General features: G+C 40.6%; 47 protein-coding genes and 2 pseudogenes (1 of these 49 running past the window's edge). 20 read left to right on the top strand and 29 right to left on the bottom strand.

Features of this window, described 5'->3' with window-relative positions; translation table 11 throughout:
* A protein-coding gene (locus MTN97_RS04295) for a transporter substrate-binding domain-containing protein (RefSeq protein WP_248473809.1) crosses the window boundary here: on the top strand, positions 1-231 show its 3' end. The gene continues 414 nt to the left of window position 1, outside the view; only the last 231 of its 645 coding nucleotides appear in the window; its start codon lies off the left edge, out of view; its stop codon occupies positions 229-231.
* Here MTN97_RS04295 and MTN97_RS04290 read toward each other — a convergent pair.
* Positions 228-473 (bottom strand): DUF1289 domain-containing protein, encoded by a 246-nt coding sequence (locus MTN97_RS04290; RefSeq protein WP_013465866.1) that lies wholly within the window; start codon positions 471-473, stop codon positions 228-230. The genes MTN97_RS04295 and MTN97_RS04290 overlap by 4 nt on opposite strands.
* Positions 474-576: 103 nt before the next feature.
* A complete protein-coding gene (locus MTN97_RS04285; RefSeq protein ID WP_248473763.1) occupies positions 577-1710 on the bottom strand; it encodes a 1-acyl-sn-glycerol-3-phosphate acyltransferase in 1134 nt (377 codons plus the stop codon).
* 440 nt (positions 1711-2150) lie between these two features.
* Between MTN97_RS04285 and MTN97_RS04280 the strand changes: the two genes are divergently transcribed.
* Positions 2151-3095, top strand: coding sequence for a D-2-hydroxyacid dehydrogenase (locus MTN97_RS04280; protein ID WP_069439849.1), 945 nt, complete (start codon positions 2151-2153; stop codon positions 3093-3095).
* A gap of 174 nt (positions 3096-3269) precedes the next feature.
* A complete protein-coding gene (locus MTN97_RS04275; RefSeq protein ID WP_069439848.1) occupies positions 3270-3650 on the top strand; it encodes a DUF3192 domain-containing protein in 381 nt (126 codons plus the stop codon).
* Positions 3651-3663: 13 nt separating this feature from the next.
* Here the strand turns inward: MTN97_RS04275 and MTN97_RS04270 are convergent, their stop codons facing one another.
* The 3 genes from MTN97_RS04270 to MTN97_RS04260 all read right to left on the bottom strand — a co-directional run bounded on the left by MTN97_RS04270 (position 3664) and on the right by MTN97_RS04260 (position 9781).
* Positions 3664-4563 carry a diguanylate cyclase gene (locus MTN97_RS04270; protein WP_069439847.1) on the bottom strand — a complete coding sequence of 300 codons (900 nt, stop codon included), beginning with the start codon at positions 4561-4563 and terminating at the stop codon, positions 3664-3666.
* Positions 4553-8323, bottom strand: a complete 3771-nt coding sequence (locus tag MTN97_RS04265; protein ID WP_248473762.1) for an ATP-binding protein — start codon at positions 8321-8323, stop codon at positions 4553-4555. The genes MTN97_RS04270 and MTN97_RS04265 overlap by 11 nt, the downstream gene beginning before the upstream one ends.
* A gap of 66 nt (positions 8324-8389) precedes the next feature.
* A complete protein-coding gene (locus MTN97_RS04260) occupies positions 8390-9781 on the bottom strand; it encodes a PhoH family protein (RefSeq protein WP_248473761.1) in 1392 nt (463 codons plus the stop codon).
* Positions 9782-10080: 299 nt separating this feature from the next.
* Here MTN97_RS04260 and rapA point away from each other — a divergent pair, with 299 nt between their 5' ends.
* The 3 genes from rapA to MTN97_RS04245 all read left to right on the top strand — a co-directional run bounded on the left by rapA (position 10081) and on the right by MTN97_RS04245 (position 14792).
* Positions 10081-12975, top strand: a complete 2895-nt coding sequence (rapA, locus tag MTN97_RS04255; protein ID WP_069439844.1) for an RNA polymerase-associated protein RapA — start codon at positions 10081-10083, stop codon at positions 12973-12975.
* 140 nt (positions 12976-13115) lie between these two features.
* Positions 13116-13769 carry a bifunctional tRNA pseudouridine(32) synthase/23S rRNA pseudouridine(746) synthase RluA gene (gene rluA, locus MTN97_RS04250; RefSeq protein WP_248473760.1) on the top strand — a complete coding sequence of 218 codons (654 nt, stop codon included), beginning with the start codon at positions 13116-13118 and terminating at the stop codon, positions 13767-13769.
* 93 nt (positions 13770-13862) lie between these two features.
* Positions 13863-14792, top strand: a complete 930-nt coding sequence (locus MTN97_RS04245; RefSeq protein ID WP_248473759.1) for a DUF3530 family protein — start codon at positions 13863-13865, stop codon at positions 14790-14792.
* On the opposite strand, the gene djlA is transcribed toward MTN97_RS04245, so the two are convergent.
* From djlA to MTN97_RS04230, 3 genes are read right to left on the bottom strand one after another with little or no spacing between them, the layout of a single operon-like run.
* A complete protein-coding gene (djlA, locus tag MTN97_RS04240; protein ID WP_008113211.1) occupies positions 14775-15632 on the bottom strand; it encodes a co-chaperone DjlA in 858 nt (285 codons plus the stop codon). The two genes, MTN97_RS04245 and djlA, sit on opposite strands and share 18 nt — an antisense overlap.
* Before the next feature lie 34 nt (positions 15633-15666).
* On the bottom strand, positions 15667-16323 hold the full coding sequence (gene murU, locus MTN97_RS04235; protein ID WP_248473758.1) for an N-acetylmuramate alpha-1-phosphate uridylyltransferase MurU: 657 nt from the start codon (positions 16321-16323) through the stop codon (positions 15667-15669).
* A complete protein-coding gene (locus MTN97_RS04230; RefSeq protein ID WP_138564019.1) occupies positions 16320-17321 on the bottom strand; it encodes an aminoglycoside phosphotransferase family protein in 1002 nt (333 codons plus the stop codon). The genes murU and MTN97_RS04230 overlap by 4 nt, the downstream gene beginning before the upstream one ends.
* Positions 17322-17415: 94 nt before the next feature.
* On the opposite strand from MTN97_RS04230, the gene lptD reads away from it, so the two are divergent.
* The 7 genes from lptD (at position 17416) to MTN97_RS04195 (ending at position 26400) form a co-directional block, all read left to right on the top strand.
* Entirely contained in the window at positions 17416-19662 is a 2247-nt protein-coding gene (gene lptD, locus MTN97_RS04225) for an LPS assembly protein LptD (protein ID WP_041695801.1), read from the top strand.
* Positions 19663-19758: 96 nt separating this feature from the next.
* A complete protein-coding gene (gene surA, locus MTN97_RS04220) occupies positions 19759-21054 on the top strand; it encodes a peptidylprolyl isomerase SurA (protein WP_248473757.1) in 1296 nt (431 codons plus the stop codon).
* A 2-nt stretch (positions 21055-21056) separates the two neighbouring features.
* Positions 21057-22049, top strand: a complete 993-nt coding sequence (gene pdxA, locus MTN97_RS04215) for a 4-hydroxythreonine-4-phosphate dehydrogenase PdxA (protein WP_013465902.1) — start codon at positions 21057-21059, stop codon at positions 22047-22049.
* The gene (rsmA, locus tag MTN97_RS04210; protein WP_008113221.1) at positions 22046-22852 is read left to right on the top strand and encodes a 16S rRNA (adenine(1518)-N(6)/adenine(1519)-N(6))-dimethyltransferase RsmA; all 807 of its coding nucleotides are present in this window, start codon (positions 22046-22048) and stop codon (positions 22850-22852) included. The genes pdxA and rsmA overlap by 4 nt, the downstream gene beginning before the upstream one ends.
* The gene (gene apaG / locus MTN97_RS04205) at positions 22836-23231 is read left to right on the top strand and encodes a Co2+/Mg2+ efflux protein ApaG (protein WP_248473756.1); all 396 of its coding nucleotides are present in this window, start codon (positions 22836-22838) and stop codon (positions 23229-23231) included. The genes rsmA and apaG overlap by 17 nt, the downstream gene beginning before the upstream one ends.
* A 15-nt stretch (positions 23232-23246) precedes the next feature.
* Complete coding sequence (locus MTN97_RS04200; RefSeq protein WP_248473755.1) at positions 23247-24065, top strand: symmetrical bis(5'-nucleosyl)-tetraphosphatase; 819 nt, start codon at positions 23247-23249, stop codon at positions 24063-24065.
* A 319-nt stretch (positions 24066-24384) separates the two neighbouring features.
* On the top strand, positions 24385-26400 hold the full coding sequence (locus tag MTN97_RS04195; RefSeq protein ID WP_248473754.1) for a methyl-accepting chemotaxis protein: 2016 nt from the start codon (positions 24385-24387) through the stop codon (positions 26398-26400).
* A 358-nt stretch (positions 26401-26758) separates the two neighbouring features.
* On the opposite strand, the gene rpmG is transcribed toward MTN97_RS04195, so the two are convergent.
* From rpmG to radC, 3 genes are all read right to left on the bottom strand, one after another.
* Positions 26759-26914, bottom strand: a complete 156-nt coding sequence (gene rpmG, locus MTN97_RS04190) for a 50S ribosomal protein L33 (protein ID WP_004587947.1) — start codon at positions 26912-26914, stop codon at positions 26759-26761.
* An 11-nt stretch (positions 26915-26925) separates the two neighbouring features.
* Positions 26926-27162 carry a 50S ribosomal protein L28 gene (gene rpmB, locus MTN97_RS04185; protein ID WP_008464111.1) on the bottom strand — a complete coding sequence of 79 codons (237 nt, stop codon included), beginning with the start codon at positions 27160-27162 and terminating at the stop codon, positions 26926-26928.
* 273 nt (positions 27163-27435) lie between these two features.
* Positions 27436-28110, bottom strand: a complete 675-nt coding sequence (radC, locus tag MTN97_RS04180) for a RadC family protein (protein ID WP_013465906.1) — start codon at positions 28108-28110, stop codon at positions 27436-27438.
* A gap of 141 nt (positions 28111-28251) precedes the next feature.
* Here radC and coaBC point away from each other — a divergent pair, with 141 nt between their 5' ends.
* From coaBC to MTN97_RS18095, 4 genes are all read left to right on the top strand, one after another.
* Positions 28252-29445, top strand: a complete 1194-nt coding sequence (coaBC, locus tag MTN97_RS04175; RefSeq protein ID WP_248473753.1) for a bifunctional phosphopantothenoylcysteine decarboxylase/phosphopantothenate--cysteine ligase CoaBC — start codon at positions 28252-28254, stop codon at positions 29443-29445.
* A 221-nt stretch (positions 29446-29666) separates the two neighbouring features.
* On the top strand, positions 29667-30254 hold the full coding sequence (gene slmA / locus MTN97_RS04170; RefSeq protein ID WP_248473752.1) for a nucleoid occlusion factor SlmA: 588 nt from the start codon (positions 29667-29669) through the stop codon (positions 30252-30254).
* Between the two features lie 232 nt (positions 30255-30486).
* Positions 30487-33234 carry a prolyl oligopeptidase family serine peptidase gene (locus MTN97_RS04165; protein ID WP_248473751.1) on the top strand — a complete coding sequence of 916 codons (2748 nt, stop codon included), beginning with the start codon at positions 30487-30489 and terminating at the stop codon, positions 33232-33234.
* Between the two features lie 175 nt (positions 33235-33409).
* Positions 33410-33634, top strand: a complete 225-nt coding sequence (locus MTN97_RS18095) for a Fic family protein (RefSeq protein ID WP_409418103.1) — start codon at positions 33410-33412, stop codon at positions 33632-33634.
* Between the two features lie 102 nt (positions 33635-33736).
* On the opposite strand, the gene MTN97_RS04160 is transcribed toward MTN97_RS18095, so the two are convergent.
* Positions 33737-34921 carry an NAD(P)/FAD-dependent oxidoreductase gene (locus tag MTN97_RS04160; RefSeq protein ID WP_248473750.1) on the bottom strand — a complete coding sequence of 395 codons (1185 nt, stop codon included), beginning with the start codon at positions 34919-34921 and terminating at the stop codon, positions 33737-33739.
* Between the two features lie 124 nt (positions 34922-35045).
* On the opposite strand from MTN97_RS04160, the pseudogene MTN97_RS04155 reads away from it, so the two are divergent.
* Positions 35046-35636, top strand: a pseudogene (locus MTN97_RS04155) (PPC domain-containing protein); the annotation flags it as partial.
* Between the two features lie 71 nt (positions 35637-35707).
* On the opposite strand, the gene MTN97_RS04150 reads toward MTN97_RS04155, so the two are convergent.
* The 7 genes and pseudogenes from MTN97_RS04150 to rplU all read right to left on the bottom strand — a co-directional run bounded on the left by MTN97_RS04150 (position 35708) and on the right by rplU (position 40676).
* On the bottom strand, positions 35708-36181 hold the full coding sequence (locus MTN97_RS04150) for a peroxiredoxin (RefSeq protein WP_036980226.1): 474 nt from the start codon (positions 36179-36181) through the stop codon (positions 35708-35710).
* A 74-nt stretch (positions 36182-36255) separates the two neighbouring features.
* Positions 36256-37710 (bottom strand): annotated as a pseudogene (locus MTN97_RS04145) (methyl-accepting chemotaxis protein); the annotation flags it as partial.
* A gap of 53 nt (positions 37711-37763) precedes the next feature.
* The gene (locus MTN97_RS04135) at positions 37764-38138 is read right to left on the bottom strand and encodes a DUF3718 domain-containing protein (protein WP_054201942.1); all 375 of its coding nucleotides are present in this window, start codon (positions 38136-38138) and stop codon (positions 37764-37766) included.
* Positions 38139-38220: 82 nt separating this feature from the next.
* Positions 38221-38712 carry a type 3 dihydrofolate reductase gene (gene folA, locus MTN97_RS04130; protein WP_171034710.1) on the bottom strand — a complete coding sequence of 164 codons (492 nt, stop codon included), beginning with the start codon at positions 38710-38712 and terminating at the stop codon, positions 38221-38223.
* Positions 38713-38784: 72 nt separating this feature from the next.
* Positions 38785-39936, bottom strand: a complete 1152-nt coding sequence (cgtA, locus tag MTN97_RS04125) for an Obg family GTPase CgtA (protein ID WP_013465920.1) — start codon at positions 39934-39936, stop codon at positions 38785-38787.
* Positions 39937-40090: 154 nt separating this feature from the next.
* Positions 40091-40348, bottom strand: a complete 258-nt coding sequence (rpmA, locus tag MTN97_RS04120; RefSeq protein ID WP_008114963.1) for a 50S ribosomal protein L27 — start codon at positions 40346-40348, stop codon at positions 40091-40093.
* A 16-nt stretch (positions 40349-40364) separates the two neighbouring features.
* Positions 40365-40676: a 50S ribosomal protein L21 gene (gene rplU, locus MTN97_RS04115; protein WP_004587921.1), complete on the bottom strand. Its 312-nt coding sequence runs from the start codon at positions 40674-40676 to the stop codon at positions 40365-40367.
* Between the two features lie 423 nt (positions 40677-41099).
* Between rplU and ispB the strand changes: the two genes are divergently transcribed.
* Complete coding sequence (gene ispB, locus MTN97_RS04110) at positions 41100-42071, top strand: octaprenyl diphosphate synthase (RefSeq protein ID WP_248473747.1); 972 nt, start codon at positions 41100-41102, stop codon at positions 42069-42071.
* Between the two features lie 75 nt (positions 42072-42146).
* Here ispB and mdh read toward each other — a convergent pair whose 3' ends face one another.
* Complete coding sequence (gene mdh, locus MTN97_RS04105) at positions 42147-43079, bottom strand: malate dehydrogenase (protein WP_013465922.1); 933 nt, start codon at positions 43077-43079, stop codon at positions 42147-42149.
* Between the two features lie 215 nt (positions 43080-43294).
* Between mdh and argR the strand changes: the two genes are divergently transcribed.
* The gene (gene argR, locus MTN97_RS04100; protein ID WP_008114955.1) at positions 43295-43762 is read left to right on the top strand and encodes a transcriptional regulator ArgR; all 468 of its coding nucleotides are present in this window, start codon (positions 43295-43297) and stop codon (positions 43760-43762) included.
* Positions 43763-43819: 57 nt separating this feature from the next.
* Here the strand turns inward: argR and MTN97_RS04095 are convergent, their stop codons facing one another.
* The 9 genes from MTN97_RS04095 to pdhR all read right to left on the bottom strand — a co-directional run bounded on the left by MTN97_RS04095 (position 43820) and on the right by pdhR (position 57332).
* Positions 43820-44719 (bottom strand): Dyp-type peroxidase, encoded by a 900-nt coding sequence (locus MTN97_RS04095; protein ID WP_248473746.1) that lies wholly within the window; start codon positions 44717-44719, stop codon positions 43820-43822.
* A 39-nt stretch (positions 44720-44758) separates the two neighbouring features.
* Positions 44759-45811, bottom strand: coding sequence for an ABC transporter ATP-binding protein (locus MTN97_RS04090; RefSeq protein ID WP_248473745.1), 1053 nt, complete (start codon positions 45809-45811; stop codon positions 44759-44761).
* A complete protein-coding gene (locus MTN97_RS04085) occupies positions 45812-47443 on the bottom strand; it encodes an ABC transporter permease (RefSeq protein WP_248473744.1) in 1632 nt (543 codons plus the stop codon).
* Positions 47443-48447, bottom strand: a complete 1005-nt coding sequence (locus MTN97_RS04080; protein ID WP_248473743.1) for a Fe(3+) ABC transporter substrate-binding protein — start codon at positions 48445-48447, stop codon at positions 47443-47445. The genes MTN97_RS04085 and MTN97_RS04080 overlap by 1 nt, the downstream gene beginning before the upstream one ends.
* 844 nt (positions 48448-49291) lie before the next feature.
* Positions 49292-49978: a tRNA-uridine aminocarboxypropyltransferase gene (locus tag MTN97_RS04075; RefSeq protein ID WP_076921909.1), complete on the bottom strand. Its 687-nt coding sequence runs from the start codon at positions 49976-49978 to the stop codon at positions 49292-49294.
* A 341-nt stretch (positions 49979-50319) separates the two neighbouring features.
* Positions 50320-51747, bottom strand: a complete 1428-nt coding sequence (gene lpdA, locus MTN97_RS04070) for a dihydrolipoyl dehydrogenase (protein ID WP_033103967.1) — start codon at positions 51745-51747, stop codon at positions 50320-50322.
* 163 nt (positions 51748-51910) lie between these two features.
* On the bottom strand, positions 51911-53821 hold the full coding sequence (aceF, locus tag MTN97_RS04065; protein ID WP_248473742.1) for a pyruvate dehydrogenase complex dihydrolipoyllysine-residue acetyltransferase: 1911 nt from the start codon (positions 53819-53821) through the stop codon (positions 51911-51913).
* A gap of 10 nt (positions 53822-53831) precedes the next feature.
* Positions 53832-56498: a pyruvate dehydrogenase (acetyl-transferring), homodimeric type gene (gene aceE, locus MTN97_RS04060; RefSeq protein ID WP_248473741.1), complete on the bottom strand. Its 2667-nt coding sequence runs from the start codon at positions 56496-56498 to the stop codon at positions 53832-53834.
* Positions 56499-56582: 84 nt separating this feature from the next.
* A complete protein-coding gene (gene pdhR / locus MTN97_RS04055; RefSeq protein ID WP_008114937.1) occupies positions 56583-57332 on the bottom strand; it encodes a pyruvate dehydrogenase complex transcriptional repressor PdhR in 750 nt (249 codons plus the stop codon).
* Positions 57333-57671: the final 339 nt, after the last annotated feature.

Genomic DNA, 57671 nt, shown 5'->3' with positions numbered 1-57671 from the left:
ATCCAGCAAAAAGTACAAGGAGCGTTACTTATTGATTTTGCGATGGCAAATAAAACCATTCCTCCCTCTTTAGGCTGCTATGAAAAACAAGTCGTTGCAACCTACCCGCTTTATCATTATTTACATCACAGTCATGCGGATATTGTTCCCCAGCTAGAAGTAACACTGGATAAGTTACACAATAACGGCACAGTTGCAAAACTCAGGTCAAAATACAACCTACACTTTTAAAAATCAAAACCTTGTTGATCTGCTTGCGGTGATGATTGTGCCACTTTATTTTTTTGCTGTAAGTAACGTTTATAGCGCTGCTGGCATAAACTCAATACTTTTTTCTTTTGGGAATTCGTTAACGAATTCCATGAAAAACGCTCATCGCGACTGCGATAACAGCCTTTGCAATAACCGCGATTATTAACTAAGCAAATACCTTTACAAGGGCTAGGAATATCAAATATTTCAATTTGTTGCATTTTACCCTCCGGTATTAAAAGCATAGCCTGAGTATAGCGCTATTTTTGTGCAAAAAAAAAGCAGCAAATAAATTGCTGCTTTGTTGTTAGCTTAAGCTGTTAATTACTGCTCACAGCTTTGTTCATCTACTTGTGTTTTTCGATGAAATGGCTTGGCATACATAGCTAAAACCAAAGCCCTTAACTCTTCTGGCACCTTGGCCAAACGTTCTTCAAATTGTACTGCGTCATTTTTATTGATCACCGCCTCAGTGCAGCCAGCAGCAATAAAGTTGCCTGGGTGTAAGTAAAACGAATCAATAATTTGCTTATCAATGGTTTTTGCCAGTTCATCGGCACTGTCACAACCTGACTCAATAGGCTGACCAAACGATAAATGCACATGCCCTTTGGCTGAACTAAACCCTTCAACAATGCTGGCAATATCTTCACCCGCCGATTTAACATACTTCCCATGATGTTGTTTATGATATAGCTCTTTTGCCTTAGCTATAGCACAAGGCTCGTATTGGTAAGAGATTGCAACTGGCACCACTTTGAGCTCTTTAATGTATTCGCCAAATTCTTTCTTTTGTTTACGGCCATTAAGTTGCAACATTTTTAAAAGCGCAGGATCAGTTTGATCAACCCCATCTTTAGCGCGCCCTTCTTTTTGGGCAATCCAAATTGAATGCCCGCTACTGAGTGAATCATAAATATAAGCCGATAACTGAGTCAGCGCTTTTAACATCTCTTTTGGGGCTTTCGCTGAGCGTTTCACAATAAAACTTTTATTTAAGCGCATAAGCTCAGTAATGTAAGGAATTTGCAGCAAGTTATCGCCAATCGCAATTCTCACTGTTTTCATTTTATGCTGGAATAAGCCCCAATTAACCAGTGCAGGGTCAAGTACAATATCTCTGTGGTTTGAAACAAAAAGATAGGCTTGATTAGGGTCTAAGTCTTCTAAGCCAGAAAAAGTGACTTTTGAGGTGGTACGTTTTATTAATATATTTAAGTAATGTGCCACTTCATTTTGTACATCTTCAACCGTTTTAACTTTGCCCCACTTTTTGCGCAACTGATGCTTTATTATAGCGCGTGCTAAAAACCCAACTGCGGATATAAAGCGTGGCAAATTGTATTTTGCAATTACATCAATAAACGCATTATCGTTAATTAATCGCGTTAATGAGGCGGCAACTTCATCGTCATTGTAAGGTCTTATATCTGCGTACTTATCTTCTAATTCAATCATTTACTGCATCTACAAAGTTAAAAACGGCGCGTTAAAACGCCCCGCTGTGTCTGATTTTGATTATAACTCAATCAAAAATACGAAACTAGCAATACTAAAGTTCGATTTACTGAGTTTTCATAGCGTTATAGTTTAACGCTGAGCCTAGCTGTCTTGCTAACAACGCATACGTATAGACTATGGCTATTAATTATTAATTTAAATGGGTAGACCTTACTAACAGCACTTTATTCAAGTTAACTTAGCAAGGCAGTTGCTCATAATAACATGCCAGTTAAGCTTCAGTGGGCAGACCACATTTAAATATGGCTCTACAACTGCTAATGTAAACGCAACATGATAAACCCAATAACATTCAAATAGATGATACTCTTTTTATCACAAGCACTTCGCGTACAGGGGTTATTATTCCCTTAACACATACACTATTAGGACACACCGTGAACATAACAATTCTTGATAACGCTACACTGGCAAACACCTCACTTGATTGTATCTCAGCACTGGGAAAACTTACCGTGCATCAGCTAACTAGCCCAGAGCAAGTGCTAGCACATAGCCAAAATGCAGAGGTGTTAATCACCAATAAAGTAGTGATTAATCGTGACACCATGGCACAATTAACATCACTCAAACTTATTTGTGTTAGTGCTACCGGCACCAATAATGTTGATTTAAATGCCGCGAAAGATTTAGGCATTGCGGTAACCAATGTTGCTGGTTATTCAACCCCCTCGGTTGTGCAGCACACCTTTTCGTTAATTACTAACTTATTAGGCAATACTCATCGCTACCAAGCGGACTGCCAACAAGGTGCATGGCAAAAAAGTGAAATGTTTTGTCGCCTTGATTACAGCTTTAATGATTTTCAGGGTAAAACATTAGCCATTATTGGTGGGGGAACTCTGGGCAATGCTGTATCTAAAGTGGCTGAAGCCTTTGGTGCTCATGTCATTGTTGCAGAGCGCAAAGGTGCTGAGTGTCGCCAAGGACGCACGCCTTTTGAAACCGCAATAAAAACAGCGGATATTATCAGCGTACATTGCCCACTTAATGATGAAACGCGTGACTTAATTACGCTTAATGAATTAAAAATGATGAAACCAACTGCGCTTATTATTAACACCGCGCGCGGGGGGATCATAAACGAAGCCGACTTAGCACAAGCCTTAAAAACTAATGTGATTGCTGGTGCAGGTGTTGACGTACTAACCAAAGAGCCTGCTGAGCACAACAATCCACTGGCCAATTACACGGGAGATAACTTACTACTAACCCCACATATAGCGTGGGCCAGTACCGAATCTATTGCGCGCTTGGTTAAAGAAGTGAGTTTAAATATCGCTGCATTTAGTCAACAAGAGTCGCGTAATCGCTTGGTTTAATGCCGTTAAATTAAGTTAGTCAAAATAACTAAAAAGTGGCTTTTAATTTTACTTCTTAAAAAAGCCACTAACTCAAAAAATCACTTTAAAAATAAATAATTGATTTTTAAAGATTAAAAAACTGGCCTAGTCTTTGCTCTAAAGTCTGTAATTAATCATCTAGGATAATAAAAAATGAAAAAAACACTTTTAATCGCCGCCCTTACCGCTCCTTTTTTAACTGGCTGTGTTATTGCTGTATCCGATGGCGAAGCGGAGGGTCATTGGGCTGGTAATAGTTCTTCTAGCTGGCAGGCAACACATAAGAATAATCGTGAAATTATTTCAGGCTTGGCAATGGATAGCTCTTATCAGTCTGTATTAAAAGCCCTAAAAACACCTGACTTCACCGAATTACTAAAAAAAGAAGAGGATGTTTACCAAGTCTTATTTTATGCAACGCACAGCATCCATTCAGATGGTAAAATGACTAAAGATGAATGCACACCGTTGGTATTTAAAAATGATAAATTAGTTGGTATTGGTGCCTCAGCACTGCAAATGCTGACAAACTAAGTAACTACAACATTTATTGGGCGCTAATTTGATTGCGCCCTAACTTTTTCGCATTATACAAACCGGAGTCAGCTTCTTCTAACAATGCTTTTTCAGTGTAAGCTTGGCTACTCTCACTAGAAGCAATACCGATGCTAATGGTGACGTGTGTAGCGTTAAAAGACGCATTATGTTCAATATTCAAATCATTAACGGCGTTACGTAACTTGTTGGCAAAAGCGATTGCACCTTGCTGATTGGTTTCTGGTAATACGGCCACAAATTCTTCACCGCCGTAACGCGCAATAAAATCACCGCCACGCTCACATTGCGTGGCTAACGTTTTTGCCACTGTTTTTAAACATTCGTCTCCAGCTCGGTGGCCATAGTAGTCGTTATAACGTTTAAAATGATCAATATCTATGAGTAAAACGCACAAAGGAGAGTGGTTACGCTTACTTCTACGCCACTCTCTTTCTAAGTTCTCATCTAAATAACGTCTATTGGGTATTTCTGTTAAGCCATCAATAGAGGCAAGCATTTCTAGCAAATCATTTTTTTGCTTAATTAATAGCTGGTTCCGCACCCTAACTTTCACAATAGCGGCACTAAATGGCTTACCAATATAATCCATTGCGCCGAGCTCTAGCCCCTTTGCCTCATCTTCATGACGGTTGTTTGCAGAGATAAAAATAATAGGAATAGCCTGACTTATACTGTTCTCTTTTAGCTGTACGAGCACTTCATAACCATTCATACCAGGCATCATGATATCTAAAATGATTAAGTCTATTTGCGTGTGTTTAACAAACTCCAGCGCGTCTTCACCGCTTGTCACTAAGTAAACATCATGCTCATCGCTTAAGGTTTTTTCTAAAATGATTCGGTTATGCGCATCGTCATCTACAATTAATATTTTTGCTTTATTTATCATTGCTTACATCTAAAATTTTTATAAAAATATGAACTTGTTTTAACTGTATTATCAGCTCTTTAATTGCAGCATTGGCGTTCTTGTCGCCCACTTTTAATAATTGCTCAGTATGTTGAGCACATAATAATAATCGGTTAAACCCTAAGTTTCCTGCTATCCCTTTTAGACTATGCACTAAGCGTACCATTTCAATAGTAGGTATGTCTTTTTGAAGCTCAGCTGAATATGACTCATTTAACACCGCTAACTTAGTAAGCATGCTTTGCAATAGCTTCTCATCATTATTGAACTGTGTCAAAGCGAAGGTTTTATCAAAAAAGCAAGGCTTAGATATGCCTAAATCAGCTATCGATGCCAATAAAATAGGCGCAACCACGGGCTTAGTTAAATGTTTATTCATACCACTATTCAATGAACGTGCAATATCGGCAGGCTCACAATGTGCAGTTAATGCAAAAATAGGCAATTGCTGGGCGTCAAACTGTTGGCGTATTATTTGGGTTGCTTGATAGCCATCAATACCCGGCATTTGAATATCCATTAAAACCAAATCGGGGCGCAATATATTCACCCATTCAACCCCCTGTTTAGCATCACTAGCAGTCACAACATTCACTTTGGCTTTACACAATATACTGCTAATAATATCGAGGTTGAGCGGGTTATCATCTATGGCTAATACTAAGGTTCCCGCTATTTCTTCCTGTGGTTTATCCGCTTTATATTGAGTTACTTTCTTTAACTTTTCAGGGGTTAAACTAAGTAACCGCTGCGCCAGTGCACTGCGCGGTAAATACTGGCTAATAAAAGAGTCATTTATTGAAAGCTGACTCGGTTGCGAGTGCGCTATAACGATGAGTGAAGTAGTACGAGTGTGTAATACTGCTTTTATTGCTGACGTGAGAAAGGCAGGTACGTCATCAGCATCGATTACAATGGTATGCGCTTGTTGCAAACAATCAGGATCAGTTACGACTATTTCAAGAGCTTGATTATTGAAAAAAGGATGCGTGGTAATAACCTGATTAAGCAACTGACTCTTCGCGCTGGTGATCAGTAATAGTCTATCTGTAAAGCTTGCTGATTTCTCGGTATCTGTCGCTAAATCAAGCGTGAAGTAAAAATGACAGCCATGGCCTTTATCACTACTGAGTGCAATTTCACCTCCCATTAATGCCACACTATGCTTTACAATTGCTAGCCCTAAGCCAACCCCTTGATGCAAGCGAGTAGATGATTCATCACCTTGTGTAAAGGCATCAAATAAACGGCGTTGATCCGCTTGAGCAATCCCCACTCCTGTATCGATAACCTGAAAACAAATACGCTGCTCTTTATCGCCCTGGCTCGGCTGTAATGTCATTTTTAATGTCACACTGCCTTTATTGGTAAACTTAACGGCATTGGTAAGTAAGTTACCTAATACTTGTTGCAAACGAATTGTATCGCCGACTAAAAATGGAGAAATTTGCGAGTCTATGTCGATTTTTAGCTGTATCTGTTTTGTTTGGCATAAAGGTAAAATTAAACTTTCGCAGGTGTCAATCAAATCAACTAAGCACAATGGCGCTAATTGCAGCGTTGCTTCTTTACTTTCAACGCGGGCAAAATCAAGCATACTATTTAGCATCTGCAACAAATTATTAGCCGCATATTTTGCTTGGCTAGTTTGTTGAATTTGCCGCTGCGTTAACCCGTGCTCTGCGAGCATATCCAATAACCCCAACACGGCATTGAGGGGGGTGCGTATTTCGTGGCTTAAATTAGCAATAAAACGGCTTTTAGCTAACGTGGCACGCTCTGCATCATCTTTGGCTTTGGTAAGCTCTGTAACATCTTGAATATGAATAACATAATAAAGCGGCTGGCTATTTTCATTCCAAATTAACGACATACTCAACTGTAACCAGGCATTTAATCGGGTATGAGCCAAGGTTAAGTGAAACACCCTTTTTTTATTATTTAATAATTGCTGTAGTAACGCTTCAAGCTTCTTCCATTGTGTATTATTAAAAAGCGCATAAAAAGGAGTATCGGTTAATTTATCATGCTTGGAAAATAATTTTCGTGCGGCTTTGTTTACTTGTAAAATAGCGTACTCAAGCGACAGTAAAAACACCCCATTTGCGGCAAATTCAATTGCGCTTCTAAATATAGATTCAGACTCTTTTAATGCATACAAAGTATGTTGTTGTTCTGTAATATCACGGCCAACCCCCATAGTTCCTAATAATTGCTGCTGTTCATTGTAAAAGGGAGCAATGGTTAACTGATAAGTTCGCTCAGCAACATCTATGCGCTGCTGAATTTGCATTTTATGCTGTAATACTTGATATTCCAGCAAACTAATTTGTTCATACTCATTACTTATGTTGTGTATTTGCTGCCCAAGGAGTTCACCTTGAGTTTTTCCAATAAACAACTCAAACGCTTTATTACAGCCTAAAAAAATGCCTTCTGTATTTTTAAAATAAATAAAATCAGGCACGCTATTAAGTACTGTGTTTAATAACGCTAAATGACGCTCTTTTGCTTGGTCGCTATGTTTTAGCTTTTGCGATTGTTGCCGTACTTGATCATCTAACTTTTGATTAGCATTTTGCAAAGAAATAACTAAGTGCTCATTTTTCGCAAAAATAGCTTTTACCCGCGCAAACCAAGGTTGCCAGTTTAACGGTATTTGGTAATTTAAATACCCGCTATTGTCATCGTTATGATGCTCTAAATAACGTATCAACTCGGTCATAGGTTTGATAAATATACGTTTGCTTAACCAAAAAAAGATGTAAAACATCAAACATAAAAATAAGACTAACAAAATAAACTCTATCAATACTTCATAAACAATATCGCTTGAGAGAGTGTGCTTGTCAGCAAGAAACGCCAGATGAATAGGGTTCTTTTTTGAAGGTTGAATTAAAAATAATGAGTCTGCTCGCGCATTACTCTTTTGTGAGGGGCTTTTAATATTAGGCCAATAGGTCGATAACTTTATGGCTTGATTAATTGGCTGCTGTGAACTGGCAATAATTTCATTCTCTTGGTTGATAAAAACATACTCGCCTTGCTTTGAGGTTATTTTTTTCAACCAACTAGAGATAGCCTGTAAGTCATATATTAAAACAATATAATCTGAGGAGTTAAGCTCTCGCTGTCGGCCAACTGCAAAATATGCGTTATTGTCTACTTTAATAACGGCACTTGAAGTGAGTGTGTTCGCTGAAGGTAAGGGTTTAAAATCGCCATTAAGTACCTGCGTTAAAATATAACTTTGTGTATTGTTACGCCGAGCTAAATAAGCAAAGCCGCGCTCATCAACATAGGCTACAGAATGCAGCGACGACAGCAGCGCTAAGGCAGTGTTGAAAGACGGAGCCAGCGACATGACTTTTTGCCAGCGAGATAATGCCTGTTCGGAATAGCTGAATTGGCCTTTTCCTACTATTTCGCCATTAAAATGTGCTACCTGGCTATAATAATAATGCTCGTATTGATTAATGTTTTTTGTGAAGGCCTGATTCGCTGGTTGTGGGGCGTGTTTGTCATACATTATAAACATCGCATTAAGTAAATCGTCCATGCCTTGCATATCATGGTCAAGCTGCGCCGATAACGCACTAAAATCGGTGGTCTTTTTTGTTATTGCACGGTCCATTTTTATATCATAAAAATGCAAACACAAAAAAGAGGCCACCAATAAAGGGATTGCTAACGCCACAAAAACAGAGCGATGATAATGTTTTAGCGGTAAAAAATTCAACGACCTACCTAATTATTAGCTCAAAAATAAAACTGTAGACTATAGAGCCAAGATGTTAAGCGCAAGTTATAAATTTTCCTCGGCGAACGAAGCCAGTCGACTGCGTACTACCCCATTAAGATTTACGGTAGCACCACCTTCAAAATGTTTAAACCGCTCTACAATATAGGTAAGCCCCGAAGTAACCGCCGTTAAATAATTACTGTCTATTTGAGCTAAATTCCCAGTACAAATTAGTTTTGTTCCTTCCCCACAACGAGTAATAATAGTTTTTAGCTGAGAAGCCGTTAAGTTTTGGCTTTCATCTAAAATCACCACCGCATTTTGAATACTGCGTCCGCGCATAAAATTCACCGACTTAAACTGAATGTTGGCTTTTTCCATAATGTAATTACGGCTCGAAATTGGGTTTTCATCACCTTTATGCAGCACTTCTAAGGTATCGGTTATGGCAGCCAACCAAGGCGCCATTTTTTCTTCCTCGGTACCAGGCAAAAAGCCAATTGATTCTGCAATTTCAGGGGTATTACGGGTTACAATGACTTTGTCGTAAATACCTTTTTCAATCACCATCTCTAGCGCACACGCAAGTGCCAGTAAAGTTTTACCACATCCCGCTGGGCCGGTTAAAATAACAAGCTCAATAGACGTGTCGAGCAAGGCATCAAGAGCCATTGCTTGGTAAATATTTTTTGGTTTTATTCCCCATGCACTTTGATGCATCAATCGCTCTGCACCAATATCTTTAATGGTAATATGCTCACCATCATACGATTTAACTCTAGCGGCAAACTGATCGCCATCATCAAGTAAATATTCATTACAAAACACATCAGGAATTAAATCTTTAGGGATATGATGAACTGTTTCGCGTCCGTGTTGCTCAGTGTTACACTGACCGACGTGCTGCCAAAAATCGCCCTCAATTTTTTTATAACCACTGGTGAGTAAATCAATATCGTCGATTAACTGATCAGTACGATAGTCTTCAACATATTTAAGCCCCGCCCCTTTGGCTTTTAAGCGCATGTTAATATCTTTAGTTACTAATATGACTTTCTTATCGCTATGCTGGTTTTGTAAATGCACCGCACAATTAATAATACGATGGTCGTTTTCATTGCCCGGCAAACCAGAAATAGAATCGGCAAATAAATGGTCGTTTACAATAATTAAGCTGCCTGTCGATCCGCCTTTTTTATTCCTTGGCAGCGCCACACCTTGTAGCATTTGTTCGGGAGTTGCCTGACTCAACACCCCATCAAGGCCACGAATAGCCACTCGCGCATCGCGGCTCACATCGTGTTTTCTATCTTTTATATGATCAAGTTCTTCCAATACGGTCATTGGGATAACCACTTGGTGCTCTTGGAATGACAAATACGCGAGGGGTTCGTGAAGTAATACATTGGTATCTAGCACATACATTTTACTATCAAAATTTGAAGCTTTTCCCATAGTACTTTCCTTACGTTTTATGATTTTTATGCTATACCCAATAAACTAATCAGTGGTTACTAATAAACTTGATTAATTACTTAGATATAATTTGAGTTTAGTCTATTTGTCATAAAAGTCTGTTTTATGACAAATATCATTTAGTTTGAATTTTCCACAAAATCGACGCACTAATGAGCGCTTTGGGTTGGTAATAATTCATACTTATAAAATTAATTAAAAGTCAGGCAAATAGCGCCTTGCAGTGGTGTTATCTAACAGGTAACATAGCCGCCTTTTTCTTCATAGACGAGACATACATGAATTTTTCCTTAGGTCAGCGTTGGATAAGTGACACAGAGTCAGATTTAGGATTGGGCACCGTTGTTGCCATTGATGGCCGCCAGGTCAGTATTTTATTTCCTGCCAGTGGTGAAAACCGTGTTTATTCTTCTGCAGAAGCACCGGTAACCCGCGTAGCATTTAATCCTGGGGATGTGATCCGAAGCGTTGAAGAATGGGAATTACAAGTCGAGTCTATTGAAGTGCAGGGTGAGTTACTGTGCTATCACGGAGAGCGTGTTGATAACGGTGAAAAAGTACAATTAAAAGAAACTTTTTTAGATCACTTTATCAAGTTCAATAAACCGCAAGACCGCTTATTTGCAGGCCAAGTAGACCGTTTTGATCGGTATACTTTGCGCTATCAAACCTGGTTACATCAGTTTGAACGTCAGCAATCACCTCTTAAAGGCTTAATAGGTCAACGCGCTAACCTTATTCCGCATCAGCTTTATATTGCTCAAGAAGTCGGTAAACGTTTTGCACCACGGGTATTACTTTCTGATGAAGTAGGCTTAGGTAAAACCATCGAAGCGGGCATGATTTTACATCAACAAATTATCACCGGTCGTGCCAGCCGTGTACTTATTGTTGTGCCTGAGAACTTACAACACCAATGGTTAGTAGAAATGCTACGCCGTTTTAATTTACGTTTTTCAATTTTTGATGAAGAACGCTGCGACGAAGCGTTTGCTGATTCACCCAATGTATTTGATACCGAGCAACTGGTACTTACTAGCCTTGAGTTTTTAACCAAGAAAAAACGCTGGTTTGAACAAGCTACGTTGGCCGACTGGGATTTATTAGTAATCGATGAAGCGCATCATTTAAGCATTAACAACAATAAACCCAGTGCCGAATACCAACGTATGGCTGAGCTGAGCCAAGATATTCCTGGGCTAATTTTATTAACAGCAACACCAGATCAACTGGGTCATCGTAGTCATTTTGCTCGTTTACAACTGCTCGACCCAGATCGTTTTTACGACTATGACGTTTTTAAAGAAGAAGAAGCAAACTACAAAGACGTTGCCGAAGCTGCTAATCAGTTATTACAAGAACAAGCACTGGATGACAGCGCAAAAGCCACATTAATTGAGCTATTAAAAGAAACAGATATCACCGATATCCTTGAAAAAGCCCAACAAGGCGACCTTGCTGCACGTAAAGAAATACTCAATATGTTACTGGATCGCCATGGCACTGGGCGCATATTATTTAGAAATAGCCGCAGTGGCATTGATGGCTACCCTAGCCGTAAATTACATGCCTACCCAATGGCATTACCTAAGCAATACAAAACAGCAATGACCGTACTGGGTAATATGAGTGGCATTCAAAATGCCGAGCTCAGTGCGCAACGTGCACTTTTCCCTGAAAAAATATTTCAAGAATTTGAAGGTGAAAGCGCAAGTTGGGGATTATTTGACCCTCGCGTAGATTGGTTAATTGAAACGCTAAAAACACTCAAGCGTGAAAAAGTACTTCTTATTTGTGCTAAAGCCGAAACAGCGATTAGCCTTGAGCAAATATTACGTGAACGCGAAGCAATTAAAGCCTCTGTGTTCCACGAGGGCATGTCGATTATTGAACGTGACCGCGCTGCGGCATTCTTTGCCGATGAATACGATAACGCACAAATATTACTGTGTTCAGAAATTGGTTCAGAAGGTCGTAACTTCCAGTTCTCACATCACTTAGTGTTATTTGATTTACCACTCAACCCCGATTTACTTGAGCAACGTATTGGTCGATTAGACCGTATAGGGCAAACACAAGATGTGAACATTCACGTGCCTTATTTCGAAAACACGGCACAAGAAGTACTACTGCGTTGGTATAACGAAGGCTTAGATGCGTTTGAAAGCACATCAACCACTGGGCAGTTGCTGTATAAAGAGTTCAGCGAAGATTTACTTGAGTACATTGCAGCTCATAATTGTGATGAAGATGAGCTAGATCCACTCCTTGAGCAAGTAGCACAAAAAAACGCAGTATTACGTAAACAAATGGAAAGTGGTCGAGATCGCTTGCTAGAGCTACATTCATCGGGACAGGGTGCTGCTGATTCACTTGTGGCTGACATTGAAAAGCTCGACAACCAGTTTGAACTGCCAAGCTACATGATCAACGTGTTCGACACCTTTGGTGTAAGCCAAGAAGATAAAGGTGAAAACACCATTATTTTAAAGCCCACTGAGCACATGTTAAACGCTTCGTTCCCATCGCTAAAAGACGATGGTATGACAGTAACCTTTGACCGCGATACAGCGCTTTCTCAGGAAGATGTGCACTTTATTAGTTGGGATCACCCTATGGTGCAAGGCACTATGGATATGATTTGTGATGATGATTTTGGTAGTTCATCGGTGGCGTTACTTAAAAACAAAAAGTTACCACCAGGCACCTTTTTTGTTGAGCTAATATTTGTTGCCGAAGCCATGGCACCAAAAGCACTGCAAGTTGGCCGCTTTTTACCCCCTACGCCAATTCGTATTTTACTCGATAAGAGCAGTAATAACTTAGGTGAAAATGTTGGTTTTGATGGCTTTAATCAGCAACTATCTGCGGTAGGTCGTCAAACTGCGAGTAAATTAGCTGGTGCATTACAAAGTGCAGTTCATCCAATGATCAACACCGCAAAAGACATGGCGCAACAAAAATTGGATGTTATCCGTGCCGAGTCATTAGTAAAAATGCAAACATCGTTAAGCGAAGAGCAGCAGCGATTAGTTGCACTGAAGCAAATTAATCCAAATATTCGCCAAGAGGAAATTACCTTTTACGATAAACAACGCAATGAGCTAACTGCACATATTGAAAAAGCGCAGTTAAAACTTGATGCGATTCGTTTGATTGTGGTTTCGCACTAGAGAATCTAGCTGTCAGTCGTTAGTTAAAGATCAACTAGTGTGTGCATTGAAAAAAGCGCGATATTTATATCGCGCTTTTTACTTGAGCCTTTGCCTTCGCTCCACTAAAATAACGCACTTCAAAATCACTGAGGTCTGCTGTGTTAGTTAATTACAATCCCCCTATGAGCCCGTATTTAACTATACTGTTTCAAGACGATGATTTACTTATTGTAAATAAGCCTAGCGAGTTACTCACCGTCCCAGGTAAAGACCCAAAACATGCCGATAGTTTAATCAATCGCGTCAATCGTGTTTTTCCTAGTGCTAAAATTGTTCACCGTTTAGATATGGCTACCTCAGGCATACTTTGCTTAGCAATGAACAAAGCCGCTCATCGGCATTTAAGTATGCAATTTCAAGAACGCGAAACAGCAAAACGTTATATTGCACGTGTTTACGGGCAACTTGAAACTGAAACCGGCTCAGTTGACTTACCGCTTATTTGTGATTGGCCGAACCGTCCTAAGCAAATGGTTGATCATGACAATGGCAAACCTTCGCTCACTCATTTTAAAGTGCTTGAACGTGAAGCACAGGCAACCCGTGTAGAGCTTACTCCTATTACAGGGCGCTCACATCAGCTGCGCGTGCACATGCTAAGCTTAGGCCACCCTATTATAGGCGATCGCCTCTACGCCCATAAAGACGCACTTGCTGCTGCTCCTCGGTTACAGCTACATGCACAAATGCTACAACTAAAACACCCTGTAACGGAGCAAGTACTTACTTTTGAAGCTGAGAGCGAGTTTTAACACGGATTAATCTTTTAGCTATTTACTGTAAATAGCTAAACTTTAAGCGTGCTTCGCCGATACATAAATAAGATTTAAATAAAAAGCTTATTTATGTTTATTCCGCAGATGTTTAAAGCCATTATTACTACTCTTGTGCTTGGCTGTACGTTAATCGGTTTTCAAGCACTGAGTGCTGAGTATATCGCTCCTCCTCCCTTTTCAAAAAATATTGATGCGGATATCTCTCGCCTAGCCCAAAATGATGAAGTAAAGCCTATTTTAGCTGGTGATACTGAGTTTTTAACTTTATACAGTGAATATATAAGTGCCGACTTTAGAGGTGTTGTAATACTTATTCCTGACTGGCAATCAACGCCGACAAACAATGCAGGCATAAATTTTTTACGTAAAGAGCTGAATAATCAAGGGTATACCTCTTATGCAATGACAGTTCCTGATATTGATTGGCAAGCAGCTCAAGATGATGCAGCAAAAACGATTAGTGATCCTGTGGGCAAAAATAATGAAACAGCCAACGCAAATACTAAGCCAGACACCAGTACACAAAAACAGCCTCATCATGCTGACTATGTTGAACAAGTAAATACTGAAGTGGTAGATAACTATAAATTAAAACTAGTCGCTCGCTACAAAGCTTTATACCAACAAGCTGCGATGGAGTCTGAGAATATTGTTGTTATTGCACAAGGCACCAGTGCTGGGGTGTTGTTGGAGCACTACGCTGAATTTTCAGACTCAAGAATAAACGCCTTCATTAGTTTAAGTAGCTACCTTCCTAATACAAAACGCAATGCAAAGTTAAGCCAAATAACATCTTTGGTCGCCCCTGCTTTGTTAGATATTTATTTTGCTACAGACAGTAATGACATCTTAATGAATCTTAAAAACCGCCAGCGTTGGGTTAACCGAAATGCAAAGTTTGATTATCGCCAACGTCAGTTGTTTGGATTACGCGATGCGCCGCAGCAACATGCGCGGCTAAGCAAAGAAATAGACGGGTTTTTACGCCGCCTTTTTTAAATACTCGTATGCCGCTTGAATATCTTGGCTTTTTTTAACCGCGACTTCCATCATATGCTTAGGTAAACCTTGCGATACCAGTTTATCAGGGTGGTGCTGAGCCATGAGCTTACGGTAGGCTACTTTAATATCACGTTGCGATGCGTCTTTATTTAACCCTAACAAGGCCAATGCTTGCGAACGGTTCATATCATTACTTGGTGGTACATGATGCCCTGAGCCTTCACGGTAGCTGCTACTTTGGCTTTGCTGCTGTTTAAAACGCTGTTGTTGCTGCCTAAAGTTAAACTCTGCTTGATAACGCTTTAATACAAAGGCAAAGTGTGCTTTAGACACACCTAGCTGCTTACTAACTTCTTGCAGTAATTGCTTTTCTTGTGCAGCAAGTACCCCGTCAGAAAACGCCATCTGGATTTGAATTTCTAAAAATAACTGCAGTAAATCATAACGTTTAGCAAAACGTTCTTTAAAATCATAAACCGTATCTTTGAGTGAAAAGTCGCTGTCTTTACCCGATTGAAACGCCTGCTGCGCTTCACGGCGCTCTTCGCCTTTTAAGCCCATTTCATCCATAAACAGCGTCGCTGCTTTAATGTGGGTTTCGCTAACACGGCCATTCGACTTGGCAATATGCCCCATTACCGCAAAGCAACTCGAAAAAAACAACGCTTGGCGTTCGTTAACATCATCGCCTTTAAAAAGGTTAGAAAAGCCGCCAGCTTTATCAAAGTCTTTTTTTAAGCTTTTATCAAACATATGGCCTAGGTATAAGCCTAAAATGGCGCCAAATATTTTGCCAAACATAAAACCAAAACAGAAACCGAGAATTTTTCCCCACATTTTAAAACTTACCTCTAATGTTTTTATATTTAGCTTATGGCGCTAGCTGTTGGTTAAGAGCCGATAAACGCTCTGGCGTTCCTACATCGTCCCATTGGCCAATATAGAGTTCAGTGGAGGCTAAATGTTCATTTAATTTTTCACGTAGCAAAGGGCCTAATGGCCGAATGCCTGGGGCTAGCCCCTCAAAAAAGTCAGCTTGATAACGCCCTATCCCTGAAAAAGTATACCGCAGGCTACTTGTCGGTAAGTGGCTCAGTGCAAAATCGCCATCAGGATTATGCGCAGGGTTTTCAACCAATACAATGTGCGCCTCTTTAGGCTGTAAATGTAGCTGCATTAATGCACTGACATCGTAGTCGCTGTAAACATCCCCATTGATCACAATAAATGACTCACCAAGTAAAGGAAGCGCTTGAATAATACCGCCTGCGGTTTCAAGCCCGCCCGTCACTTCTTGGCTATAGGTTATAGTCACGCCCCAGGCGCGCCCATCAGCAAAATAGGTTTTTATTTTATCTCCTTGCCACGCAAGGTTAATTATTATTTGAGTAATACCTGCAGCCTTTAGGCGCATAATATGATGCTCAATCAGTGGTTTTCCTGCTACACATAACATAGGCTTAGGTAACTGTGCGGTGAGCGGCATCATACGTTTACCGCGCCCAGCGGCTAATATCATCGCCTTCATGGTTGTTCCTCTTTTAACCGCTGTTGCACCTTTGGCACCACGCTAGTTTTTATCAAAGCCGATAAGTCGCTAAGCTCAGGGTATTGTGCCGCCACCTCTATTACGTATTCAAGTGTAGGGAGTATGTTTGCTAAGTAACCTTGTTTACCATCACGCAAATATAAACGACAAAAAATACCCGCCGCTTTTAAATGGCGTTGTAAACCCGTTAAATCAAACCAATATTTAAATTCTGCAAATGACTCGTTAGCTATTAAACCTTGGCGTTTAAATTCGTCGTAACCAAACTCAAGTAAATGATTCAGCTCGTCTTTAGGCAATTTAAAGTAGCAGTCTCTTAAAAGTGAGACTAAGTCATAACATAACGGACCTTGTACCGCGTCTTGATAATCAATAATCGCCCATTGCTGCTCGCAGCGCATAATATTACGACTGTGATAATCGCGGTGCATTGTGACTGTGGGTTGCTCAAGCAGTGTATTTATTAGCAGCGCTGTGCTTGTTTGCCAAGTCTGTTGCTGCTCAGCGCTGAGCTCTGCGCTAATAAAATCATTAACCAGCCAATTTTTAAAAATATCCAACTCTAATGCAATAAAGTCACGGTCATACGGATTCATTGACGGCGCAGCTGGAGTTTTTGCCCACTTGGCACTTAAACTGATCAGTTGCTGGTAATACTCGCTGCGATTGGCATCATCAAGCAAGTCAGCTAAATGGGTGCTACCTAAATCACTTAGAATAAAAAAACCTTGCTGCTCGTCACTATGAATAATGGATGGCAATAAAAACCCCTGCTCAGAAAACACCTTGTTTAATGCAATATAAGGGACGTTGTTAACTTTTTTTGGATCGGAGTCCATCACAATAAAGTTTTTATTTTCAGCGTTTAACCTATAATAACGGCGAAAACTGGCATCTGCAGTTATTGCATTAAGCGCATAGGATTGCTCACTAAAGTGAGTATTAATAAACTGTTGTAAACTCTCAAAGCGTGTCATTTTATAAGCTATCTATTTTTCACTAATTACTTTGCCATTGTTTTCCTTTATTATGTATAGCTTGTAACTAATCACAGAGCATAAAGGTCGATAAATGAGCAAAACCTGGGGCATTTTGATGCTAAGCGTACTGAGCGCACCATCGCTTGCCGAAACTGAACTGACACACAATTTTTGTGGCACTTCAATGCAAACCAGAGCTTGGCAACCGCTTGCTGGCCTTGAGCTTGGAACGGTTGATATCAGCGCTGATGACGTTGAGCTTTTAGGAACGCAAAGCGCTGAATTTACTGGCAATGTTGATATTAACACCGTTAACATGAGTTTGTCCGCACAATCAGCACTGATTGATAAACAACGTGGCCTGCTTAATGCCACTGGCCCAATTACCTATCGCGATTATGTAAGCCACGTACAAAGTTCGGGCTTAAATGCCGATTTAAATAACTCAGCATTTAGTTTATTAGGCGCACAATATAGCCTAACACAACAACAAGGCAAAGGCGGCGCGGAAAAGCTCACCGTCGATAAGTCTGGCTTAATGCTGATGAATGCAAGCTTTACTGCGTGCCCAGGTAATACGCCTGTGTGGGCTATTGAAGCCGATGAAATAAACTTATCACGTGAAGAAGGCTGGGGCGAAACCTACAATGCCGTGCTACGTATTTTAGATACGCCGGTACTCTATTTACCTTATTTTACTTTCCCACTCGATGAGCGCCGTAAGTCAGGCTTATTAACGCCCAGCTTTTCAAGTTCAGATCGCTATGGATTAGAAACGATTACGCCTTATTATTGGAATATTGCCCCTAATTATGATGCCACTATTACCCCGCGTTATATGTCACGTAAGGGGCTACAATTACAAACTGAATTTAGATATTTAACCCCAGAGCACCAAGGTTTAGTGGCTGTAGAATATTTAAATAAAGATGACTCAGAGCCTGAGCTTAACGAGCGTTTTTTGTTTCATTGGCAACAAAAAAGTTATATTGGTGAAGACTGGCGAGCCAGTATTGATATTACCAATGTTAGTGATGATAACTACCTCACTGATTTAAACTCAACCTATGCAAGTAAAACCGATACGCAGCTTTATCGTACCGGCTCGCTAACCCATATGGGCGAAATGTGGCGTACTGATATAAAAATGCAAAACTTTGAAGTACTCGGTGACCACTTAGAATCATACACGGCGTTACCACAAATTAGCTTTACCCAAACCACCCCTTGGAAAATTGATTATTTCGATTTTAGTGTTTCAGGCGAGCTGAGCCATTTTACTAACAGCTCTGCGGTAATTGACCAAGCTACTCGCGTGCACATCGAACCTAAAGCACGCTTTGATTACAAAGAGTATGCCTGGTCATTTTTATCTGAAGTGAGCTTATTGCAAACTAACTATAAACAAGACGGTGATTTACAGGGTACACAGTATAGCGATAATGTTTCGCGTACTTTGCCTAAAGTGCGCTTATATTCTCAGCTTAACTTTGAGCGCGACACCTCAATTTTTATTGACGATGGTATTCAAACTCTAGAGCCACAAATTCAGTATTTATATACGCCTAATAAAGATCAGTCTGACATTGGCTTATACGATACCACCAAGTTACAAGATGACTTTTTTGGTTTATTCAGGGATGCGCGTTTTTCAAGTGTTGACCGAATTGCCGCAGCTAATCAATTTACATTAGGGGCTACAACGCGTTTATTTGATAAGAAAAATGAAGAAGTATTTAACTTCAGCGCAGGCCAAATATTTTATTTAAGTGATTCAGCCAAGCCTACAGAGCAAGGACTTAATAGCGATAGTAACTACAATGCCTTGTTTGCAGCGCAAACCATGTTACATTGGCACCGCCGCTGGTATTTATCGGGTGGTATTCAGTACGACACGGATGGCAAGCAAATTATCCAGTCAAATTTAACCTTAGACTATAAAGGTGACGATAATCAGCTGGTTCAATTGAACCATCGCTATGCAAATGATGTCTCAGGAAATACAATCGAGCAAGCGGGCTTATTTACAAGCATCCCTATCAGTGACGAGTGGCAATTTATTGCAAGTTACCATCGCGATCTTGATAATAACCGCAGTATTGAAGTATTGAGTGGATTACAGTATGAATCGTGCTGTTGGGCGTTCCAAATTACTGGCCATCGCCAAATTGAAACTGATTTAAATCAGTCAATTGGGCAACCCCAAGCCACTTTTGATTCGAGCATTCGTTTGAATTTTGTATTAAAAGGGCTTGGTAGTAAAAGCCGTTACGATGCTCAAAAATTATTACAACAAGGTATTTTTGGTTATCGTAGGCCGTATTTTCTTAATGACTAAACTGCTTTATTTATAGTAAAAATTTACAAATAACTATATTAATTTAGCCGTATTTAGCATTACAACAGTACTATTAGTAAGAGTAGTAAAAAGAATATGAATTTAAAAAAATTATTAACATCAGCAGTTTTAACGTTCAGCTTGTGCCAAAGTGCATTTGCCGCCCCTGTCGAAATAGACAAAGTAATTGGTATTGTAAACCAAGGCGTTATTTTAAAAAGTGAAGTAGACACTATTGTTGATCGCGTAAAAAAACAAGCAGAAAAACAAAACCAACAGCTGCCAAAAGACGAAACACTACGTGTTCAGGCGATTGAGCGTTTAGTAAATCAAACCTTGATGATGCAGATGGCTGAGCGCATGGGCTTAGAAATTTCAGATAGCCAGCTTGACCAAACACTTGCCAACATGGCTAAAGAGCAAGGCGGTACAATTGCTGATTTGCGTCGTACTATTGAAGCGTCGGGTGAGAGCTTTCAAGCTTACCGCGAAGAAATTCGTAAAGAGATAACCACGCAACAAGTTACACGTGCAAACGTAGACCGCCGTATATATGTAAGCGACCAAGAAATTGATAACTTACTAAAAATTATGGATAGCCAAGGCCAAAATGCCGAAGAATACGATATTGGTCACATACTTATCGATATTCCAAGTGGTGCTGCTGCAGAAGACGTAAGCTCAGCAAAAACACGCGCAGACAAAGTTATTGAACTGCTGCAAGATGGCCAAGAATTTAAACGTATTGCCATTTCATCATCAAGCGGCTCAAAAGCGCTTGAAGGCGGACAATTAGGCTGGATGGGCATTAACGAAATGCCATCGTTATTTGCAGAAGCTGTAAAAGGTAAAAAGAAAGATGCGATTATTGGTCCACTTCGTTCCGGTGCGGGTTTCCACATCATTAAAGTGCAAGACGTACGTGGTCGCCAAGTAGTAGAGACCACTGAAGTTAAATCTCGCCATATTCTTATTAAGCCTTCAATTATTTTAAGTGAAGAAAAAGCTCGCACTATGTTAGCAGGCTTTGTTAAAGATTTACGCGCCGGCGATGCTGACTTTGCAGAACTTGCTAAAGAGCATTCACAAGACCCAGGTTCAGCACTTAAAGGCGGTCAATACGATTGGACTGATCCAACCACCTACGTGCCTGCGTTTAGAGATACGTTACTATCACTTGATAAAAACGAAATCAGCGAACCATTTAGAAGTCAGTTTGGCTGGCACATTGTGCAGTTACTAGATAAACGTGTTGCAGATAAGACAGAGCAAGCTAAACGCAATCGTGCACATGGCATGTTGTTTAATCGTAAATTTAAAGAAGAAAGCTTTAACTGGCAGCAAGAAATGCGCGAACAAGCCCACGTTGAAATTTTCCCAATAGACGAATAATTATGACCTTAAGAATTGCGGTAACCCCCGGTGAGCCTGCAGGCATTGGCCCAGACTTGCTATTAAAACTGGCACAGCACAGCTGGGATGCGCAACTAGTAGCGATTGCAGATGCATCGCTACTAAAACAACGCGCTAAGCATTTGGGTTTAAACATTGAATTAATTGAATTTGATGAACAAGCCAAAGCAATGCCAACAGCGGCTGGCAGCTTATATATTAAGCAAATTAATTTAGCAGAGCCCGTTGAGCTTGGCGTGCTTAATGACGCCAATGGACAATACGTGTTAGATACATTACGTATTGCCAGCGAGAAGAATATGGATGGCACATTTGATGCCGTTGTTACGGGGCCTGTTCACAAGGGTATTATTAACCAAGCCGGCATTTCTTTTAGTGGCCATACTGAGTACTTTGCTCAGCAATCAGGTACAGCCGATGTGGTTATGTTATTAGCCACTGAAGGTTTGCGTGTTGCCCTAGTAACCACACATATTCCGCTTGCTTATGTTTCTCGTGCCATTACGCAAGAGCGACTAGTTAAAGTAGCTAATATTCTTAATCATGACTTAAAAACGAAATTTGGTATTGAGCAACCACGCATTTTAGTCTGTGGCTTAAACCCTCATGCTGGTGAAGATGGCCATTTAGGCCGCGAAGAAATCGACACGATTACGCCTACGCTCAACCTACTAAGGGCTGAAGGGATGAACTTAATCGGTCCTTTACCAGCCGATACCCTATTTCAAGATAAATACCTAAATGAAGCCGATGCAGTGCTGGCTATGTATCACGATCAGGGATTACCTGTGCTAAAATATAAAGGATTTGGTAAGTCAGTGAATATAACTCTTGGCCTTCCATTTATTCGCACCTCAGTCGACCACGGTACTGCGCTTGATTTAGCCGGTACAGGCGATGCTGATGTTGGCAGTTTTGAATTAGCGATCCGCGAAGCAATTAAGCTCGCCCATGAAAAAGCACAGAATCAATGACCGATAAAGTACACTTAGGACACCGCGCCCGTAAACGTTTTGGCCAAAACTTTTTATTCGATGAGTCAATCATCGACAAAATCGTCACCGCTATCGATCCTAAACCGCAAGATAATTTAGTAGAAATTGGCCCAGGTCTAGGCGCTATTACCGAACCTGTTGCCGATTTAAGCGGCCATTTAACGGTTGTTGAGCTAGATAAAGATTTAGCCCAGCGTTTAATTGAACACCCTTTTTTAGGGCCAAAATTAACCGTAAACCAAGGCGATGCAATGAAGTTTGATTTTGCAAGCCTGGTTAAAGATGACAAAAAGCTAAAAGTATTCGGCAACCTGCCGTACAACATTTCAACGCCTTTGTTGTTTCACTTGTTTGAATTTGCCGATCATATTGAGCACATGCACTTTATGCTGCAAAAAGAAGTGGTAAAGCGCATGGTAGCAGGCCCAGGTAGTAAAACCTTTGGTCGCTTGAGTGTGATGACTCAGTATTATTGTCATGCGATGCCTGTGGTAGAAGTACCGCCTGAGTGCTTTAAACCGGCACCTAAAGTCGATTCTGCGGTTATTCGCTTAATCCCTAAAAAGGCACAGCAGCGCACCGCTAAAAGCGTTAAAATATTAAACACCGTTTGTTTAGAAGCGTTTAATCAGCGCCGTAAAACGTTGCGTAACAGCCTTGGCAACCTTCTAACAGCTGACGAATTAACCAGCATTGGCATTGATATTACTTTGCGTGCTGAGAGCCTGTCGTTACAACAATTTATTGATATAGCTAACTGGATTTATGACAACAAGCAGTAATAGTAATATAGGATCACCTGTAAAGGTATCTGTTGAAACGTTTTATGTGGAAGAGCAATCGCAACCCGAACTAGATAAGTTTGTGTTCGCCTACTCCGTTACTATAAAAAACCACAGTTTATGCAGTGCAAAGCTACTTAGCCGTTATTGGCTGATTACTGATGCCAATGGCAAAGAAGTAGAAGTGCAAGGCGAAGGTGTGGTGGGTGAAACCCCAGATATAGCTCCAGGTGAAAGCTACAAATATACCAGTGGTGCAATAATAGATACACCGGTAGGCACCATGCAGGGACATTACACTTTACGTAACGAGTTTGGTGCTGAATTTGAAGCCCCCATAAACGTATTCCGCTTAGCCTGTCCTAATATCTTACACTGACAAAAACAGGTAACAATGGCCGACTACGCAATAGGTGATTTACAAGGCTGCTTTGACGAATTTAGTTTATTGTTAAAGCAAGTCGACTTTAACCCTAGCAAAGATCACTTATATTTAGTGGGTGATATTGTCGCTCGCGGTCCAAACTCGAAAGCGTGCCTTGATTATATCTATCAACATCAAGACAGTGTTAGCGTCACATTAGGCAATCATGACTTACACATGATTGCCTGTTATTTAAATAATGTTACACCTAACCCCAAAGACAGACTCACTGCACTGTTTAACAGTAGTAAACTGCCCCACTACATCGCGTTTTTACAAACTCAGCCTTTAGCTCTTTATTTAGAGCAGTATGATTGTTTTATCTCTCATGCAGGACTTAACCCTGATTGGTCATGCGTACATGCTATTGAACACGCTCAATTTGCTCAACAGTGTTACAGTCAAAACAATGCCGAGTTCTATTTTAAAAACATGTATCAGCCTCACCCGATAAAATGGACTGAGCAACTTGATGATGCTGCTAAATTTCGTTACATCGTTAATTATTTCACTCGCATGCGCTTTATTACGCCTGATAATTTGCTCGATTTTAATGCAAAAGAAGCAACAACAAATTCATCATCACTAATTCCTTGGTTTTCTCATCCTGCCATTATGAATGCTCAACATGACCTAATTTTTGGACACTGGGCAGCACTTGAAGGCAAAACGCCCTACAACCACCTTTATGCTCTAGACACGGGTTGCGTATGGGGTGGCTCAATGACACTAATAGAACTACAAAGTAAGCAAAAATTTTCAGAAAAATCACAACTTTTGTCTAAATAAACTGAAAAAAGTTAATACATCTGTTAAGTTTAAAAGTGGATGTTAAATTGCATAATTACAAAACATTCACAATATTGTGTAAAAAAATAGTAATACTCTTAATTGAGTTAAACATAGGCAATAAACAAGTGTTAACGCCTTACATTATTTTTTATCCCTAATCGAAGACTTGTATTATGCATGCTTGGTTTGTAATTAAGTTTCGCGGTAAATTTAGCAACTAACTATTAACAGTAAAAATTAATTATTTTTAATTACTTAACTTATTGTTGAAAGCGCCGATAAGTTTTAATAGACGTATTTTTGAATGGAAAACCATATGAATCTAACAGTGAGTCAACGTATTTGGGGTGGTTTTATATTTATCACTTTATTACTTTTAATTATTGGCGGTAACTCTTTAATAAAAATAGCAAATATAGATCGTTCAACTCAAAAAGTTAATCAGCTATCGCTCCCTGCATTGAACAAAAGTGCACAATTACAAGCTGAATTTATTTTGATGAGTAAAGCCGCCCAAGCTAGTTTCCATATTACATCGGCTCAAGAACTCGCCTCATTAAAAGCTCAAATAGAAGAACAAAAACAAATATTTGATAAATTACACCGCGAACTACAACAAGTTGTTAAAGACGATCCACAATTAAACAAAAGTAGCCTTGAAGTTGAAAAAACCTATCAGAGCTTTTCAAATATCATAAGCAGCCTGCTTAAAGATAAAAACACCCAGCTAGTGCTTAACAAAAAGCTCAAAGCGCAACTAGACACCATTGAGCTCGCGGCAGAAGATGCCAACTCTATAGTGCTTGATATTATTGATATTGATGGTTTAGAGGATAATCATCCACGCGCTTATCAAGCAGCTAATAATCTAGAAAATAACTTTATGTCCGTGGTTACCAGCAGCACCGACATGCTAACCGTTAAAACGCTTAACACGCTCGATATTATCAAAAACGAGCAAGTGTATTACTTTGAAGAAGTCGTTCGTACAGTTTCATTAATAAAGCCGGCGATAGAGCAAAGTCACAACAGCTTGTTTAATGACTTAAAGGGTTATATAGATACCCTAGAGAGCAATATTTTAGGTAACGATAGCCTTTCAGCGAATAAAAAGCGCCTTATTGACGCAATAAGCACAACCGAGCGTGAATTAGCAGAGTCTGAAAAAGCGACCAAAACAGCGCTTAGCCAAATTGACGAATTAGTATTACAAGCCAGTGGCGTTGCATTTACATTACAAGAAGGCGTACGTAGTGACGTAAACTCAGCTAATTTATGGACATGGATAGGTATGATCATTGCGACTATTATCGCTGTGCTTGTAGCCATCATTACGGTTAACCGTATTATTAAGCCATTAGCGGAAGTAAATCGTATTCTAGATATTGTTGCCAGTGGTGATATGACTCAACGCTTAGATGACAGCGCAAAAGATGAATTTGGTGAATTATCGAAAAGTTGTAATACCTTAATTGATAGTTTACGTAGCTTAATCACCGGTATTATTTCACGTTCAACACAACTTGCAGCCGCTTCTGAGCAAACCTCAACAATTACCGGTGAATCAAGCAAAGCAATCAGTAATCAGCAAGCGCAAGTAGAGCAAGCAGCAACCGCAACCACTGAAATGAGCAGCACATCACAAACAGTGAGTAATAGTGCACAACAAGCACTGAGCGAAATTAAAAATGCCGATAAAGAAGCGGAGCGCGTTAAAGGTATTTCAAATCAAAATAAAGCAACCATTGAGCAACTCGCCTACGAGGTAGACGAAGCATCAAGTGTTATCAATAAACTACACAAAGATAGCGCATCAATTGGTAGTATTTTAGATGTTATTCGCGGTATTGCGGAGCAAACTAACTTACTTGCACTTAATGCGGCTATTGAGGCTGCGCGTGCCGGCGAGCAAGGCAGAGGCTTTGCTGTGGTAGCTGATGAAGTGAGATCACTTGCAAGTAAAACACAAGAGTCGACCCAAGAAATTCAATCTATGATTGAGTCACTACAGTCGGGCGCTGAAGAAGCGGTTAAAGCTATGGAAAAAGGTAAAGAACGCGCGGTTTCGTGTGTTGAGCAAAGTGACTTAGCCAATAGTGCACTGGATTCAATTACCCTTGCAGTATCACAAGCGCATAATGTCAGTGAAGAGATATCAACAGCAGCACAAGAGCAACAACAAGTATCACAAGAGATCAGTGAGCGCTTAGAGTCTATTGTTGCTATTGCCGAGCAAACAGCAGAAGGCGCTGTACAAACGAATATTTCAAGTTCAGAAGTGGCTAAATTAGCCGAAGAGCTAAGAATATCAGTAGAGAACTTTAAAGTATAAATATCGCGCTGTAAGTAGCCTTAGAGCTACTTACAGCTCATACCCTAGTCAGTTACCGTAAAACCTCTTTCTTCCTCTTCAGGCATACTTAAATAGCTCATAACCGCACTCTAAATACACAATACCCAACGACTTAGCCCGTAAAATTATTTAATGCTCATACTTTTTATGTTTTTTAGTTATAAACAACTGATGCCATTATCTACGGAATAATTCGTGGCGCTTAACAAAAGCCAATTAGCGATTTAATTCAATGGGTATCATTACGGTGATATGGTTTCGGTGGATGATAGAGCAGATTTTAAAAACAAAAAACCCAGCATAAGCTGGGTTTTTACATTTCTGAAAGAAAACTAAATTACTTGATTTTAGCTTCTTTGAAAATCACATGTTTACGAGCCTTAGGATCGAATTTTTTGATTTCCATTTTTTCAGGCATGTTACGCTTGTTCTTGTCGGTAGTGTAGAAAAAACCAGTACCAGCAGTTGAAACTAAACGGATCTTATCGCGCATAATTCAGTTCCTTAAACTTTTTCGCCACGAGCACGGATTTCTGTAAGAACCGTGTCAATGCCTTTTTTATCGATAATACGCATACCTTTAGTAGTAGTGCGTAATGTTACAAAACGTTTTTCACTTTCAACCCAAAAACGGTGTGTTTGTAGGTTAGGTAGGAAACGACGTTTAGTCGCGTTTCTCGCGTGTGAACGGTGGTTACCAACCGCTGGACGCTTACCTGTAACTTGACATACTTTAGACATGTCTATATATCTCCAATAACTTCGCTCGAGCTTAATTTTCCCTAAGGCCATGTATTGTGCCCTAGAGATAAATCGAAAGGGCGCTCTTTATACAGCTTTTACAGGCAAAGATCAAATACTGATCTTATCCAACCAGCTCATGTGTAAATTTGATAGCGGCTAATTATAAAGATCGAATGCCCTTAGGGAAAGTAAAAACTGCATTTAAATTAAACTAATTTGCCAAAACGCACTAAACCGCTCATTTTTAGCACATATCTGTAAACGATAAACTCAAATCAGTCCCCGTTCGGCAAACGAAACACTACTTTCACCACCAATAATAATATGATCCAACACATTTATGTCGACTAATTGCAGTGCTTGGCACAATTTATTGGTAATGAGCTTATCGGCCTGACTCGGTTCTGCAATACCACTGGGGTGATTATGTGAAAAAATCACCGCCGCCGCATTATTTTTCAGTGCCGCCTTTACCACTTCACGCGGATATACACTGGCTGCGTTAATTGTGCCGTAAAATAATATTTCATCTTTTAATAAACGATTTTGACTATCAAGGTACAACACCATAAATACCTCTTGCTGCAATCCACGCATTTGCAGCGTTAAATAGTCATAAACGGCTTGTGGAGAATTAAAAACGGCGTCGCGCACAAAGCCCTCTTGCATGTAACGCTGGCTTAGCTCAAGTACTGCTTGTAGCTGAACATATTTAGCCATTCCCAAGCCTTTTTGCGCACAAAATTCATCCATACTGGCATTAAACAAATTATGCAGGGTTTTATTTTCGTTAATCAAATGCTGCGCCAACTCTATGGCATTCATGCCGGGTAGGCCCGTGCGCAAAAATATAGCTAATAGTTCAGCATCAGAGAGTGCCTTTGCGCCCTTTTCTAGCAGTTTTTCTCGCGGGCGGAGCGAATTAGGTAATGACGTTAATTGCATGATTCATCCTTGAAAGATTACTGTACTGTATAACTGTAATGCAAAATCAAAAATTAGTGCGATAAAACGCATTTTATTTTAGCTGTCACGCTCAAGATTTGTTATTTTAGCCACCATATTTTATAAAATTGATGAACAACCATGATTAATTTAACAAATAAAAAAATAGTGCTGGGTATTAGCGGTGGAATTGCAGCGTATAAATGTGCTGAACTCGTAAGACGCTTAAAAGACCATGGTTGTGACGTTAAAGTTGTAATGACTGAATCAGCAAAACATTTTATCACCCCGCTAACCATGCAAGCTGTGAGTGGTGAAATGGTGTCTGACTCGTTGCTAGACCCATCAGCCGAAGCCGCTATGGGGCACATTGAATTTGCCAAATGGGCTGATCTAATTTTAGTTGCTCCTGCCACCAGCAATATTATTGCGAAAATGGCCGCAGGGATTGCTGACGACTTGCTCACGACTTTATTACTGGCGACCCCCGCAAAAGTAGCCATAGCGCCGGCAATGAATCAACAAATGTACGCACACCCTGCAACGCAAGCTAATTTAGCCACTTTAAAAGCACGCAACGTTGCTATATGGGGGCCAGGCAAAGGCGAGCAAGCTTGTGGTGATGTCGGTGCTGGGCGAATGCTTGAACCGCATGAATTAGTGAGCTTATGCACTGAACCTGCTAAACCTGCACTATTGGCAGGTAAAACAATTACAATTACTGCAGGTCCAACTCGTGAACCTCTCGATCCTGTTCGTTTTATATCAAACCACAGCTCTGGAAAAATGGGCTATGCACTGGCGCAAGCTGCGTTATCATTCGGCGCACACGTAAACTTAATTTCAGGCCCGGTAACTATTACAGCACCGCAAGGCGTTAATTTAATTAATATAGAAAGTGCTGAACAGTTACTGCATGAGTCACTCAAATATGCGTCTCACTCAGATGCTTTTATTGGTTGTGCCGCTGTGGCCGATTATCGTGCAGCAAGTATCGCCACGCAAAAAATGAAAAAACAAGGCGATGAACTCACTCTTAGCTTAGTTAAAAACCCAGATGTAATAGCAGCGGTCGCAAACCTCACACAAAACCGCCCTTACACCGTCGGCTTCGCCGCAGAAACGCAGAACGTTGCTAATTACGCAAAGGGGAAACTAACCAATAAAAACCTCGATATGATTTGTGCCAACGATGTATCGCACAGTGATGTAGGCTTTAATTCAGAGCGCAACGCACTCACCCTTTATTGGCAAAATGAACAACTCGACTTACCTGAAACCAGTAAAATAGAAATAGCGGTTAAAGTGATCGAACAGCTTGCCAAGCGATTATAAAAAGGCTGGAAACAAACTGAATAAAACATTAACATGATGACGCCTTGTGACCTTTTAGTGTAATTTTATTGCGCTAAAATAGCTTAACGCTTACGCAGTACTAATGCATCGCTGTAATACGTGCAAAACACCCCATTGAGTATTGCGCGCTGTAACACTTGGCAGAAAGCTGTGTTATCGCACATTTATGTTGAAAAAATAACTATTAAAAAGGAATGTTCATGCCTGCGACAAAAAAAAGTAATCGCAAAGAGCAAATACTGCAAGCACTCGCACAAATGTTAGAAACCAGCCCAGGTCAGCGTATTACAACAGCCAAACTTGCCGCAGAAGTTGGCGTATCTGAAGCCGCTCTTTACCGCCACTTTCCTAGTAAAGCGCGCATGTTTGAAGGGTTAATTGAATTTATTGAAGACACGCTGCTATCACGTATTAATCTTATTTTAGATAACGAGAAAGAAAGCAAAGCGCGTGTATACAACTCCCTATTACTGCTGCTAACGTTTGCTGAAAAAAACCCAGGCATAACCCGTATATTAACAGGCGACGCTCTACAGGGTGAACAAGAGCGACTTCGTGAGCGTGTACAAGGCTTGTTTGAAAAGCTAGAAACCCAATTCAAACAGATTCTTAGAGAGCGTAAATTACGTGAAGGTAAAAACTTTCAAAGTGATGAACTTACACTAGCTAACTTTTTGCTTGCCTACGTTGAGGGTAAAATGAACCAGTTTGTGCGCAGTAATTTTAGCGCACGACCTAGCGAGCAATTTGAAAAACAATGGCTAGAGCTTCAAAAAATTTGGTTATAAGATTCGAAGTAATACCTTGTTAGTGATGCTAACAAGGTATTAAATTAACCACTTCCACTCTTATTTTTACCGATGCCAAACACCTCACATCCCGTGGCCCGAAATCTAACCTTTCACCTTTTACCTTTTATTTTTAACTTCTCATCTCTGCCCTGCTACCACTTATCGTATCTACTCGAATTGTTATTAAAACTCGTTACAATAAAATAATGTTAAAAAACGAGAATCTATAATGAAAACACAACTCACTCTTGTAGGCTGTGCACTTATTACCAGCTTAACGAGCGCCAGTGCTTTAGCTAATAAGCCATTAGAATTTAAAGATGTATTTGATTTTAAATCTGCAAAAGGCACACAGCTTTCTGAAAATGGTCAAATCCTATCTTTAAGTGCAACCCCTTATCGCGGGGATGCTACAGGGAAAGTCTACTCACTCAATAGCAATAAGCTTATTGCTGATGTGGAACGAGGAACCCGTCCTACCATTAGCAAAATGGCAAACTGGGTCGCATTTACGCAGGTGCCTACTCTGCTTGAAAAAGAAACCACTAAGAAAAAAAGTGACTTAAAAAATAACTTAGTATTAGTGAACACCCAAACCGGTGAGCAGCAAAGCTTTAATAATGTAAAAGATTACGTGCTAGCTAATAACGGCCAGTGGCTGGTCTATCGCAAAAATGAAAACGCTGAAGAAGACGATAAAAAACTCGACAACGATAGCGCTATCACTGCCGACAAAAAAGATAAAAGCTATCCGCTGGTTATCATCAACTTAAGTGATAAGCGCACTCATACTCTTGAAAGTGCCTTTACCTATGGCATTAGTGCCACCAGCGATCAGCTATTAGTGAGTCAAAGCTATGTTGATGGCGGCAATAATCAAATTACTTTATTCTCACTCGATGATTTTACCAGCACCGTGTTAATTGATGAGCCCGGTGTGGTTGCTAGCAAAATAGCCTGGCACCCAATCGAAAAAACCGTTGCGTTTACCTTAGGCAACTATGTAAACGATGATAAGCGTCGTCGTCAGTACGAATTAACGCTGTGGCAAAACGACACGCTAACCACTGTGCAATCACCTAACCCAGAATGGTTAATGGGCAAAACCGCGACATTAACTTGGGCCGAAGATGGTACACGTTTATACTTTGAAAACCGCCCAAAACTCGCTGCAAAAGTTAAACAAAAAGAATACACAAATGAGTCATCACTGTATGACTTTGAAGTAATTCGCGACCATAAAGGATTAAATGTATGGCACAACAATGACGCGCAAATAAAACCGCGCGAAGAACAGCAATGGAATGAAAATAATAAAAATCGTCATTACACTGCGGTATACCATGTAAACTCACAGCAAGTCGTTCAGTTAAGCACGCCAAATATGCCTGAGCTGGCGCTTAATACTGAGCGTGCCACGTCATTGTTAGGCTACTCAAATTTAGCGCATCTTGAAAAAGTAATGTATGGCGGTTTTTTTGCTGACTACTTTGCTGTTGATATAAACACGGGTAAACAGACTTCTATCATTAACGACTATCCATTTAGGCCGAGCCTTGCGCCCAATGGGCAGTTTGCTGCTTACTTTGATAATAACCAAGTACAGCTTAAAAACTTAGGTAATAATAAAGTGAGCGTACTCAGCAAGGCGATTAACGCCACATTTGCCGATGACAAACACGACTATCCATCCAAGCAGCCTGGTTATGGTTTTGCAGGCTGGCTGAACGATAGCAGCGAAATACTGGTTTACAGCAAATACGATATTTGGTCATTTAACGTCAATACCAAGCAAGCTAAACGCTTAACTAATGGTAAAAAAAGTAATACGCAATACAGAGTGATCAAACTTGATAAAAACCAAGTAGGCTTTAACAACAATGATACGCTCCTGCTTTCTGCAATTAATTTACAAAGCAAGCAAAGTGAAGTGGCAAAACTTAATTTAGCAACTCTTGAAGTCACTAAATTACTTACAGGTAATAAGCGCTTTGATGTAGTTAAAAAAGCCAAAAATGCCGATAAATACTTATTTACTGAGCAAACCTATCAGCAATTTCCAGACATTTATCAAACAGACTCTAACTTTAAACAACCACAACGCGTAACTAACCTTAACCCTCAGATAAGCAACTTTGCTTGGGGACAAACACCTGAACTCATTAGCTATAAAGGCTTTGATGGTGAAGATTTACAAGGGGTATTAATCAAGCCTGCCGGTTATAAAAAAGGCGATAAAGTGCCTGTTGTGGTGTACTTTTACCGCTACATGAGCCAGCGCATGTATGACTTTCCAAAAATGGAATTAAATCATCGCCCTAATTTCCCGATGTTTACCTCAAATGGCTACGCCATTTTTTTACCTGACATTCGCTTTGAAATAGGACACCCTGGTAAATCTTCAACTCAAACCATGATCAACGCCACCCAAAAGCTGATTGATTTAGGCATTGCCGACCCAGATAAAATAGGTTTACAAGGCCACTCTTGGGCGGGTTATCAAAGTGCATTTATGATCACCCAAACTGATATGTTTAAAGCAGTGGTATCGGGCGCGCCAGTATCAAACATGACCAGTGCTTACAGTGGCATTCGCTTAAAATCTGGACTTGCACGCCAATTTCAATACGAAACAGGGCAAAGCCGTATTGGTAAAAATTTATTTGAAGCACCTGAGCTTTATATTGAAAACTCGCCAGTTTTTTTTGCCGATAAAGTAAACACGCCTATTTTGATTATGTTTGGCGACAAAGATGATGCGGTGCCATGGCATGAAGGCGTGCAATATTACTTAGCGCTTCGTCGCGCAGGTAAAGACGCAACCTTTTTACAATATGAAGGTGAACCTCATCACCTAAAACAATTTCCAAATCAGGTCGATTTTTCAGTGCGTATGATGCAGTACTTTGATCATTACCTTAAAGGCAAACCGGCCGCTAAGTGGATGAAAGAAGGTGAAGCGTTTATCGAAGAGTAACCACTAGAAGTTAAAAACCCCGACTGCACTGCGTGATATCGGGGTTTTTAACTATGTAACCTGAACTTTTTTGGTTAAGAGATTTACTAACGTATTGAATCAAAATTGATATTTATATTTATTTTCTCTAGCCAGAGATTTCCAGTGAAAACAAGGCGAAATTACGCGCCAATAGCTGCTTGAGATAGATTTATTATCCAGAGTTCAGGTTAAATATATTTATCCAAAGCGAAAAGCCATTAAACCGACAAGAGCTACAAATTTACTTGGATTAAAAGACCGTAAACATTTTAGAGAGCGCTACTTAAAGCCAGCCATTGACGCAGGCATAATCGAAATGACGATTCCCGAAAAACCGAATAGCAAAATGCAGCAGTATAAACTTACCCAGACGAGTTAAAAGCTTAAGTTATAAACAGAGCAGGAATAAACGCCACCTCAAAGATGAAGTGGCGTGTTAATACGCTGTTTCCAGCGAAATTTTATAATTGATTAAAAACGACTACGCGTACTGCCCGGCGGCAAATCCACAGCTCCACGCGTATTGGAAATTATAGCCTCCTAGCCAACCCGTTACATCGGTCACTTCGCCAATAAAGTATAAGCCTTTAGCTTTTTTAGCCTCAAATGTCTTTGAGCTCAACTCGTCGGTATCTACGCCGCCTAAAGTAACCTCTGCGGTTCTGTAACCCTCGGTACCATTTGGTTTAATTTGCCACGCATGAATATAATCAGCAAGCGCATCTATTTGGCCATGCGTTAGTTGATTAATATTACAATCGGGAATGGCGTTACTGGCGTAAAGTATTTCTACAAAGCGCTTAGGTAGGATAGTCGCGAGGCTATTTTTCAACGATTTTTGCGCTTGTGTTTCTCGCCAATTAGCTAGCTGTTGCTTTAAATCTAGTTCAGGCAGTAAATTGATCGTTACCGCCTGACCTGCTCGCCAAAATGAGCTTATTTGCAATATAGCAGGCCCAGATAGCCCACGATGAGTAAATAAAATATTCTCTTTAAATACGGTGCCATCTTCGCTTGCAACTTCACAAGGAATACTAATACCCGAAAGCCCTTCAAAACGGTCTTTATCGTGCTGATGTAAGGTAAAGGGAACTAGAGCAGCCATAGTCGGCAATATCTTTAAGCCAAATTGCTCTGCAATTTTATAGCCAATTGGCGTAGCACCCAGTTTAGGCATGGTTAACCCACCCGATGCAACCACAAGCGACTCACAAGTAAGTGTTTCTTGTTCAGTTGTCACACTATAGCCGGTAGCTGTTTTAGCGACATTTAACACTTCGCTGCGCAGTTTAATAGTAACGCCCGCCCACTCACACTCGGTTAGTAAAATATCAACAATGTCTTGTGCGCTATTGTCACAAAATAATTGCCCGAGTGTCTTATGGTGATATGCCAAACCATGTCGGTCTACAAGCTCTACAAAGTCGTGCTGCGTGTAGCGACTTAAGCACGATTTTACAAAATGGGGGTTAGCGCATAAATAGTTGCTAGGGCTTGCATTTTCATTGGTAAAATTACAACGCCCACCGCCACTAATTAAAATTTTACGTCCTGGCTTTTTACCCATATCAAGTACTGTGACGCTTCGGCCGCGATACCCTGCTTGTGCCGCACACATTAAACCAGCGGCTCCGGCACCAATCACTATCACATCAACGTGAGTCATTTAGTTATCTCTTAAAAACTTTTGTGAATTATAACAAAGTTTCAATAATAACCAGATAGCCAGAGCGTGTTTATCTTGAGCGTAAACAGGATGCGTAAGCTTTGCTCGATTTTTACTTAGTCCACAAGACTTTTACACTATGACAGTACCAAATGGTGCAACCAATGTTACTTTCACTATGAGTGGTGGCACAGGGGATGCTGACTTGTATGTACGTGCAGGTAGTAAACCAACCACAACCACTTATGATTGTCGTCCATATAAAGGTGGAAACAGTGAAGAATGTTCTATTGATAATCCAACAGCCGGCACTTACCATGTAATGCTGCGTGGTTATTCAGCCTACAGTGGCGTGAGTTTAGTCGGTAACATTACGGGTGGTTCAACAGGTGGTGGTTCAGGCACACCTCAAGCAGGTGGTGGCACAGTGTCTGATATCACAGCAAATGCAGGTCAGTGGAAACATTACACGCTAGATGTACCGGCGGGTATGGCAAGCTTTACTGTTACAACGTCAGGCGGCACCGGTGATGCAGATTTATTTGTAAAATTTGGTAGCCAGCCAACAAGCTCAAGCTATGATTGTCGTCCATATAAAAATGGTAACGCCGAAACTTGTACTTTTAGTAATCCTCAAGCGGGAACATGGCACTTAAGTGTTAATGCGTATCAAACATTCTCTGGTTTAACGCTAAGCGGTCAATACCAGCCATAAAACATCCTCTTTAGATAAAAAAAGCCAATACACTGTATCGGCTTTTTATTCTCTGATTAAAGTCGGCAGTGTTAAAGCTTGGCTAAAACAGCTTCAGCACTGCTTATTACAAACTCTTTGCCTTGTTCTACAAATAGACCAGTAACAACACCATTATCAACAACCATCGCGTATCGTTTTGAGCGTATTCCACCAAAGCCTGCGGTATCTTTTTCAAGCCCTAAAGCACAAGTAAAACTAGCATCACCGTCTGCAAGCATATCTATATGTTCTGCATTTTGTGACTCACCCCACGCTTTCATCACAAATGCATCGTTTACCGATACACAATAAATAGCGTCAATTCCCTTGGCCTTAATTTTATCAGCCAAGCTAATATATCCAGGTAAATGAGCATTCGAACACGTTGGTGTAAAAGCGCCTGGCACTGCAAATAACACGACTTTTTTATCTGCAAATAATTCATTGCTTGTCAGTGTTTGCATACCGTCATCGGTTAGCTTAGATAGACTAACTGCGGGTATTGTTTGACCTTGTTCAATCATGTTAAATCCTTTGGGTAACTACGTAGACTTTTAGCATACAGGTTAATATTTACGGTTTCGAGTTTATACCGAGATTAAACTGCATCACTGTCTAAACCCAATCCCTTTTTAATTGTTGCCATTTGCAGCGCTAGCTGCGAGCGAATATCAGACACCAACTCACTCAACTCATTTACTTGGCTTTTCTTATTATGCATTGATTGAGTAAAGTCACTAAGGAAATTGCTTTGCTGTTTTGCAAGCTCCATTGCTTCAACTGCAACTGTGTTTGTCTGCTGAGCATTATTTGCGACCCCTTCCGAGTTTGCTTGAAGCTCTTGGGCATTTTCGGTTTGTAATTGGGCATCCTCAGTTAACGCATTAATTTGTGAGTAGACCATTTGAGAGTTCTCACTTAATAACGCCAGCTGATCGTTAATCTCTTTTAACGAACCTTGGGTTTGCATGGCTAATTGCCTTACTTCATCAGCAACCACCGCAAAACCTCGACCTTGCACGCCGCTCAGTAACTCTTGCACACTGTGCATACCTTGTTCAATACGTTGCTGTGTATCAGAACTCGCATTAAGCATATTTTTAGCAAAACCAACACTTTGCTGCATTGCCTCATAAGTATTTTGTGCATTTTCAGCAGCCTGCGCGTTAATATGATTAACCTGCTCACCTATGTGTTGAATATTTACTAGTAAACTTTCATTTTTAACAACTGTTTTAGGATTATTCACTGTAATATTTTTTAACTCATTACTTTCGATTAAAAATGCAAACCCATCTCGTAGTTGCCTCAAAGGCTGTAAAACCTGTTTACGTTGCACCCAATAAATACCAAAAGCTAATATTACTAAACCACCTATTGCGATTCCGAACACCCAAAATACTTGTTGTTTAACGGTATCTTGCTGCGCTTTTAATGTTTGCTCTGCTTCAATCACTGTTTTTGATAACACGCTAATTTGTTCACGTAACTCATTCGTTCCAGAATTACGCTGCTTTGCTTGCGATAAAGTACTGCTTAAATCGCGCAAATAACGTTTAGGCCAACTCACCAACTCCGCTTTTATATCAGCATCCAGATCTTCTGGCTCTTCATCTACAAATAAAGCAAATTCATCAACCTCATTCATCACTCCTAAATTAGGCAACTGTGCAATTTTTGCAGCGAGTAAGTTTAAATTTTTTACACTTTGTTGCAGGCTTTTTTCAATTTCAGGCTGGTAATCATTTAGCAGTTGATAGGTCGATAAAGATAAATTAACCACTTCACTATAATAGTCACTCGCCAACTTATTGTAGCTTAGAGCATGGGTACTTAGAGTTTAGGCTTTTTGTACATAATTTATAAGCGATGACGCTGAGCCCGCCATTTGTCTCAGTGCATTGTCTAAAAGCGCAGTATCGTTACCTGAGAGCTTTCCTAGAGCTCTGTATTTACCGTTAATGTCTTTATTTTGTGAAAATAGCTGTGTTGAAAGGCGCACTTCTAACTCAGAGGGAAGGATAGATAAAAGCTCAATGGAAGGATGTTTTAGGTAACTAATAAAAAACCGCGTATAAACGCGGTTTTTTTAAATTAAGCTTTTAATTAAAGGCCTGCGCGGTCTTTAATAATAGGGATTAAAGGTGATCCTGCATGATTTGCCTCAGCCCAGGCTATATCGGCACCATCTTCAAGTGAGCTCTTTGATAAGTTTTTAACAATGTACTCACCCGTATCAACCGCATTACTTGCAACAGCGTGACGCAATAAGTTATTACCATTACAGAAAACTGCATCATAGATATTACGAACTTTCACACGTGAACTTTTTAATTTGCTACGCAGACGGTTTTTATCATCACCAGCAATGTATTCACAGATTGAAACAGCTAACTGATCATTAGCGCTTGCAGGCGCAGTATAAGCAAACGAACCCGCTGCAATAGCAGCAATTACAACTAGCTTCGGTAATTTAATCATTGACTGGATACCTTATATCAATACTTTTTTCGTACTCGACTGTTTAATATTGTACCAACACGCTCAGATTTTGGCAATAATGTTAAGAAATTTTATTCAAAGTTACGAACTTATAACTATATTTATTTTTATCATCGGGCGTCATCAACATTTCATCTTCAATTTGCCAGTTTGCAACACTTTTATAATCAGGAAATTGTGTATCCCCTTCAACATCTAAGTCTATAAAGGTTAAATACAAGCGCTGCGCCTGCGCTAAAAACTGCTGGTAGATGTTTCCGCCACCAATTATCATCACCTCTGCAACATCATTAACAAGCTCAAGTGCAGCTTCTGGTGTGGTTACTGTTTCAATTCCTGATGCGTGATAGTCTTTATTACGAGTAATAATAATATTACGTCGCCCAGGTAACGGTCGGCCTATTGATTCAAATGTTTTGCGCCCCATAATAACGGGTTTACCAGAGGTTACTTTTTTAAAGTGCTGAAGGTCACCAGGTAAATGCCATGGCATTTTATTATCTAAGCCAATGACACGGTTGTTTGCCATTGCTGCAATCATTGAAATTATCACACTAAACACCTAATTCTTTATTATTAAAAAAATAAAAAAGGAGCGTTAGCTCCTTTTAAATATAAACAATTATTAACGCTCGTAGACAACTTCTACGTCGTAATCATCTTCATCCCAATCATCCCAGTCATCATCATCGCCTTTAGTGGCTTTTTGATGGTAGGTATCCCACTTAAATTCAACCTCTTCGTCTGCCACTTCTACAAACTTCTCTTTAGGCATGTTATCAAGTAGCGTCATGATGTCGTGAATTAATGGCTGCGTATTTAATTTATTAATTGCAGCAATACTGTAAATATTTTCAGACTCACCCAACTCTTCTGCAATTTGCTCACATAAGGCTTTGGCTTCATCTTCAGGCAATAAATCAATTTTATTAAATACTAACCAGCGTGGCTTTTCAGCGAGCTTAGGGCTGTACTGGTGTAGCTCGTTGATGATTGCAAATGCATTATCAACAGGGTTAGAGCCATCAACTGGCATTACATCTATAATGTGTAAAAGCACACGACAACGCTCTAAATGCTTTAAGAAGCGAATACCTAATCCCGCTCCCTCTGACGCGCCTTCAATCAAACCTGGAATATCAGCAATTACAAATGATTTGTTTGCTTCAGGACGAACAACCCCTAAGTTAGGAATCAGCGTAGTAAATGGATAATCAGCTACTTTAGGTTTTGCAGCTGACACACTGCGGATAAAGGTTGATTTACCTGCATTTGGTAACCCAAGTAAGCCGACATCAGCCAGTAGCATTAGCTCTAACTTAAGGTTACGTACTTCACCCGGTGTGCCAAGTGTTTTTTGACGTGGAGCACGATTAGTACTTGATTTAAAACGCGCATTCCCCAAGCCATGGAAACCGCCTTTTGCAACCACAATTCGTTGACCATCTTGGGTTAAATCCCCTAATGATTCCTGTGTATCAACATCAATAATACGTGTACCAACAGGCACTTTAACGATCAGGTCTTCACCTTTCTTACCCGTACAATTACGGCTTTGACCGTTTGTACCGCGTTCTGCTCTGTGAAAACGCTCAAATTGATAGTCAATAAGGGTATTTAAGTTTTCATCAGCTTGTAGATAAACACTACCACCGTCTCCACCGTCACCGCCATCAGGTCCACCATCTGGAACATATTTCTCACGACGAAAAGACACGATGCCGCTGCCACCGTCACCAGCTTCTGCGCGAATTTCTACTTCATCTACAAACTTCATGATTACTCACTTTAGGGATTGGCTTGTTAATAACTCTATTATATACCTAAGTGGCCTATAGAGCACACTGAGCATAAAAACACTTGGGTATATATTTAAACATGCTTAAAACAAAAAACCCCGCAAAGGCGGGGTTTTTTAACTACCTTACTGATTACTCAGCTACGATAGTTACGTATTTACGGTTTAAAGGACCTTTTTGTTCAAACTGAACTTTACCATCTGCTTTTGCGAAGATAGTGTGGTCTTTACCGATACCTACGTTTGCGCCTGGGTGGAAACGAGTTCCACGCTGACGAACAATGATGCTACCCGCTAGAACTGATTCGCCACCAAAACGCTTAACACCTAGGCGTTTGCTTTCTGAATCGCGACCGTTACGAGTACTACCAGCTGCTTTTTTATGTGCCATTTCTAAGTACCTCTAATTAAGCGCTAATGCCAGTGATTTTAACTTCTGTGAACCATTGACGATGGCCCATTTGCTTACGAGAATGCTTACGGCGTCTAAATTTAACAACCTTAATCTTCTCACCGCGACCGTGTGAAACAACCTCAGCTGTTACTTTACCACCGTTTACGAACGGTACACCAATCTCGATCTTCTCACCATCAGCAACTAAAAGTACTGAATCAAATTCAACTGCTGCACCAGTTTCAACGTCTAATTTCTCAAGACGAATTGTTTGACCTTCAGTCACACGGTGCTGTTTACCACCACTTTGGAAAACCGCGTACATAATTAACTCCGTCTGTGCGCCCTCAAATCGACGCAACTAAAATATTCTTCAATAGGGCGCGAAGTTTACGCTAATGCGTAAAAACTAGCAAGCCTCTTTTTGTAATTAAATGAATAAAAAGTAGCTGCATTGAGAGCAATTCAATATTTCCTCCATTTTATATTAAAATCCCCCTTTGCCAAGCGCTTTTTAACGGTTACAGAAAATAAATTAGCAATAGCAAAGCGAGCCTATGTAGTTCAATTAACCACCAAGGGTGATTCAAAATTAAACCAGGGTGTTTAATCAATTATTCACAAGGTTAATAGGTCATTTAACCTAATTAAGGGTGTTTTTTTAAGGAATCATCACAAAATATCGAGCTAATGCATTTTTTGTTGTACAATCTGCGCCGTTCACACATTAAAATTGGCTCGGAGATCAATGGATATAAAAGCTATCCAGGCGTTAATCGAAAGCGATATGAATGACGTCAATCAACTAATACATGCGCAAATGCGCTCAGATGTGGCGTTAGTTAATCAACTTGGTTTGTATATTGTTAACAGCGGTGGCAAACGTGTTCGCCCTATGTTGGCTATTTTGGCGGCTAAAGCGCTAGGTTACCAAGGCAAAGATCACATTACGCTAGCAACTATCATTGAATTTATTCATACCGCAACGCTTTTACATGATGATGTTGTAGATGAATCTAATTTGCGCCGTGGCACACCTACAGCAAATGCTGAGTTTGGTAATGCTGCTAGCGTACTGGTGGGTGATTTTATTTACACCCGCTCGTTTCAGCTAATGGTGGGTCTTGGTAAAATGCAAATAATGCAAGTACTGGCTGATGCAACCAACATTATTGCTGAAGGTGAAGTGCTGCAATTAATGAACTGCAACGACCCTGATACCACTGAAGCCAGTTATATGCAGGTTATTTATTCTAAAACCGCCAAGCTATTTGAAGCAGCGACGGGCCTTGCGGCCATTATTACTGACCAAGACGATACTGTACTAGAGGCACTTAATTTGTATGGCATGCATTTAGGTACTGCTTTTCAGTTAGTGGATGATGTTTTAGATTACAACGCTGATGCCGACCAACTTGGTAAAAACATTGGCGATGATTTAGCTGAAGGTAAGCCGACGTTACCTCTTATATATGCAATGCAACACGGTAGTGGGCATCAAACACAGTTAATAAGAGACGCTATTGAGCACTGTAATGGTATGGAGCACCTTGACGAGATACTGGCTGCGCTCAAACATACCAATGCCCTTGAGTTCACAATGGAAAAAGCCGAGCAAGAAGCTAATAAAGCCATTGCCTGTTTAGATTGCTTAGCGGAGTCGAGTTACAAGCAAGCACTAATTAGCTTAGCTAGAATAGCGGTTGACCGCGACCACTAAGTAATACTGTGTAGATAATTCCGAGCAATAAAAAAGCCTGCAAACGCAGGCTTTTTTATTGGTTAATTTTGGCTATTACGCCATAAAATCAACACCTTCTTTGATATCTTTTTTCAGCGTTTCAAGCATGTCATTTTTAGCTTGCTCTTCAAATGCGCTTAAAGTGCCGTAAGAAAGAATTTCTTCTACGCCATTTTTGCCTAAACGTACTGGGTGTGCAAAGTACTCTGCATCGCCATTTTCAACAGCAACGTATGCATAATCTACAACGTCTTCACCTTGTAGGCCTTTAACTAGAGACATACAAAAACGTGCTGCTGCAGCACCCATAGATAATGTTGCAGAACCACCGCCCGCTTTAGCATTAACTACTTCAGTACCTGCATTTTGGATACGAGGAGTTAGTGTAGCCACTTCTTCATCAGTGAAAGTAACACCTTCAACTTGAGAAAGTAACGGTAGAATGGTTGTGCCTGAGTGGCCACCAATCACTGGTACTTTAACACTTGCTACGTCTACGCCTTTAAGTTCAGCAATAAACGCTTCAGAACGGATCACATCGAGTGTTGTAATACCAAATACACGCTTAGCATCGTAAGTACCTGCTTTTTTGAATACTTCAGCAACAATCGGTACAGTGCCGTTAACTGGATTAGTGATAATACCTACAAGCGCTTTAGGACAGTTAGCAACAATGCCTTCTGCTAATGTTTTAATGATACCTGCGTTAACATTAAATAAATCTGCACGATCCATACCTGGCTTACGCGGCATACCCGCTGGGATTAAAACAATATCACAACCTGTTAATGCTTTATCTAGTGCATCTGCACCAAAACCTTCAACTTTTACATCTGTTGGGATATGAGAAAGGTCAACAGCAACACCAGGAACTACTGGCGCAACATCATATAGTGATAATTCTGAACCAGCTGGTAAGCCTGTTTTTAATAATAAAGACAACGCTTGACCGATACCACCTGCAGCACCTAATACAGCAACTTTCATTGGAATTCTCCGTGATTTGAGGAAGGAAATATTTGTGGTTCATAAGATAAAGAAATTAGCGACTAAAAACAAATTTATCCTGCCTATTTTAACTATATTTTCGACCATAGTTGTAAACTTTGCTGTTTAAACGCAGCAAAACCTAAACAACTGCTGCATAAATATGCATTTTTGTGTAGAATTTGCAGTATCGACAACATAACTAACTAGACACTATGCAACCACAAGACAAACAAGAAGCATTGGTAAAAGCCTTTAAAGCACTTTTAAAAGAAGAAAATTTTGGCTCACAAGGCGAAATAGTCGACGCATTAAAAGAACAAGGCTTTGATAATATTAGCCAAAGTAAAGTGTCGCGGATGTTAAGTAAGTTTGGCGCGGTACGTACCCGCAATGCAAAACAAGAAATGGTGTACTGTTTACCTGCCGAAATGGGTGTACCAACCGCTAAAAGCCCGTTACGCCAGTTAGTTATTGACATTATGCATAACGAAATGATGATTATTATTCGCACCAGCCCAGGCGCTGCGCAGCTAATTGCCCGTTTACTTGACTCATTAGGTAAAGCAGATGGCGTATTAGGAACAATTGCCGGTGATGACACTATTTTTATTGCGCCAGCGAAAGTATCAGAAATAGACCTCACATTAGAGCGTGTGCGTATTTTGTTTGATACGGTTTAAACACGTTTGGTTATCATTGTTACGGCTATGCTAATACGTAGCCGTTACTGGCTTGTTTTATAACTGCTTTAAAAATCGCACTGAGGGTGCAAAAAACGCAGAGCCCATATCTGCTTGAGTAAAATCAAGCCAATGATCGTAATGCTCCCCCTGCCCTAAACGGCTGTTGAGCACTTTCTCGAATGCATCCCCTTTAGCCGAGCACATAATCATTAACATTCCCTGCTCATACACGTCGCCATAAGGCATACTTTGATTTAGTAATAATGCTTGCCCCTGTTCATCTTTTAATTCACTTCGGGTCGCATGGCTGCTTTCAAGTGCGGGGCTTATTAGGGTATTGTCGAGACGAGTACGCCCCATTATTTGTTCTTGTTCTTGCAACGACAAGTGCTGCCATAACGTTAAGTCATGCTTATAGCGCTGAACATGAATATAGCTGCCTTGATCTTCAAAGCTATCGGGCTTATTAACGAGGGCCGTTACCCGTTTTTGACGACCATGCGGAGTATCGCCCGCATAAATAAAACCATTAAAATCACGGCCATCTAAAAAACGAAAATTTCGAATTTGCTCCACCAGCTCAACATCAGGGTTGAAAAGTTTTAATATTTGCAATGCAAACAGGTGGTTCACATCTTCTCTGTCTGAGCGGATTTGCACAAATAAATCGCAAGGTTGGGCACTCATAACAAAGTCGCTATGGGTGATATTAGGAAAGCTTTGCAGCTCGCTTGGCATATAATCGGGCAGAATGTGTGGCCAGTATTGCGCGCCAATAGCGACCATACAAGAAAGCATAGATTCAGAGAACTGATCACTAAACTCATCTTCAATATCGCTCACTTTTTTAAGCTTAGCGCGAAGTGATTCGTCGTGACCATCAAGTACATTAAAAAATAAGTGCAAACCGTGTAAGTTTGCTTCAGCACAAATCCCTGATTGCGCTTGCGCCATTGTTATTCCTTACTTTTTAGAGCAAAACACAGCGATTAATTACGATTTAAAAAAATTCACCGTGTGCGGTTTTATTTTTATTATAACCTGTTCATTAATTTCAAATGACTGGCCATACTGGGCTGCAACTTCTATTTCTTGCTCAGCAATAACCACAGTGTATACATAAGCAGAGCCAATAAAGCGACTACTTAATATACTAACCCGCTCACATTGCTGTTGCGTATCGTTATTACTAACAAGTTCAAGTTGATGCGGACGCACATAAATAACGCCCTTATCCGCCACGCCATGCTGCTGTGGCTGTATTGATTCAACCACCCCAAACTGCGTTTGATATTCAGTGGCGGTTAATGCGGTGGCGCTTAAGTATATGCCCTGACCCAGAAACTCTGCAACCTCCTTTGAACGTGGTTTAGCAAAAAGCTGTTCTGGCGTACCTTGCTGCGCAATTTTACCTTGGTGCATAACCGCAAGCGTATCTGAAAAAGCAAACGCCTCTTCTTTTGAGTGAGTAACAAACACAGCCGATACTTGCTGCGCCTTAATAATGCGCCTAATGTCGGCAATTAACTCAAATCGTACTTGGGTATCAATATTAGAAAATGGCTCGTCAAGTAACAGTAAGCTAGGTTTATATGCTAATGCGCGTGCAATCGCTACTCGCTGCTGTTGCCCACCAGAGAGTTGATGAGGGAATCTATCGGCGCAGCCTACTAGGTGCACAAGCTTTAGCATTTCACTTACGCGTGCGTGTTTATCTGCTTTGCTCATGCCGCCAAGCCCAAACGCAATATTATTAGCCACCGTTAAATGCGGAAATAACGCATAGTCTTGAAACATCATGCCAATATTACGATGCTCAGGTGAAACAAACGTATTAGCATCACTGACTAGCTTACCATCAATAAATACTTGCCCTTGTTTGGCTTCAATTAATCCTGCAATGGCTTTTAGTGTGGTGGTTTTACCGCAGCCACTGGCTCCGAGTAAACACACTATTTCGTCTTTACCTAAGGTTAAATCTAAATTATCTATCACCTTAGTCCCGTTATATGCATAGCTCACGCCTTGTAAAATCAAACTACTCATTTAGCTACGCTGCTCCATTGAACGGTTAATAAAATATAACGGAATAAACCCCACCACCACAATAAACAAAGCCGATATAGAGGCCAGCTCTAATTGTTCATCGCTTACATACTGAAACACATGAGTTGCTAAGCTTTCAAAATCAAAAGGCCTTAACAACAAAGCTGCGGGTAGCTCTTTCATACACTCGATAAAGACCAATAAACCGGCGGTTAATAAGCCTCGGCGTAATAAAGGTAAGTGCACTAAGCGTAATGTGCGCCCTTGGCTTTTTCCCATTGACTGGCTTGCCATATCAAGGGAGGGACTAATGCGCGAAAAGCTCGACTCAATAGCTCCGTGTGCAACGGCGTAAAACCGCACTATATAAGCAAAAATAATAGTGAGTAAGCTACCAGTAAGTAATAAGCCAATATCCAAATCATAAGGAGCTAAAGTGCGGTTAATAGTATTTTCTAATAGGGTGAGTGGCAACAATACCGCTATCGCTAATACTGTGCCGGGTAACGCATAGCCCGTACTGGCCAAACGCCCGGGTATTAATGGATTTTTTTGTTTAGCAATGCGCTGATAAAACACCACTAAAACACTCAGTATAATAGTCACCACACTGACTACAGCCGCCACTTTTAAACTTTGCCATGCATAGCTAAAAAACTCACTATTCCACGCTTGATCAAAATACATCACTGCATATTTGAGCAATACAACCATCGGAATAATAAACGAAATAATTAAAATAAAGCTACAAAACCCAGTTGCTAGCCACGCAGACTTGCCTTTGAGGATATAAAGCGCTTCACTGTTCACACTCGATTGACGCTCAAACACCGCTTGGTTACGACGGCTAAAACGCTCGGTGATCAATACTAAGAACAGCAGTAGTAACATCACCCCTGAAATTTTTGCTGCTGCAGTTAATGAATAATAGCCAAACCAGGTATCGTATACGGCGGTGGTTAATGTACTGACAGCAAAATAGCTTACGGTGGCAAAATCAGCCATGGTTTCCATGCTGATCAAAGCAAGGGCCGCTACAATGGCACCACGGGATAATACAAGGCTGACTTTAAAAAAGCTTTTCCATGCATTTAGCCCCATTAACTGACTGGCTTGGACTAACTTAAAAGATTGTTCTCGCAGTGCAGTTTTAAAAATTAAATATAAATACGGGTAGAGTACCAGCGCAATCATAACAATAGCCCCTGGTAAGGTGCGTATATCAAAAAACCAGTAGTCACTTGGCGACTGCCAACCAAACCACTCTCTTAGAGTTATTTGTACCGGCCCCGCATAGTCGAGTAAATCAGTGTACACATAAGCAATAATATAAGTAGGCATGGCAAGAGGCAGCATCAATGCCCATTCAAACTGTTGTTTGCCAGGAAAACGACAATAAGCGGTGAGCCAACCCAGTGGTAACGCAATGGCGCAACTAAGCAGCCCTACACCTAAAACCAGTAATACGGTATTACTTATATAGTCCCACAGTACGGTATTCCACAGGTGGGTAAATACCTCTGAGTCGCCTTGTAAAGATTCTAATAGTAGGAAAAACAACGGGGTCGACAGCAATAACCCCGTCGACCACGCAATAAGCTGCCATTTCGACAGCTGAAATTTATAAGTCATTAAAGATCGAACTTCACCTCATCAATTAGCTTAAGGGCTAACGGACGATATTTGCTAATTTCATCAAGCGGTAAGCTGTCTTCCTTAAAGCTTCCCCATGATGCAACCAAACTAGAAAGTTTTACACCTGGCTTAACCGGATACTCCATATTGAGCGAGGCATACATATTTTGCGCCTTATTGTCGGTCATATACTCTATGAGTTTCAAGGCATTTTCAGGGTTTTTAGCATGCTTAGTAATAACTGCACCCGATACATTTATATGTGAGCCTCGGTCAGTTTGATTTGGAAAGTTAATATGAACGGCTTCAGCCCATGGTTTTTGTGCTTCGTCTTGCAGCATTTTTCCCAAGTAATAACTATTACCTAAGGCTAAATTACATAAACCTTCTTTAACCGCTTTAACTTGCGCTCGATCGTTACCTTGAGGTTTACGCGCTAAATTAGCTTTTACACCCTCAAGCCATGTTTTCGTCTGTGCTTCACCATGATGAGCAATCATAGAAGCCACAAGGCCTAAGTTATATGGGTGTTTGCCAGAGCGAGTACAAATTTGTCCTTTGTATTGCGGCTCAGCAAGCGCTTCGTAGGTAAGGTTAGGCAATGCGCCTAAACGCTCTTTTGAAGAGTAAACATTACGCACGCGCTTAGTGAGCGCTACCCACTGGCCATCGCCATCACGAAATGCCGCTGGGACATTATTATTAACCAGCTCGCTTTCGATGGTTTGCGTAAGATTTAGCTCTTCTAATTGAATTAAAGCACTAAAGTTTGAGGTTAAAACTAAGTCGGCTTTGCTGTGTTTCCCTTCACGCTTAACACGTTCTATTAAGCCTTTTTTAGCAAACACCACATTGGTTTTAATGCCCGTTTGCTGTGTAAAATCGTCTAAAATAGGTTTAATTAAAAAAGGTTGTCGAAATGAGTAAATATTCACAACATCAGTTGCAACAGCCGGTGCTGAGGCAATTAATCCAACAACAAACGCGAGTGTTTTTTTCATATTTTCTTACCTAACTAATAATTATTATCATTAATTTTACCGCGATGTACTAAAAAGTGCACACTTTATATAATCACTTCGTGATAAATACACCCAAAAAAGAAAACCCCTGTAAGACATCTCTTACGCTTATGACAGCTAATGAGTAAAAACACTCTGTATAACACCACAAAAACATAACAAGTCATTGTATTTTATATAATTTAAAAATATTTCATTTGTAAGAACCTAAACCATAAGCGGTTTTATCCTACATTTACTGCAAATCACTCTCTATAATTAACCCATAAATAAGCAACGACGCTTACCGAGTAAATGGAAACGGACTAACTACTCGAATTCCAAGGTTTGGTTTTTAGGATAACAGGGATTTAAGGACAGGCTCAGGATGAGTATCGCAATGGATTGTTGCATAAGGGATAGCATCCGGATGATGCGTAATGGATAACAACACGAAAAAGTTGTTGCTAAAGGATAGGGAATAAGACGGACAGGCCATTAAGGCAACACAACGGAATGGTAGCAAAAGGAATGCACTCGGATGTGCTATAAGGATAGGTAATAGATTTTACCGTACAGGATGTTTCAAGGATTTAGGGAGACAGGCTCGGATAGCCTATATTACATAGAACTAGAAAGTAATATTGTAATAACAAGGAACGTAAAAATTGGAGTTGATTAGGTTCAATTGCAGGATGCAACAAAGTTAGAAGATTCCGCAAGCGCGACTAGAGATGGTTCGCGCTTTTCTTTTGCCTGAAAATCAACGCTCAGCCAAGATTATATACATTCAAACTATGAACAAGCATTAAACTCAGTTTTTTGAATGTTCGTGCCCTGCTTTTTATTCGGGCCTGCCTTTATTGCGCTTACCGAGTAAATAGGCGTCGCGAAATTTGATAAAATGCTGCTCTAATTTAATACTTGCATCAACCTCACCAGCCAATGCCAATACCATAATAGCCACTTCTGCCGTACCTAACTGGTGAGCATGGGGTGCTACACGTAATCGGTAATCTGAGAGCTTTTGTGCGGTAATAGAAAGCACTGGTAAGTTATCTAAATAAGGACTTTTGCGGATCATTTTTTTAGCTTCACGCCATGTGCCATCTAAAAATATAAATAAAGGCGTTTTACCTGCAACAGGCTCTACTTGCGTTACTACTCTATCTGTTTCAACATCTTCTGCCGGAAAAATCACAAAAGGCTGATATTTATCATTATTCAATAATGCTAATAAAGCAGGATCTGGGGAGGTTCTATCCCAACGAAACGCATAATTGTCAGGGACTATTTCAGCAATTAAACGCCCTGTATTAGACGGTTTAAAACTTTCATTATGATACATCAGTAAACAAACCGCAGCGTCGCAACTTGCATACTCAGCGCCCTCACAAATACAGTAATGCTTGGCAATTAAGCATTGCTCACAGCGGTCCATCTTACCGCCCCGGGCATTAAACTCGCGTCGAGATTCACTTATTTGCTGGGCACGTAACGCTAAAACTGAATTTTTGAAACCTTGAGTCACTGTGGTTTATTACCTATAAATTGATGGCTGCGCATTGTAGCTAAAATAAAAGAAAATAGATATCTGCGGGCTGCGGGCTGCGGGCTGCGGGCGCTAGTAAAATAAAACACCGAGCTTTTTGCAAGCATAACTTTTATGTTGCAGGCGTGAACTAACCTCGCACAGGTTTAATTTTGAGGTTTTAAGCTCGTTGCTCGACACTCGCAGAACGACATACTTTAACCTTTTTGCACCATAAAGACGCTGCGCTATACAAGTAGCCCTTTGCTAAACGCTGAGGCTATAAAAACAAAAAACCCAAGCCGAGGCTTGGGTTTTTTATCACGATTAACTAGAAGAAATTACTTCTTCTTTTTAACTGCTTTTTTGTTTGGTAAATCAGTGATTGAACCTTCAAAAATTTCAGCAGCAAGGCCGATTGATTCGTTCAATGTTGGGTGAGCATGAATTGTTAGCGCTAGGTCTTCACCATCTGCACCCATTTCAATACCTAGACCGATTTCGCCCAGCATTTCGCCTGCGTTAATACCAATCATAGCACCACCGATGATACGGCCGCTTTCTTTATCAAAAATAAGCTTAGTAGAACCTTCAGTACGTGAAGAGGCAATTGCACGACCCGATGCAGCCCAAGGGAATACTGCTGTTTCAATGCTTAAACCTTGCTCTTTCGCTTCTTTTTCAGTTACACCCGCCCATGCAATTTCAGGGTCAGTGTAAGCAATTGAAGGAATACACTTAGGATCAAAGTAATGTTTTTGACCAGAGATAACTTCAGCAGCAACATGACCTTCATGAACCGCTTTATGCGCAAGCATAGGCTGACCCACTAAGTCACCAATTGCAAAAATATGTTCTACGTTAGTACGTAATTGCTTATCAACGTTAATAAAACCACGCTCATCAACATTCACACCCGCTTTATCAGCGTCTAACATGTTACCGTTTGGTGTACGACCTACAGCAACAAGTACTTTGTCGTAACGAACTGGCTCTGCTGGTGCATTTTTGCCTTCAAAAGTAACATATAATCCGTCGTCTTTTGCTTCAACGCCAGTTACTTTAGTTGAAAGCATCACGTTAAACTTGTCTTTAACATGCTTTTGGTAAATTTTAATGATGTCTTTATCAGCAGCAGGAACAAGCTGGTCTGCAAATTCTACAACGTCAATTGCAGAACCTAGTGCACGGTAAACCGTACCCATTTCTAGACCAATAATACCACCACCTAAAACAAGTAGTTTTTCAGGAACATCTTTAAGCTCTAGCGCGCCCGTTGAATCAATAACACGATCATCTTCTGGGATGAAAGGTAAGTTTACAGGTTTAGAACCCGCAGCAATAATTGCGTTATCAAAGGTAATGGTTGTTTTACCGTCAGCGCCTTCAACATCTAAAGTGTTGCTACCAGTAAATTTACCGTAACCAGATACAACTTTTACTTTACGCATTTTAGCCATGCCGTCTAAGCCACCTGTAAGCTGGCTAACAACAGACTCTTTCCAAGAACGAACTTCATCTAAGTCAATTTTTGGTGCGCCAAAAGTAACGCCGTGAGATGACATTTCTGCAGCATCATCAATCACTTTAGCTACGTGTAAAAGTGCTTTAGAAGGAATACAACCAACATTAAGACATACACCGCCTAATGTCTCGCGAGATTCTACTAATGTAACTTCTAAGCCCAAGTCAGCAGCGCGAAAAGCCGCAGAGTAACCACCAGGACCACCGCCTAGTACAACAACTTGAGTTTTTAATTCGTTGCTCATGCTATTACCTTTATTGTTTGAACGGGACACAGCCCCAAAATTTAACTGCCATGTTTCTGCAAGGCAGAAAAGGGCATTTGTGCAAATATTGTATCATTGCAAATGATAAAAATCCCAGCTAAAAACAACTGGCTGGGATTTGATTTTACTCACTCTGTAGTGATCACATCACTAACTGGCGTATATCACTCATGTAACTTGCAAGAGTAACAGTAAAGCGTGCAGCAAGTGCACCGTCAATTACTCTATGGTCGTAAGACATTGAAAGTGGAACCATTAGCTTAGGCTCAAACTCTTTACCATTCCACTTAGGCTTCATTTCAGATTTAGACACACCTAAAATAGCCACCTCAGGTGCATTCACAATCGGCGTAAATGCCGTACCACCAATACCACCTAGGCTTGAAATAGTAAAACAACCACCTTGCATATCTGATGAACTTAACTTGCCATCACGCGCCTTTTTAGAAATATCCATAAGTTCGCGAGAGAGTTCAATAATGCCTTTTTTATCAACATCTTTAAATACTGGCACAACCAAGCCATTAGGCGTATCAACCGCTACACCAATGTTGATGTACTTTTTAAGGATTAAGCTTTCGCCATCCTCTGAAAGCGATGAATTGAATGTCGGGAACTCAGCAAGCGCTTTAGCTGCTGCTTTCATTACAAACACGAGTGGCGTAATTTTAACACCTAGCTTTTTCTTCTCGTTAAGCGCGTTTTGCTCTTTACGGAACTGCTCAAGGCTCGTGATATCCGCTTCATCAAACTGGGTAACATGTGGAATTTGTACCCAGTTACGGTGTAAGTTTTTACCTGACAGCTTTTGGATACGAGAGAGTTTTTTCTCTTCAATTTCACCAAACTTAGCAAAATCAACTTTTGGCCACGCAATTAATCCAAGCTCACCGCCACCGGCATTGCCTTTAGCTTCAGGCACTTGACCAGACTCAACTTGCTTAACCAGTTGCTTAACATAGTTTTGCACGTCTTCTTTAACAACACGGTTTTTACGGCCCGTGCCTTTAACGTTGGCAAGGTTAATACCAAACTCACGTGCTAAACGACGAACAACTGGCGATGCATGAGCATAAGCGCTGTTGTTTTCAAAGCTCTCAGCACTTGCTTTTTCAGGCGAAGCAGTTGGTTTTGACTCTGCTTGAGCTGCTGGCTTAGATTCAGCCTTTGCCTCGTCTTGTTTTGCAGGCGCATCACTTGGCGTGCTACCTGCTACTTCAAATACAAAAATCAATGAGCCCGTTTTAACTTTATCGCCAGTCGCTACTTTAATTTCTTTTACAGTACCTGCAAACGGTGCTGGTACTTCCATTGCCGCTTTGTCGCCTTCAACGTTTAAGATAGATTGCTCTTCTTCTACGCTATCGCCAACCGCAACCATAACTTCGGTTACTTCAACTTCGTCGTCACCAATATCCGGTACGCTAACTTCTTTAGTGCTTGATGCCGATGCCTGTTCAGCAGACTTCTCTTGTGCTTTTGAATCAGCTGCAGGGGCACTTTGGTTATCACCACCCGCCACTTCAAAAACAAATACTAATGAGCCCGTTTTCACTTTGTCACCAGTATTTACTTTAATTTCTTTTACAGTGCCGGCAAAGGGTGCTGGTACTTCCATTGCCGCTTTGTCGCCTTCAACGTTTAAGATAGATTGCTCTTCTTCTACGCTATCGCCAACCGCAACCATAATTTCAGTTACTTCAACTTCGTCGTCACCAATATCTGGCACAGTCACTTCTTGAGTGTCAGAACCTGAAGCTTCTGCAGGTGCAGCAGCTTCAGCTTTAGCCGGCGCTTCGGGCTCACTTTGTGAACCAGTTTCTTCGCCTTCAAAAATCATAATTAACGAACCGGTTGTTACCGTGTCGCCTTCGCTTACTTTAATTTCTTTTACTGTACCTGCTTGTGCAGCAGGTACTTCCATCGCAGCTTTATCGCCTTCAACACTTAATAGTGATTGGTCAACTTCAACTTTATCGCCAACACTCACTAGTATTTCGGTTACTTCTACTTCATCGCCACCGATATCGGGTACTTTAATTTCAATACTCATTGCAAACCTCTTATGCGTACAGTGGATTAAGTTTGTTAGTGTCGATGTTGAATTTTTTAATTGCTTCAACAACCACTGACTTTTCAACTTCACCACGTTTAGCAAGTTCAGATAATGTCGCAACTACCACGTAGCTTGCGTTAACTTCAAAGTGACGACGTAGGTTTTCACGGCTGTCTGAACGACCGTAACCATCTGTACCCAATACTTTGTAGTTATTGCTTGGGATAAATGAACGCGCTTGTTCTGCGTAGTTTTTCATGTAATCCGTTGCAGCAACGGTTACTGAGTCGTTTAATACGCTAGTGATGTATGGCGTTTTTTGCTCGCTTTCTGGGTTAAGCATGTTGAAACGTTCAACGTCTTGTCCATCACGGGTAAGTTCATTGAATGATGTTACTGAGTAAACATCAGACGCAATACCAAACTCTTCGCTTAAAATGGCCGCCGCTTTACGCACTTCAGTCATGATAGTACCTGAGCTTAATAGCTGTACGTTGGCTTTTTTACCTTCGTAGCTTTCAAGCTTGTAAATACCTTTACGAATACCTTCTTCAGCGCCTTCTGGCATTGCTGGCTGATGGTAGTTTTCGTTCATTAGCGTTAGGTAGTAGTAAATATTTTCTTGATCTTCACCGTACATACGACGAATACCGTCTTGCACAATAACCGCTACTTCAAATGCATAAGTAGGATCGTAAGAAATACAGTTAGGTACTGTGTTTGCAAGAATGTGGCTGTGGCCATCTTCATGTTGTAAGCCTTCGCCATTTAGCGTTGTACGACCCGCTGTAGCACCTAATAAGAAACCACGTGCTTGTTGATCCCCAGCCATCCATGCCATGTCACCAACACGTTGGAAACCAAACATAGAGTAGTAAATGTAGAATGGGATCATCGGTAAGTCGTTGGTGCTGTATGATGTTGCAGCAGCAACCCATGACGACATTGCACCTAGCTCGTTAATACCTTCTTGTAGTACTTGGCCTGAGGTTGCTTCTTTGTAGTAAGAAACAATATCACGGTCTTGAGGGGTGTAATTTTGGCCATGTGGGTTGTAAATACCGATTTGACGGAATAAACCTTCCATACCAAAAGTACGTGCTTCATCGGCAATAATTGGCACAATATTTTTACCAATACCTTTATCTTTTAATAAAACATTAAGTGCACGTACAAAGCCCATAGTGGTTGAAATATCACGCTTTTGCTCTTCAAGTAACGGCTTGAACGCGTCTACTTCTGGTAACTGTAACTTTTCAGAGAACTTAGCAATACGTGTTGGCGTGTAACCTTGTAATGCCTCACGACGCGCATGTAGATACTTGTACTCTGGAGAATCTTTTTCAAGCTCTAAGTAGGGTAGCTCTTTTAATTGCTCTTCTGATACTAAATCATCTAAGCCTAAACGAGAGCGTAAGTGAGCCACATGCGACATATCCATTTTCTTAACTTGGTGCGCAATGTTTTTACCTTCAGCCGCTTCACCCATGCCGTAACCTTTTACAGTTTTAGCAAGGATCACGGTTGGACGACCTTTCGTTTCTTCTGCTTTTTTGAAGGCGGCAAACAGCTTTGAAGGCTCATGACCACCGCGCTTAAGGGCGAAAATTTCTTCATCGGTCATATCAGCAACAAGTGCTGCAGTTTCAGGGTAACGACCAAAGAAGTGCTCACGTACGTACGCGCCATCTTTTGCTTTATATGTTTGGTAATCACCATCAACAGTTTCATTCATTAACTGTAGTAATTTACCTGTGGTGTCTTTAGCAAGCAATATATCCCAACCGCTGCCCCAAACAAGTTTAATAACATTCCAGCCAGCGCCTTTAAATAGCCCTTCTAGCTCTTGAATGATTTTACCATTACCCATTACAGGGCCATCTAAGCGCTGTAGATTACAGTTAACTAAGTAACATAAGTTGTCTAGCTTTTCACGGGCAGCAAAAGAAATAGCACCACGTGATTCTGGCTCATCCATTTCACCGTCACCTAAAAACGCATATACACGTTGGTTTTTAGTGTCTTTTAAGCCACGGCCATCTAAGTATTTTAAGAATCGTGCTTGGTAAATTGAAGAAATTGGACCTAAGCCCATAGATACCGTTGGGAACTGCCAAAACTCAGGCATTAATTTAGGGTGAGGGTAAGAAGGTAAGCCTTTACCGTCTACTTCCTGACGGAAATTATCAAGCTGCTCAGCGCTTAAACGCCCTTCAACAAATGCACGCGCATAAATACCCGGAGAAATGTGACCTTGATAATAAACTAAATCGCCGCCATCAACGTCATTTGGCGCTTTGAAGAAATGGTTAAAACATACTTCATAAAATGCAGCAGACGATTGGTAAGACGCCATATGGCCGCCTAAGTCGAGATCTTTTTTCGATGCACGCAATACAATCATAATCGCGTTCCAGCGAATAATTGAACGAATACGGCGCTCAAGATTTACATCACCTGGGTAAGCAGGTTCTTGATCAACCGGAATCGTATTAACGTAGTTTGTGTTAATGCCTGTTGGCATATCAACACCGTCTAAACGGGCTTGCTCTAACACTTGCTCAAGTAAAAACTGAGCTCGTTCAACACCTTCTTCGCGCACAACCGATTCAAGAGCTTGTAACCACTCTTGTGTTTCTAGCGCGTCTACGTCAATTTTATTGACTTCAGACATATGGAGGTTTCCTTATGTTTAAAATACTAATTTTATGTATTGAATACTTCACTGTTAAATCAAGTTAACAGTGAATGTACTTGCTTAATTTTGTTTGGTGCGTCTTAAACTACGTTCAATTCGCGAATGCTCTTTACCCGCTTCAAGCAATGCTTCTTCAATATAGGCTAAATGCGCATTACTCGCTAAACGAGCTTGTTCAGGATTACCGTCAATCACTGCATCCATTAATAAACGCCTGTGCTCGGCTAATTGGCTGCTTATATCTGACTTTTTAAGTAACACCGTTAAATTTTGTAAAACATTCTGCTCAAGTAAGCTTTGCATCCCTCTTACTAAATGCAGTAACACTACGTTATGAGACGCCTCAGCAATGCAAAAATGAAAGTCATTAATCGCTTTGGCTTTTTGCTTTAATTCATCTTTAGCTAATGCAATCTGATCAAAGCTCTGTTTTACTTTTGCAAAATCGTTGCTTGTTCCGCGAAGTGCTGCGTAATAAGCCGCAATTCCCTCTAGCGCATGACGAAATTCTAATAAATCAAATTGCGATTCGGGGTGTTTACTGATCAAATCAAACAACGGATCAGTCAGCCCCTCTTCCAATTGATTTTTTACATACGTTCCACCACCTTGACGACGGGTTACGAGCCCTTTTGCCTCAAGCTTTTGAATGGCTTCACGCAACGACGGACGCGACACTTCAAATTGCTTAGCGAGTTCACGCTCCGGTGGTAACTTTTCTCCTGGTGCTAACGACCCCTCAAGAATCATGTTCTCAAGTTGTTGTAAAATAACATCAGATAATTTTGCCGCTTTAATTTTTAAAGACATCAATCAACGTCCGCGTTGTATAAATGCTAACAGCCCATTAAATAAGGCTTTTAACTGAATGACCTGACCAAAAGGTAAATTGGTCATACCAAATTTTGCCATACGTTATCAAAAACCGTAATTACTGTCAATTTACAGCAGTTTTAAAGCCGTAAGGCCAGCGTAAGGTAATTTAAACAAAGTTCAAATAATACACAGAATGCAGAGGATAAAGAAAGGTTAATAAGATGAAAAACAAATGGTCAGACCAGCTAATTTTAATTTTCGGGGTTCGGGGTTCGGGGTTCGGGGTTCGGGGTTCGGGGTTCGGGGTTCGGGGTTCGGGGTTCGGGGTTCGGG

Source organism: Pseudoalteromonas sp. 2CM36K (assembly GCF_023161865.1).
GTDB classification, from domain to species: domain Bacteria; phylum Pseudomonadota; class Gammaproteobacteria; order Enterobacterales; family Alteromonadaceae; genus Pseudoalteromonas; species Pseudoalteromonas tetraodonis.
The sequence above is the reverse complement of the archived record's forward strand: the minus strand, read 5'-3'. Positions and strand labels throughout refer to the sequence as shown.

Excerpts from the sequence above, each read along its gene's own strand:
- MTN97_RS04290 (WP_013465866.1), bottom strand. The coding sequence starts at position 473 with ATGCAACAAATTGAAATATTTGATATTCCTAGCCCTTGTAAAGGTATT.
- MTN97_RS04285 (WP_248473763.1), bottom strand. The coding sequence starts at position 1,710 with ATGATTGAATTAGAAGATAAGTACGCAGATATAAGACCTTACAATGAC.
- MTN97_RS04275 (WP_069439848.1), top strand. The coding sequence starts at position 3,270 with ATGAAAAAAACACTTTTAATCGCCGCCCTTACCGCTCCTTTTTTAACT.
- MTN97_RS04270 (WP_069439847.1), bottom strand. The coding sequence starts at position 4,563 with ATGATAAATAAAGCAAAAATATTAATTGTAGATGACGATGCGCATAAC.
- MTN97_RS04260 (WP_248473761.1), bottom strand. The coding sequence starts at position 9,781 with ATGGGAAAAGCTTCAAATTTTGATAGTAAAATGTATGTGCTAGATACC.
- rapA (WP_069439844.1), top strand. The coding sequence starts at position 10,081 with ATGAATTTTTCCTTAGGTCAGCGTTGGATAAGTGACACAGAGTCAGAT.
- MTN97_RS04245 (WP_248473759.1), top strand. The coding sequence starts at position 13,863 with ATGTTTATTCCGCAGATGTTTAAAGCCATTATTACTACTCTTGTGCTT.
- djlA (WP_008113211.1), bottom strand. The coding sequence starts at position 15,632 with ATGTGGGGAAAAATTCTCGGTTTCTGTTTTGGTTTTATGTTTGGCAAA.
- murU (WP_248473758.1), bottom strand. The coding sequence starts at position 16,323 with ATGAAGGCGATGATATTAGCCGCTGGGCGCGGTAAACGTATGATGCCG.
- MTN97_RS04230 (WP_138564019.1), bottom strand. The coding sequence starts at position 17,321 with ATGACACGCTTTGAGAGTTTACAACAGTTTATTAATACTCACTTTAGT.
- lptD (WP_041695801.1), top strand. The coding sequence starts at position 17,416 with ATGAGCAAAACCTGGGGCATTTTGATGCTAAGCGTACTGAGCGCACCA.
- surA (WP_248473757.1), top strand. The coding sequence starts at position 19,759 with ATGAATTTAAAAAAATTATTAACATCAGCAGTTTTAACGTTCAGCTTG.
- pdxA (WP_013465902.1), top strand. The coding sequence starts at position 21,057 with ATGACCTTAAGAATTGCGGTAACCCCCGGTGAGCCTGCAGGCATTGGC.
- rsmA (WP_008113221.1), top strand. The coding sequence starts at position 22,046 with ATGACCGATAAAGTACACTTAGGACACCGCGCCCGTAAACGTTTTGGC.
- apaG (WP_248473756.1), top strand. The coding sequence starts at position 22,836 with ATGACAACAAGCAGTAATAGTAATATAGGATCACCTGTAAAGGTATCT.
- MTN97_RS04200 (WP_248473755.1), top strand. The coding sequence starts at position 23,247 with ATGGCCGACTACGCAATAGGTGATTTACAAGGCTGCTTTGACGAATTT.
- MTN97_RS04195 (WP_248473754.1), top strand. The coding sequence starts at position 24,385 with ATGAATCTAACAGTGAGTCAACGTATTTGGGGTGGTTTTATATTTATC.
- rpmG (WP_004587947.1), bottom strand. The coding sequence starts at position 26,914 with ATGCGCGATAAGATCCGTTTAGTTTCAACTGCTGGTACTGGTTTTTTC.
- rpmB (WP_008464111.1), bottom strand. The coding sequence starts at position 27,162 with ATGTCTAAAGTATGTCAAGTTACAGGTAAGCGTCCAGCGGTTGGTAAC.
- radC (WP_013465906.1), bottom strand. The coding sequence starts at position 28,110 with ATGCAATTAACGTCATTACCTAATTCGCTCCGCCCGCGAGAAAAACTG.
- coaBC (WP_248473753.1), top strand. The coding sequence starts at position 28,252 with ATGATTAATTTAACAAATAAAAAAATAGTGCTGGGTATTAGCGGTGGA.
- slmA (WP_248473752.1), top strand. The coding sequence starts at position 29,667 with ATGCCTGCGACAAAAAAAAGTAATCGCAAAGAGCAAATACTGCAAGCA.
- MTN97_RS04165 (WP_248473751.1), top strand. The coding sequence starts at position 30,487 with ATGAAAACACAACTCACTCTTGTAGGCTGTGCACTTATTACCAGCTTA.
- MTN97_RS04160 (WP_248473750.1), bottom strand. The coding sequence starts at position 34,921 with ATGACTCACGTTGATGTGATAGTGATTGGTGCCGGAGCCGCTGGTTTA.
- MTN97_RS04150 (WP_036980226.1), bottom strand. The coding sequence starts at position 36,181 with ATGATTGAACAAGGTCAAACAATACCCGCAGTTAGTCTATCTAAGCTA.
- MTN97_RS04135 (WP_054201942.1), bottom strand. The coding sequence starts at position 38,138 with ATGATTAAATTACCGAAGCTAGTTGTAATTGCTGCTATTGCAGCGGGT.
- cgtA (WP_013465920.1), bottom strand. The coding sequence starts at position 39,936 with ATGAAGTTTGTAGATGAAGTAGAAATTCGCGCAGAAGCTGGTGACGGT.
- rpmA (WP_008114963.1), bottom strand. The coding sequence starts at position 40,348 with ATGGCACATAAAAAAGCAGCTGGTAGTACTCGTAACGGTCGCGATTCA.
- rplU (WP_004587921.1), bottom strand. The coding sequence starts at position 40,676 with ATGTACGCGGTTTTCCAAAGTGGTGGTAAACAGCACCGTGTGACTGAA.
- ispB (WP_248473747.1), top strand. The coding sequence starts at position 41,100 with ATGGATATAAAAGCTATCCAGGCGTTAATCGAAAGCGATATGAATGAC.
- mdh (WP_013465922.1), bottom strand. The coding sequence starts at position 43,079 with ATGAAAGTTGCTGTATTAGGTGCTGCAGGTGGTATCGGTCAAGCGTTG.
- argR (WP_008114955.1), top strand. The coding sequence starts at position 43,295 with ATGCAACCACAAGACAAACAAGAAGCATTGGTAAAAGCCTTTAAAGCA.
- MTN97_RS04095 (WP_248473746.1), bottom strand. The coding sequence starts at position 44,719 with ATGGCGCAAGCGCAATCAGGGATTTGTGCTGAAGCAAACTTACACGGT.
- MTN97_RS04090 (WP_248473745.1), bottom strand. The coding sequence starts at position 45,811 with ATGAGTAGTTTGATTTTACAAGGCGTGAGCTATGCATATAACGGGACT.
- MTN97_RS04085 (WP_248473744.1), bottom strand. The coding sequence starts at position 47,443 with ATGACTTATAAATTTCAGCTGTCGAAATGGCAGCTTATTGCGTGGTCG.
- MTN97_RS04080 (WP_248473743.1), bottom strand. The coding sequence starts at position 48,447 with ATGAAAAAAACACTCGCGTTTGTTGTTGGATTAATTGCCTCAGCACCG.
- lpdA (WP_033103967.1), bottom strand. The coding sequence starts at position 51,747 with ATGAGCAACGAATTAAAAACTCAAGTTGTTGTACTAGGCGGTGGTCCT.
- aceF (WP_248473742.1), bottom strand. The coding sequence starts at position 53,821 with ATGAGTATTGAAATTAAAGTACCCGATATCGGTGGCGATGAAGTAGAA.
- aceE (WP_248473741.1), bottom strand. The coding sequence starts at position 56,498 with ATGTCTGAAGTCAATAAAATTGACGTAGACGCGCTAGAAACACAAGAG.
- pdhR (WP_008114937.1), bottom strand. The coding sequence starts at position 57,332 with ATGTCTTTAAAAATTAAAGCGGCAAAATTATCTGATGTTATTTTACAA.